This is a genomic window from Neobacillus solisequens (assembly GCF_051233465.1).
Classification (GTDB): Bacteria; Bacillota; Bacilli; order Bacillales; family Cytobacillaceae; genus Neobacillus.
This window is the reverse complement of the sequence record NZ_JBKFGJ010000010.1, coordinates 1-57,671: the sequence shown is the minus strand read 5'-3', so window position 1 is coordinate 57,671 and position 57,671 is coordinate 1. Positions and strand designations below refer to the sequence as shown.

55 protein-coding genes, 1 pseudogene and 1 riboswitch are annotated in these 57,671 nt (G+C 38.0%); of the genes and pseudogenes, 13 read left to right on the top strand and 43 right to left on the bottom strand.

What is annotated here, in order from left to right; genetic code table 11:
* Positions 1–397 precede the first annotated feature (397 nt).
* From ACI3K6_RS10950 to ACI3K6_RS10805, 30 genes are all read right to left on the bottom strand, one after another.
* Positions 398–1,957 carry a lipopolysaccharide biosynthesis protein gene (locus ACI3K6_RS10950; protein WP_435554851.1) on the bottom strand — a complete coding sequence of 520 codons (1,560 nt, stop codon included), beginning with the start codon at positions 1,955–1,957 and terminating at the stop codon, positions 398–400.
* Between the two features lie 81 nt (positions 1,958–2,038).
* A complete protein-coding gene (locus tag ACI3K6_RS10945; protein ID WP_435554850.1) occupies positions 2,039–3,211 on the bottom strand; it encodes a glycosyltransferase in 1,173 nt (390 codons plus the stop codon).
* A gap of 80 nt (positions 3,212–3,291) precedes the next feature.
* The gene (locus ACI3K6_RS10940; RefSeq protein WP_435554849.1) at positions 3,292–4,491 is read right to left on the bottom strand and encodes a glycosyltransferase; all 1,200 of its coding nucleotides are present in this window, start codon (positions 4,489–4,491) and stop codon (positions 3,292–3,294) included.
* A gap of 11 nt (positions 4,492–4,502) precedes the next feature.
* Entirely contained in the window at positions 4,503–5,693 is a 1,191-nt protein-coding gene (locus ACI3K6_RS10935) for a glycosyltransferase (RefSeq protein ID WP_435554848.1), read from the bottom strand.
* A gap of 21 nt (positions 5,694–5,714) precedes the next feature.
* Positions 5,715–6,128 carry an FAD synthase family protein gene (locus ACI3K6_RS10930; RefSeq protein ID WP_335482513.1) on the bottom strand — a complete coding sequence of 138 codons (414 nt, stop codon included), beginning with the start codon at positions 6,126–6,128 and terminating at the stop codon, positions 5,715–5,717.
* 17 nt (positions 6,129–6,145) lie between these two features.
* Positions 6,146–7,282: a CDP-glycerol glycerophosphotransferase family protein gene (locus tag ACI3K6_RS10925; protein ID WP_435554847.1), complete on the bottom strand. Its 1,137-nt coding sequence runs from the start codon at positions 7,280–7,282 to the stop codon at positions 6,146–6,148.
* Between the two features lie 57 nt (positions 7,283–7,339).
* Entirely contained in the window at positions 7,340–8,374 is a 1,035-nt protein-coding gene (locus ACI3K6_RS10920) for a glycosyltransferase family 2 protein (protein ID WP_435554846.1), read from the bottom strand.
* Positions 8,375–8,445: 71 nt separating this feature from the next.
* Positions 8,446–8,796 carry a helix-turn-helix domain-containing protein gene (locus ACI3K6_RS10915; protein ID WP_435554845.1) on the bottom strand — a complete coding sequence of 117 codons (351 nt, stop codon included), beginning with the start codon at positions 8,794–8,796 and terminating at the stop codon, positions 8,446–8,448.
* Between the two features lie 35 nt (positions 8,797–8,831).
* Positions 8,832–10,013, bottom strand: coding sequence for a DegT/DnrJ/EryC1/StrS family aminotransferase (locus tag ACI3K6_RS10910; protein ID WP_435554844.1), 1,182 nt, complete (start codon positions 10,011–10,013; stop codon positions 8,832–8,834).
* Entirely contained in the window at positions 9,994–10,656 is a 663-nt protein-coding gene (locus ACI3K6_RS10905; protein ID WP_435554843.1) for an acetyltransferase, read from the bottom strand. Before ACI3K6_RS10905 ends, ACI3K6_RS10910 begins: the two co-directional genes overlap by 20 nt.
* Positions 10,653–11,267: a sugar transferase gene (locus ACI3K6_RS10900; protein WP_435554842.1), complete on the bottom strand. Its 615-nt coding sequence runs from the start codon at positions 11,265–11,267 to the stop codon at positions 10,653–10,655. The genes ACI3K6_RS10905 and ACI3K6_RS10900 overlap by 4 nt, the downstream gene beginning before the upstream one ends.
* Before the next feature lie 27 nt (positions 11,268–11,294).
* Positions 11,295–11,438 (bottom strand): YwzD family small protein, encoded by a 144-nt coding sequence (locus ACI3K6_RS10895; protein WP_335475664.1) that lies wholly within the window; start codon positions 11,436–11,438, stop codon positions 11,295–11,297.
* Positions 11,439–11,462: 24 nt separating this feature from the next.
* Entirely contained in the window at positions 11,463–12,530 is a 1,068-nt protein-coding gene (galE, locus tag ACI3K6_RS10890; protein WP_435554841.1) for a UDP-glucose 4-epimerase GalE, read from the bottom strand.
* A 22-nt stretch (positions 12,531–12,552) separates the two neighbouring features.
* Positions 12,553–13,752, bottom strand: a complete 1,200-nt coding sequence (locus tag ACI3K6_RS10885) for a glycosyltransferase (RefSeq protein WP_435554840.1) — start codon at positions 13,750–13,752, stop codon at positions 12,553–12,555.
* A 33-nt stretch (positions 13,753–13,785) separates the two neighbouring features.
* Complete coding sequence (locus tag ACI3K6_RS10880; RefSeq protein ID WP_435554839.1) at positions 13,786–14,922, bottom strand: glycosyltransferase family 1 protein; 1,137 nt, start codon at positions 14,920–14,922, stop codon at positions 13,786–13,788.
* Positions 14,923–14,937: 15 nt separating this feature from the next.
* The gene (locus ACI3K6_RS10875; RefSeq protein ID WP_435554838.1) at positions 14,938–16,011 is read right to left on the bottom strand and encodes an EpsG family protein; all 1,074 of its coding nucleotides are present in this window, start codon (positions 16,009–16,011) and stop codon (positions 14,938–14,940) included.
* 35 nt (positions 16,012–16,046) lie between these two features.
* Positions 16,047–16,928, bottom strand: coding sequence for a glycosyltransferase family 2 protein (locus ACI3K6_RS10870; RefSeq protein ID WP_435554837.1), 882 nt, complete (start codon positions 16,926–16,928; stop codon positions 16,047–16,049).
* Between the two features lie 4 nt (positions 16,929–16,932).
* Positions 16,933–18,042, bottom strand: coding sequence for a glycosyltransferase family 1 protein (locus tag ACI3K6_RS10865; protein ID WP_435554836.1), 1,110 nt, complete (start codon positions 18,040–18,042; stop codon positions 16,933–16,935).
* On the bottom strand, positions 18,027–19,178 hold the full coding sequence (locus ACI3K6_RS10860; protein WP_435554835.1) for a glycosyltransferase family 4 protein: 1,152 nt from the start codon (positions 19,176–19,178) through the stop codon (positions 18,027–18,029). Before ACI3K6_RS10860 ends, ACI3K6_RS10865 begins: the two co-directional genes overlap by 16 nt.
* A 23-nt stretch (positions 19,179–19,201) precedes the next feature.
* The gene (gene galU, locus ACI3K6_RS10855; RefSeq protein ID WP_435554834.1) at positions 19,202–20,080 is read right to left on the bottom strand and encodes a UTP--glucose-1-phosphate uridylyltransferase GalU; all 879 of its coding nucleotides are present in this window, start codon (positions 20,078–20,080) and stop codon (positions 19,202–19,204) included.
* Positions 20,081–20,092: 12 nt separating this feature from the next.
* Positions 20,093–21,919: a polysaccharide biosynthesis protein gene (locus ACI3K6_RS10850; RefSeq protein ID WP_435554833.1), complete on the bottom strand. Its 1,827-nt coding sequence runs from the start codon at positions 21,917–21,919 to the stop codon at positions 20,093–20,095.
* A gap of 281 nt (positions 21,920–22,200) precedes the next feature.
* Complete coding sequence (locus tag ACI3K6_RS10845; RefSeq protein WP_435554832.1) at positions 22,201–22,857, bottom strand: CpsD/CapB family tyrosine-protein kinase; 657 nt, start codon at positions 22,855–22,857, stop codon at positions 22,201–22,203.
* Positions 22,844–23,581 (bottom strand): YveK family protein, encoded by a 738-nt coding sequence (locus tag ACI3K6_RS10840; protein WP_435554831.1) that lies wholly within the window; start codon positions 23,579–23,581, stop codon positions 22,844–22,846. The genes ACI3K6_RS10845 and ACI3K6_RS10840 overlap by 14 nt, the downstream gene beginning before the upstream one ends.
* 159 nt (positions 23,582–23,740) lie before the next feature.
* Complete coding sequence (locus ACI3K6_RS10835) at positions 23,741–25,540, bottom strand: ABC transporter ATP-binding protein (protein ID WP_435554830.1); 1,800 nt, start codon at positions 25,538–25,540, stop codon at positions 23,741–23,743.
* 3 nt (positions 25,541–25,543) lie between these two features.
* The gene (locus ACI3K6_RS10830; RefSeq protein ID WP_335475689.1) at positions 25,544–26,734 is read right to left on the bottom strand and encodes a nucleotidyltransferase domain-containing protein; all 1,191 of its coding nucleotides are present in this window, start codon (positions 26,732–26,734) and stop codon (positions 25,544–25,546) included.
* A gap of 21 nt (positions 26,735–26,755) precedes the next feature.
* The gene (locus ACI3K6_RS10825; RefSeq protein ID WP_335475691.1) at positions 26,756–27,211 is read right to left on the bottom strand and encodes a lasso peptide biosynthesis B2 protein; all 456 of its coding nucleotides are present in this window, start codon (positions 27,209–27,211) and stop codon (positions 26,756–26,758) included.
* 12 nt (positions 27,212–27,223) lie between these two features.
* The gene (locus ACI3K6_RS10820; RefSeq protein WP_435554829.1) at positions 27,224–27,517 is read right to left on the bottom strand and encodes a lasso peptide biosynthesis PqqD family chaperone; all 294 of its coding nucleotides are present in this window, start codon (positions 27,515–27,517) and stop codon (positions 27,224–27,226) included.
* 11 nt (positions 27,518–27,528) lie between these two features.
* Entirely contained in the window at positions 27,529–28,449 is a 921-nt protein-coding gene (locus ACI3K6_RS10815; protein ID WP_435554828.1) for an aldolase, read from the bottom strand.
* A gap of 101 nt (positions 28,450–28,550) precedes the next feature.
* Positions 28,551–28,676: a paeninodin family lasso peptide gene (locus tag ACI3K6_RS10810; protein ID WP_335475696.1), complete on the bottom strand. Its 126-nt coding sequence runs from the start codon at positions 28,674–28,676 to the stop codon at positions 28,551–28,553.
* A 14-nt stretch (positions 28,677–28,690) separates the two neighbouring features.
* The gene (locus tag ACI3K6_RS10805) at positions 28,691–30,628 is read right to left on the bottom strand and encodes an asparagine synthase-related protein (protein ID WP_435554827.1); all 1,938 of its coding nucleotides are present in this window, start codon (positions 30,626–30,628) and stop codon (positions 28,691–28,693) included.
* 398 nt (positions 30,629–31,026) lie between these two features.
* Positions 31,027–31,139: riboswitch (SAM riboswitch) on the top strand.
* A 132-nt stretch (positions 31,140–31,271) separates the two neighbouring features.
* Between ACI3K6_RS10805 and ACI3K6_RS10800 the strand changes: the two genes are divergently transcribed.
* From ACI3K6_RS10800 to metH, 4 genes are read left to right on the top strand one after another with little or no spacing between them, the layout of a single operon-like run.
* Complete coding sequence (locus tag ACI3K6_RS10800; protein ID WP_435554826.1) at positions 31,272–32,384, top strand: methionine biosynthesis PLP-dependent protein; 1,113 nt, start codon at positions 31,272–31,274, stop codon at positions 32,382–32,384.
* Positions 32,384–33,577 carry a cystathionine beta-lyase gene (gene metC, locus ACI3K6_RS10795; protein WP_435554825.1) on the top strand — a complete coding sequence of 398 codons (1,194 nt, stop codon included), beginning with the start codon at positions 32,384–32,386 and terminating at the stop codon, positions 33,575–33,577. The genes ACI3K6_RS10800 and metC overlap by 1 nt, the downstream gene beginning before the upstream one ends.
* Positions 33,574–35,436 carry a bifunctional homocysteine S-methyltransferase/methylenetetrahydrofolate reductase gene (locus ACI3K6_RS10790; protein WP_435554824.1) on the top strand — a complete coding sequence of 621 codons (1,863 nt, stop codon included), beginning with the start codon at positions 33,574–33,576 and terminating at the stop codon, positions 35,434–35,436. Before metC ends, ACI3K6_RS10790 begins: the two co-directional genes overlap by 4 nt.
* Entirely contained in the window at positions 35,414–38,863 is a 3,450-nt protein-coding gene (metH, locus tag ACI3K6_RS10785; RefSeq protein WP_435554823.1) for a methionine synthase, read from the top strand. Before ACI3K6_RS10790 ends, metH begins: the two co-directional genes overlap by 23 nt.
* Positions 38,864–38,953: 90 nt before the next feature.
* Here metH and ACI3K6_RS10780 read toward each other — a convergent pair whose 3' ends face one another.
* On the bottom strand, positions 38,954–39,097 hold the full coding sequence (locus ACI3K6_RS10780; RefSeq protein WP_435554822.1) for a hypothetical protein: 144 nt from the start codon (positions 39,095–39,097) through the stop codon (positions 38,954–38,956).
* Positions 39,098–39,170: 73 nt separating this feature from the next.
* On the opposite strand from ACI3K6_RS10780, the gene ACI3K6_RS10775 reads away from it, so the two are divergent.
* The 4 genes from ACI3K6_RS10775 to ACI3K6_RS10760 all read left to right on the top strand — a co-directional run bounded on the left by ACI3K6_RS10775 (position 39,171) and on the right by ACI3K6_RS10760 (position 43,396).
* Complete coding sequence (locus ACI3K6_RS10775; protein ID WP_435554821.1) at positions 39,171–39,581, top strand: MarR family winged helix-turn-helix transcriptional regulator; 411 nt, start codon at positions 39,171–39,173, stop codon at positions 39,579–39,581.
* Between the two features lie 12 nt (positions 39,582–39,593).
* Positions 39,594–40,808, top strand: a complete 1,215-nt coding sequence (locus ACI3K6_RS10770) for an MFS transporter (RefSeq protein WP_435554820.1) — start codon at positions 39,594–39,596, stop codon at positions 40,806–40,808.
* 87 nt (positions 40,809–40,895) lie between these two features.
* Positions 40,896–41,459 carry an FAD-dependent oxidoreductase gene (locus ACI3K6_RS10765; RefSeq protein ID WP_435554819.1) on the top strand — a complete coding sequence of 188 codons (564 nt, stop codon included), beginning with the start codon at positions 40,896–40,898 and terminating at the stop codon, positions 41,457–41,459.
* Positions 41,460–41,881: 422 nt separating this feature from the next.
* Positions 41,882–43,396: an MDR family MFS transporter gene (locus ACI3K6_RS10760; protein ID WP_435554818.1), complete on the top strand. Its 1,515-nt coding sequence runs from the start codon at positions 41,882–41,884 to the stop codon at positions 43,394–43,396.
* A gap of 36 nt (positions 43,397–43,432) precedes the next feature.
* On the opposite strand, the gene ACI3K6_RS10755 is transcribed toward ACI3K6_RS10760, so the two are convergent.
* The 6 genes from ACI3K6_RS10755 to ACI3K6_RS10730 all read right to left on the bottom strand — a co-directional run bounded on the left by ACI3K6_RS10755 (position 43,433) and on the right by ACI3K6_RS10730 (position 47,915).
* Positions 43,433–43,834: a cytosolic protein gene (locus ACI3K6_RS10755; protein ID WP_335475718.1), complete on the bottom strand. Its 402-nt coding sequence runs from the start codon at positions 43,832–43,834 to the stop codon at positions 43,433–43,435.
* Between the two features lie 91 nt (positions 43,835–43,925).
* Entirely contained in the window at positions 43,926–44,066 is a 141-nt protein-coding gene (locus ACI3K6_RS10750) for a hypothetical protein (RefSeq protein WP_335475720.1), read from the bottom strand.
* 12 nt (positions 44,067–44,078) lie between these two features.
* Positions 44,079–45,299, bottom strand: a complete 1,221-nt coding sequence (locus tag ACI3K6_RS10745; protein WP_435554817.1) for a helix-turn-helix domain-containing protein — start codon at positions 45,297–45,299, stop codon at positions 44,079–44,081.
* A gap of 250 nt (positions 45,300–45,549) precedes the next feature.
* Complete coding sequence (locus ACI3K6_RS10740) at positions 45,550–46,494, bottom strand: magnesium transporter CorA family protein (protein WP_335475724.1); 945 nt, start codon at positions 46,492–46,494, stop codon at positions 45,550–45,552.
* 359 nt (positions 46,495–46,853) lie between these two features.
* Positions 46,854–47,750: a cation diffusion facilitator family transporter gene (locus tag ACI3K6_RS10735; protein WP_335475725.1), complete on the bottom strand. Its 897-nt coding sequence runs from the start codon at positions 47,748–47,750 to the stop codon at positions 46,854–46,856.
* A gap of 27 nt (positions 47,751–47,777) precedes the next feature.
* Positions 47,778–47,915, bottom strand: coding sequence for a hypothetical protein (locus ACI3K6_RS10730; RefSeq protein ID WP_435554816.1), 138 nt, complete (start codon positions 47,913–47,915; stop codon positions 47,778–47,780).
* 99 nt (positions 47,916–48,014) lie between these two features.
* Between ACI3K6_RS10730 and ACI3K6_RS10725 the strand changes: the two genes are divergently transcribed.
* Complete coding sequence (locus tag ACI3K6_RS10725; protein WP_435554815.1) at positions 48,015–48,191, top strand: YozQ family protein; 177 nt, start codon at positions 48,015–48,017, stop codon at positions 48,189–48,191.
* Positions 48,192–48,232: 41 nt separating this feature from the next.
* Here the strand turns inward: ACI3K6_RS10725 and ACI3K6_RS10720 are convergent, their stop codons facing one another.
* Positions 48,233–48,988, bottom strand: a complete 756-nt coding sequence (locus ACI3K6_RS10720) for a TraR/DksA C4-type zinc finger protein (protein ID WP_435554814.1) — start codon at positions 48,986–48,988, stop codon at positions 48,233–48,235.
* A 188-nt stretch (positions 48,989–49,176) separates the two neighbouring features.
* Here ACI3K6_RS10720 and ACI3K6_RS10715 point away from each other — a divergent pair, with 188 nt between their 5' ends.
* Both ACI3K6_RS10715 and ACI3K6_RS10710 read left to right on the top strand, forming a co-directional pair.
* On the top strand, positions 49,177–49,335 hold the full coding sequence (locus tag ACI3K6_RS10715) for a hypothetical protein (RefSeq protein ID WP_335475732.1): 159 nt from the start codon (positions 49,177–49,179) through the stop codon (positions 49,333–49,335).
* A 43-nt stretch (positions 49,336–49,378) separates the two neighbouring features.
* Positions 49,379–50,722 (top strand): amino acid permease, encoded by a 1,344-nt coding sequence (locus ACI3K6_RS10710; protein WP_435554813.1) that lies wholly within the window; start codon positions 49,379–49,381, stop codon positions 50,720–50,722.
* Between the two features lie 119 nt (positions 50,723–50,841).
* Here ACI3K6_RS10710 and ACI3K6_RS10705 read toward each other — a convergent pair whose 3' ends face one another.
* The 4 genes from ACI3K6_RS10705 to ACI3K6_RS10690 form a co-directional block, all read right to left on the bottom strand.
* Positions 50,842–51,468: a LysE family transporter gene (locus ACI3K6_RS10705; RefSeq protein WP_435554812.1), complete on the bottom strand. Its 627-nt coding sequence runs from the start codon at positions 51,466–51,468 to the stop codon at positions 50,842–50,844.
* A gap of 424 nt (positions 51,469–51,892) precedes the next feature.
* Entirely contained in the window at positions 51,893–52,921 is a 1,029-nt protein-coding gene (locus ACI3K6_RS10700; protein WP_435554811.1) for a glycosyltransferase family 2 protein, read from the bottom strand.
* A gap of 18 nt (positions 52,922–52,939) precedes the next feature.
* Positions 52,940–54,616, bottom strand: coding sequence for a DUF6044 family protein (locus tag ACI3K6_RS10695; RefSeq protein WP_435554810.1), 1,677 nt, complete (start codon positions 54,614–54,616; stop codon positions 52,940–52,942).
* 90 nt (positions 54,617–54,706) lie between these two features.
* Complete coding sequence (locus ACI3K6_RS10690) at positions 54,707–54,880, bottom strand: aspartyl-phosphate phosphatase Spo0E family protein (protein ID WP_335479267.1); 174 nt, start codon at positions 54,878–54,880, stop codon at positions 54,707–54,709.
* Between the two features lie 160 nt (positions 54,881–55,040).
* Between ACI3K6_RS10690 and ACI3K6_RS10685 the strand changes: the two genes are divergently transcribed.
* The gene (locus tag ACI3K6_RS10685) at positions 55,041–56,027 is read left to right on the top strand and encodes a potassium channel family protein (protein ID WP_435554809.1); all 987 of its coding nucleotides are present in this window, start codon (positions 55,041–55,043) and stop codon (positions 56,025–56,027) included.
* On the opposite strand, the gene ACI3K6_RS10680 is transcribed toward ACI3K6_RS10685, so the two are convergent.
* A complete protein-coding gene (locus ACI3K6_RS10680) occupies positions 56,013–56,423 on the bottom strand; it encodes a YugN-like family protein (protein WP_435554808.1) in 411 nt (136 codons plus the stop codon). The genes ACI3K6_RS10685 and ACI3K6_RS10680 overlap by 15 nt on opposite strands.
* A 255-nt stretch (positions 56,424–56,678) precedes the next feature.
* Here ACI3K6_RS10680 and ACI3K6_RS10675 point away from each other — a divergent pair.
* Positions 56,679–57,473 (top strand): annotated as a pseudogene (locus ACI3K6_RS10675) (nuclease-related domain-containing protein); the annotation flags it as partial.
* Between the last annotated feature and the right edge of the window lie 198 nt (positions 57,474–57,671).

Below are 57,671 nucleotides of genomic sequence, written 5' to 3'. Positions count from 1 at the left end.
CTTTAATCCATCTATCCTCATAACGTATGAGGATAGATGCTTTTAATCATTTGACTTTGTACCTTTTTTCGTAATGACATTAAGTAAGTCCGATACATTCTAATAAAGTAAGTAACAAATAAAATCAAAAGCTTACTGGCATTCGTATCCAATGTGCCCAAGATAACACAAACAAGTTCAACTTCATTTAAAGATTATTAGTATCTAATATACAATAAATTGACTGCCTGATAGTAAACCTGTATCTCCTTTCTTAAAAGAGGTATGATTGGAACGGCTTTCTCTCCAATCTCACCACTTTTCCAATTTTCCATGTTCTTTGTAATGCATTAGGTTCACCCTATTAATTTAGTAAATGATTGTTATTTTAAATCTGAGGAAAACATTGTCGAGTATTTTACATAGGTACCTTTGCTTTAACCTTAACTTTTATTTTTCCTTTAAATCCCATAAAAACGTTTATTATAACACTTTTTAAGTATTTAAATTCTTCATTTCTATAAAATAGAGTTAAGTATATTAAATTTGGAATTACTAAACAAACAATTCCTTTAACAATCAGTGAAGAAAAGCCATTACCCTCAACTATAATATTACAGACTCTTGATACCATTAAACAAATTATAAATGTAAGGAAAGTAAAGTAAGCATATATTCTAAAGTAGCCAATAACCGATTTTTTAAATACATTTTTATATACAATAATCGGTTGAATCCAGAAGACGGTAGATAGTGTGCTTATAGTTGTACCAATAAAAATTCCTACAAGGCCTAAAAACTTTACTAAAAGAAGTGATGAAATAAGGTTAATAAATCCCTCAATCAGAGGGGCGTACTTATCTTGAACAAATAATCCTGCTTTATTTTTAAAAGTTGCTATTGGAGTTCTCATTCCAAATAAATAAAAATTGATTAGTATGAAGATAAAAGTTAAATTATCTAACAAATATTTTTTTCCAAGCCATAACGTGATAAATGGTTCCAGAAGGTTATATAAAAATATAATACACAAGGAATAGATCCAAAAATTCACTAAAAATGACACCTTAAAAATGGAGTAGTTCTTTTCATTGCTTTCCGTTGCAATTAGATTTCCTACACTTGCACCAATCCCCCCTAAAATCGGATTAACTAATGCCGATAACTGTTGAGTTATCATAGTGTAATTTGAATATAGTCCTACTGCTGCAACACTAATAAAAGATGAAATTAATATATTATCCGTTCCAAATACTAGATATCCTCCAATATTATGTAAAAACATAGCCTTCACATTTTTTACCATATTATTCTTTGTTTCTTGATCAATTTTATATTTTTCTTTAGTCTTTATATAAGGGTAACTTTTATTAACTATTCTTCCATTTACAATATTCTGTAGTAAATAAAATAAGAGTTCTATTCCCAAATAAAGAATATAGTTTCCAGTCTTAATTAAAATGAATATTCTGATAACCATAGTTGCAATTTGAAAAATTAGATTCATTCTTGCTATTAAATATCCTCTTTGATCAGCATTTATTAATGACCATTTATGAGCATTTAAATAGGAAATCATATTTTTGATTACAAACAGAAAATAAATTATTGTAAGGTTAGGGATATAGCTCTCGTCTTTCATTAATAAATCTAAAAAGGGATATATAATAATACTTATTAATAAAACGATTAATGCCAATATTCCATATGCCTTTTTATATAGTTGTATTAATGCGATAACTTTTGGATGGTCATTTTCTGCAAGTGGTTTATATAAGTTATAAACGATACTAATGCCAATGCCGCTTTCAGCTAATGCCATAATCGATAATACATTAGTTAATAACCCATTAATCCCTAGATAATCGGCTCCTAAACTATCTAAAAAAATTTTCCTTGATAAAAAACCAAGGAATACAATTACTAATTGGGAAAATACACCAATAAAAATATTTTTAAGTGAATGGTTTATCCTCATCATTACATATCCTTTTAATATAGGTTGTTTAAAATAAATTTACGATTGGTACTTCTAGTATTAAAAAACATTGTGTTGGTTCTATAAAATTACACTTTGTTTTACATTGAGTTTATTAGAATTCTCTAAGTTTACTGTTAATTTTCGCATCTCAGAAGGGTTATCAATTAAATATTTAATATTTTTATATAAAGCATTCTCATTACACTCCACAATTAATCCAGTATAACCATCTTGAATTTGTTCATAGGCACCGGTAAAATCCGTAGTAATTATTGGCTTATTTAAACACTTGGCTTCTGCTAAAGTTAAGCAAAAACCCTCATGTCTAGATGGTTGTACGTATAGATCCGCACTAGCAATATATGGATAAGGATTTGTGGTAGTTCCAACCAGTATAAAGTGCTTAGTTAATTCGTACTTATTTATTAATTCCTCAAATTCCATTCGACTATTACCATCTCCAATGCAATACCATCTCACTTCATAGCCATTTTTTCTTAATTTTGATAATACTTTTATGGCTAAATCTTGCCCTTTTTCCCTTGACAGCCTTCCAACAGTTACAATTTTTATACCTTTATAGTTATAGTCAAATATAACCTTTTCTTTTGCCATTTCTCTAATTAAGTTGGACTGTACTATGTTCATAAATACCTCAGATTTATTGGCCGCAATAGGAATTTGCTGAATTAACTTTTGTTTTGCTTCCTCTGATACAGCAAAAATGTTATCAAATTTTTTATAAAGTTTTGCATAAAGTTTTTTATTAACCTCGTGCTTTGAAACATCAAAATGCACCCATGAAATTTTCCTTTTTGCATACACTTTATTTGCTATATAAAAGTCAATAATATCTGTTGGTCCTTGGTATGAAACAGCGATATCATAGGCATCGTCATTTACTGGGACATCAATGCAGGCATTTTTATAGTATAAATATCGATTATTGAAATACTTAGATATAAAATATGCACTAATAAAAGTAGGAATTTTACTAAAGTGTTTCTTCCTCAAAAATTCCTTTATTGTTTGTTGAGGTGGCTGCATTATAATTGGCTTAACTGTTTTAAACCAGTTCGCTTCTTTTACCTTTATCCAGCTAGGAACGTATTCTAAAAATCCGCCTTTTTTTTCTAATAAAAGAACTGTAATTTCATAGTTTTCTTTAGGTAATTCAGATAATAGGGACAATAAAGATTTTTCAACACCACCAATGTTCATGCTACTTAGCATAAATAGTACCTTTTTCAATCCAATATCCCTCTATTTCCTCAAGATTTTCATTAAAAAAGAAATATCTCAAGTTTCTTTTTTAATCAAAACTTGAGACATTATCCATTTACAATGGTATATATTTTATTCATTTCCCTTGCTACTGAACTTTTTATAACACTATTCCGCAAATTATCCTCCAGTCTTTTCAATAACCTATTATCGTCTAATAAATTTTTTATAGCAGAGAACATTTCTTGCTCGTCAAAATTGACTATGATGCCCGTATTATTATGAATAATATGTTCACTAATTCCTGTAAAATTAGTACTAATAATTGGTTTATTAAAACATTTTGCTTCTGCTAGAGTGATACAGTAACCTTCATGGCGAGAAGGTTGCACATAAAGATCACATTGTTCCATAAATGGATATGGGTTAGGATTTGATCCTAAGAATATAAAGTCATTCACCACATTATGTTCTTCAACCAATTTTTCATATTCTCTGCGATCTCCTCCATCGCCTATACAATACCACCTGACATTATAGCCCTCATTTTTAAGCTTAGCCAAAACGGGAATAACTAAATCTTGACCTTTTTCTTTTGTAAGTCTTCCAACCGTTAGAATTCTTATTCCCTGAAAATCATCTTTAAAACCATCCTCCTCTTTAGCCATTTCAATAATAGAACGAGAAGAAACCATATTTAAAAATGTTTCTACTTTTGCCTTAAGCTTCGGTAGCATAGTTAACAGTTTATTCTTACCTTCCTCAGATACTACAAAAATTTTATCAAAGTCTTTATATACTCTCGAAACAAATTTACTATTAAGCCCTATTTGTGTTACATCAAAATGTATCCATTGAATTTTTTTCTTAGCTTTTATCTTATTAATAACAAAGTAGCTTATGAAATCCATTGGACCTGCATAAGCCACGGCAACATCATATTCTGTTTCCTCTGTTCTATAATCTTTTAAAACATAACTGTAAAGGAGACTTCTATCCCTTAGTAATTTTGTTACTAACGAGAGAACCAATAATTTTACACCCTTTACAAAATTTAATGCTTTAAAACTTTTTATTGCCATTATTTGAAGCGGCTGTTTTAAAAGATCCTTATACCTCTTATAGTCATTGATATACTTAATTTCGACATTCTCTGGAACAAACTTTAAGAATCCACCAAATTTCTCTAACATCAAAATAGTAATATCATATTTCTCTTTTGGAAATTCATTTATCATATTCAATAATGCTTTTTCAGTTCCACCAACGTTCATATTAATAATCATAAAAATAATTTTTTTCTTCATATTTACTCCATCTACCCAATTAATTTGTAAAATTTTTCTATTTCTTCAACATTCCCTTTCTTTTCTCCTTGAAGATATTTCACAATATTGCCCTTTAAGTCAGGGTTTTTTATTAATCTTAATATTCCATTAAAAACAGCATCAGCATTCATTTCAACAACTAGACCATTTTTTTCATCAACCATTTGGCTATAAACGGCGTCAAATTTTGTTGTCACTACTGGAATATTGAGCATTCGTGCCTCCGCAATTGCTAATCCAAAGCCCTCAAATCTTGATGTTTGTACATATATATCTGCATTTTTTATATATGGATAAGGGTTGGATTTTACACCAAGTAATATAAACTCTCCTGTTAGACCATTATCTTTAATGTATTCTTCTATTTCATTCTTTAAGGGACCTTTTCCCAATGCATACCATTTAAATTTAATTTGAGCTTCCTTCAATTTTTTACATGCCTCTAAAGCTATATCGTACCCCTTTTGTTGGGCTAACCTCCCAATTGTTAGTATTCTAATCCCTTCAAAACTATCTGAATAGCTTTCTCCTATATCAGCCATTTTTGTGATAAATTCTGGATTATTTATATCATAAATAACCTCAATCTTTTTAGAGTACTCAGGAAAAGTCTCTAGAAAGATCTCTTTTGTAGAGTGAGATACAGCAACAATTTTATTATATGGATTATAATATTGTTGCTGAAAACACTTTTCAGTTTCATTTAAACGATAACTTACATTGACCCAAGCAAATTTCTTTTTGGCTTTCACTTTTTCTGCTACATAGAATGTTGGAACACCCTGAGCATAACTTATAGCAATGTCATATTCTTTAGGGTTATCCTCAATCACTCTTGAGACACATTGCCAAAAAATTCTCGCTTTTTGAGGGTTACTATATTCCTCTTTACGAATAGTTAGAGAGTATTTTAACCGGGCATACAGCATCTTATAGTCGTATTGCTTAATAGAATATTTCATTGAATTCATCAAATTCAACTTTGTAAAATCAGTATATTTAAGAGGTTTTAGAATATTTACTTCTTTAGGTACCAGATCTTCAAGAACCCCACCATGTCCAAATAGCATCAAGTCAACAGAATACTTCGAGTAGTCTATCAGTGATAATAATGTGACCAAGCTTTTTTCTGCCCCTGCACAATGTAAAGAGTCAATAACAAATAACATATTTTTTCTCATAATGTTCTCCAAAATTATTAATTAGATTAGTATCTGTTTTAACTTTGTGGAAGATGTTTTTTTTGTATATGGAAAATAAACTAAATCAACACCCACCATTTTAAATTTTTCTTCATATTCATTCCATAACGGCTTTCCTTTCCAGTCATCCCCATGAAACATAACATTAAATTTCAAATTATTCCAAGCAACTATTTTATCCATTGTATCCTGGACAACAACCATATCTACATATTTAATTGACTCAACTATTTTCATTCTATCCTCTAAAGGGATAACAGGAATTTTCTGTTTATAGCTTTGTACTAATTCATCCGTACTTACTCCAACTATTAGAAAATTACAAAGTTCTTTAGACTTTTTTAAGATATTTAAATGGCCTACATGAAATAAATCAAACACACCAGTAGTGTATCCAACATCGTATTTTTTCATATTTTTCCTCATTTCATTTAGCTAATTTCTTTTTCTATTTTTTCAAGAAGTCTTAAACTTGCTTTACCATCCTCATAAGAATTAATTTTTCTTAACATACTTGAGACCTTTTCTAAATAAATTTCTTCATTAAAATTATTTATTTCGTTTTTAAGCGCCTCAATAGTCGTTGCACTTCTAAAAGGTAACTCACAGATATCAAAATAAAGTTTTCTATCATTTTCAATGTAATTTAATAAATCAGGTAAATATAAGAAACATGGTTTTTTTGTTAATAAGTAGCTAAACATCACCGAAGAATAATCAGTGATTAGCACATCCGAAATATATAACAGTTCTTGTACATCATCATATTTTGTAACATTAATAACATTTTCAGCGTTTTTAATTTGTTCTGAAAGTAATGTAAGATGTGGATGCAACCTTACCAACACCTTCCACTTCCCCCCAAATTTATGATTTAATGTCTCCAATAACTTTTTATAATTCAAATCATATATGGATAAATCACTATCTTTTCTAAATGTTGGTGCATACAATACTAATTTGGTACCTACTGGAATATTTAACTTTTTAAATAAAGACTCCTTAACTTGTAAATCATTTGAAAATAATAGGTCATTAGCTGGTATACCGCTTTCTAAAATTTCCCCATTATACCAAAAAGCACGTTTAAATATTTTGGTACTATACTCACATCCAGATAATAGTAGATCGCATTTGCGGGAATCATTTTTAGCCATTTGAAGATATCCATTTGGAAGAGTTTTTTCCGTATCTTTCTCAATTTGTTTTAATCGTAATGAACTGTGCCAGGTTTGAATATAATATTGATTTTTCCTTTTAACATACAAATCTGTTGTTCTAAAATTAGTAATTACAACCTTTGAAGTACACAATTCATAAAAATACTTTATAGACATCGTTTTAACTTTTCTAAAATCGGTTAAGTGTTTTTTGTCGTTTGGATTATTAAATGCCCAGACAATATCGAACTTACCTTTTGGATAATGATTAAGAATATATTCCGTTATATATTTAGGACTGCATCCATACTGGCTTCCATAATAGCTAAATAAAAAGATTTTATTTTTCTTAATGGGAAGGCAATTAAAGAAGTAAATTAAGGCTAGTGCTAAATATTTTTTAATCACTGTCAAGAGCCTCCGTAACAAAATAAAAGCAATTCCTTTTAATTAGGAACTGCCCATTCATTTTTTTAATTCTATTCGTTCTAACCGCTTAGGTTGATTAATTACATTTATTTTTCTTAATACCTTTAAAATAATCAATAGTAATATATTAAAATAAGGATGTATCCTAAATAATTTTAGTTGTCTTTTTAACAATTTTTCCTGTTCTACTGCCCTAATTAATTTTGAATAATTAGTTTTTAGGTAAAACTCTATTTCCTTTCTATAGGAACCTTCATAATCCTTTTCACGATTTCTAAGCAGGAGATTATAATGAATTAATTGGGTTTTTACTATCATTTTATAAGATTGATCGGAAAGGTCACGATAGTGGTTTTCAATAAAGTCATGTCTTTCTAATAAGCCCTTTATAATATCAAGATTTCTACTAGAATAGTTTGCTACAATACTGTCTTCTCTTTGGTAATAGTAATATAAAGGTTCATTCATTAATACAAAGGTGTTAACTTGCTGCATTACTAGGTGTGCCCAGAATACATCTTCAAATAATACGCCTTTTTTAAAAGGGATATCTTTTATTAATTTTGTTTTATAAAGTTTGCCCCATGCGAAGTTTTTCACTCTTTCATTCATGACAAGCTGTTTCATAAGCTCTTTATTATGATAAATTATTGGATGTTTTTCTTTTGGATACAATTTACTATCAAATAAAAGATAATCATCATAAGCATAATAAAAAGCCGCTTGAACTACATCTGCCTGAAATTTATTGCCTATTGCCATTAATCGTTCAATCAATTTCTCATCCAGCCAGTCATCACTGTCTACAAAAATAGTAAAGTCACCGGTAACATGACTCATACCATAATTCCGAGCATCTGATAACCCACCATTTTCCTTATGTAGTACCTTAATTCTGCTATCCTCTTTTGCATATTGTTCTGCCATCATCCCACAGTTATCTGGGGATCCATCGTTTACTAAAATGATTTCTAAATTCTTATATGTTTGCTTTACAATACTTTCAATACATCTGGACAAATAGTTCTCTACTTTATAAATTGGAACTACAACACTAACAGTTTCATTCAACTTGTCTCCGCCTGCCTTCAATTTTTCATAGAAATGGAAATGGTGAAGTCGGCCAGATCCATATTAAACAATTAATTATTTTTTACACCCATTGTTTTATTTTGCCATTTAATGAATTCAATGAGGGTTTTATATTCCTTCTTGTCTATGCCGGATACCTTTAATTCATTTACTAATTCAATAAGCTCTTGTTCAGATATATCTGCGTTTGGTTCATCAAATTCAGGATGTTGGTACAGCAATTCATTTAGTTCTACATCCAAAACTCCCGCAATTTTTTTTATAACCTGAATAGATGGGTTTTGATTTAAATTCCTTTCAATATTGCTAAGGTAGGATTTTGATATATTAGCCCGTTCGGCAAGCTCAGATAAAGTTAATCCCCTTTTTTTTCTTAATTTATAAATATTGCTTCCTATCATCGAACATACCCCGTTTTATTGTTAAAGTTATGGTATTACATTAACCTTATATCGCCTTCTTTAGATATTACTGCGTTTCTCATACAATCAATGACCCGCCATTGATCTTCTTCCGTCATGTTGGACCCCGATGGCAAGCACATTCCATTATGAAATAATCTGTCTGATACACTTTCTTTTTCACTATGTTTAAAATACTTTGTCTGTTGGAAAACCGTCTGCAGATGAAGCGGTTTCCAAACTGGACGTGCTTCAATATTTTCATCAGCAAACACCTTAAGTAAGTCATGAACGGTTAGACCTGCCTCTTGATGGTTCAAGGTAAAAGCGGTTAACCATCGGTTTGAACGAGTTTCTTTCAGCTCTGGCATAAAATGAACTCCTGGTAAGCCAGAGAGCTCTTCGAGGTATTTATTAAATATAGTCCTTCTTTGTTCAACTCTTTCGTCTAAAACCTCTAATTGTCCTCTTCCAATTCCTGCTAAAATATTACTTAATCTATAGTTGAACCCGATTTGACTATGTTGATAATGCGGTGCTGGATCTCTTGCCTGAGTAGCCAGAAAACGAGCACGTTTCAGTGCCTCAGCATCATCGGATACCAACATGCCACCACCTGAAGTGGTAATAATTTTGTTACCATTAAAAGAGTAGACTCCGAACTTTCCAAAAGTTCCACTTGCTTTCCCTTTATAAGATGAACCAAGGGATTCTGCAGCGTCCTCTATTATGGGAACATCATAATAGTCACAAATGGCTATAATCTCATCCATTCTTGCACTCTGACCGTACAAATTGACAACAATTACTGCTTTAGGTAACTTCCCTTCTTTAACAGAATCACTGAATGCTTTTTCAAGAGCATTTGGCGACATATTCCACGTTTCCGGCTCAGAATCAATAAAGACCGGCTCAGCTCCTTGATAGATAATTGGGTTTGCGCTGGCAATAAATGTCAAGGTTGAGCAGAATACTCTATCTCCCTTTTGAACTCCTAATAAAGAAAGAGCCAAATGAATAGCTGCAGTTCCTGAACTCACGGCAACAGCTTCATTGACTCCTACATATTGGGCAATTTCCTTTTCAAATGCATCCACATTGGGACCTAAAGGGGCGATCCAATTGCTTTCAAATGCTTCATTAACATACTTTTGTTCATTCCCACTCATATGTGGGGAAGAGAGAAAGATTCTTTTTTTAGATGCAATATTTAACAAATTCTTCGCCCCCATCTTTACTATCACTCTTTATTTTTGCTGGAACTCCTACTGCCGTGCATTTGGATGGTAAATGGTGAATTACGGTTGCACCGGCTCCTACAATTGCCCATTCACCAATCTTTATATTCGGAATTACAGTAGCCCCTGCACCTATGGAAACTCCTTCATTCACCTGTACAGCTCCGGTAAGAACAGCTCTAGGTGATAGATGAGTAAAGTCACCGATTTGACAATCATGTTCAACGATGGATCCAGAGTTAATAATCGTATGCTGTCCGATTTTACTGTCTGCATTAATGACTGCATTTGGCATTACGACTGTACCAGCCCCGATACAAGAGGTAGGACTCACAATTGCTGATTGATGAATTAATGTCACATAATAATCTTCGTCTAATTGATATCTTTGAACCACTTCTTTTCGAACTTTATTATTGCCAATGGCTATTATAAATTTAATGTCGGAATTGTCTTCAATTAGTTTGTTTGCCCATTTAATAGGGCCATAAATAATATTTCTTTTATCTATAGGCTCCCTATACTTATCATCTAAATAGGCATAAATCTCATAACCACTTTGTAGGATTAAGTCGGAAATAACCTTGCTATGTCCACCATGGCCAACAACGACAATCTTCATCCATTTCCACTCCCCACGGTGGAATTTGATCCAGTAAAACGTTCTACCGTTGCTTTTCCTTGCTGATTAATTCCTTCCGATTTAACAACTTTAAGTAGGGTCAAAATTAAGATTTTTATATCTAACAAGAAGGAACAGTTATTAACATACCAAACATCCAATTGAAATTTTTCATCCCATGTAATGGCATTTCTGCCATTCACTTGTGCCCATCCCGTTATTCCAGGCCTAACATTGTGACGTACGGCTTGTTCTTTTGAATATAAGGGAAGATACTCCTCTAACAATGGTCTTGGTCCTACTAAACTTAAATCTCCCTTTATAACATTGATTAATTGGGGATATTCATCCAAACTATATTTTCTTAAAAACTTTCCAAAAGAGGTCAGTCTTATATGGTCAGATAATAATTGGCCAGCAGGATCTCTTTGATCTGTCATCGTTCTAAATTTATATAGAATAAAGGGCTTCCCGTGTAAACCAGGACGCTTTTGTTTAAATATGACCGGGGTACCAAGTTTTAGTCTCACTAATAGAGCAATGACTATGAAGAAGGGGGACAGAGTTACCAAAAACATCATTGAAATGACCAAATCAAACAACCGCTTCATTTCCTATTCCCTTCCTTTTTATCATCATTAATGAATCTCCTTCATTAGATGCTGCTTGATTTCTTCAATCAATTCTTTCACCTTAATGTTGGTGTTTTGACTTCCCTTGTTGTAGATTTCAACCAAAATTTCCTGGAATTTTTGTTGAGATAGATTTTCAGATATCTTCACTTTTCTAACCTCACCTAAACTACTTTATTTTTTCATAAAAAAATCCCCATTCTTTAATAAATGGAGATTGTCCTTTTGCATATTTTTATAACCATTTGGGTTGCTTTTCTGCCAACGCCATGAATCCTCACACATCTGATCAATATCCTTCTCTGCCACCCATCCAAGCTGTTCCCTTGCTTTTAATGGATTTGAATAACATATGGCTGCATCCCCTGGTCTCGGTTCCACAATTTGATATGGAATCTTTTCTCTTGAGGCTTTTTCAAAAGCGGAAACCATTTCCAATACACTGTAACCTTTCCCGGTTCCTAAATTATAAGCCTCGACTCCTGATGAAGTTGACACTTTTTCAAGGGCTCTTAAATGACCTTTTGCCAGATCAACCACATGTATGTAGTCCCTTACCCCGGTGCCATCTTTAGTAGAATATTGATTGCCAAAAACGTTGAGCTCTCTTAGTTTTCCTATTGCCACTTGTGTGATGTAAGGCATAAGATTATTGGGAATTCCATTAGGATCTTCACCAATTAGACCACTTTTATGGGCTCCTATTGGATTGAAGTATCGCAACAAAGCAATACTCCACTCTTGATCTGAATTGTAGAGATCCTTTAAAATCTCTTCAATCATCAATTTAGTACGGCCATATGGATTTAAAGCAGCAGTAGGAAAATCCTCAGAAATCGGAACCCTGTCAGGCATTCCGTAAACAGTGGCTGAAGAACTGAATACTAATCTCTTTACATTATGTGCTTTCATTACCTCGCATAGAACCAGGGTGCCTGTAATATTATTATGATAGTATCTTAGTGGATAATAAACCGATTCTCCAACCGCTTTTAACCCGGCAAAATGGATGACTGACTCAATATCATTTTCTTCAAATACTTGATTTACTTTTTCCATATTAAGTAAATCAGCAGTATATGTTTTGACTTCCTTACCGGTAATCTCCCTGATTCGTTCAATGGCTTCTGGCTTACTATTAATAAAATTATCTAGAATGACAACTTCGAATCCTGCATCTAATAATTCCACACAAGTATGGCTGCCTATGTAACCGGCGCCCCCTGTAATTAATACTGCCATTTAAGCTTCACTCTCCTTGCGCTCATGAACCAATCAATTCATATAATTTTTCTATCTCATTCACATTGCCGTAATCCTTTGAAAGTACATTTGAAATTAAGGTAGTTTTTAAATCTTGATCATCAATTAATTGTTGGATTCCACTTACGATAGCATGGATATCTTGCTCTGTGATCAAAGCATCAAATCCGTTTGTTGCTTGACTTTTGGCTGTTGGAAAATTCGTTATCACAATGGGCTTACCAAGAATTTGTGCTTCACGAATGGTTACAGCTTTCCCCTCGTATCTGGACGGTTGAACATAGATATCACATTCCTTTATATAAGGATATGGATTTGTTTTTTTTCCAAGAAGATGGAACCTTTTTGATAAATCCAATTTCTGAATGAGTTCACGCAAATCCTGCTCTAACGGACCATACCCAACCACATACCATTCCACATCATAGCCTTTTTGTATTAATTCCTTACATGCATAGATCGCTCTATCTAGTCCTTTTGCATGTGAAAGCCGACCAACTGTTAAAAGAATCGTTTTTCCTTTCGTTTTTTTCAATTCAGGAACCTCGTCTTGAAGGGCTTGTTTTCTTACCAACTCTGGTGAGAGAATGTTTTCAATCACCATTGTTTTTTCTCTAAATGTAGGAAATTGGCTTAAAAAAGTATTTGAACATTCTTCTGAAACGGCTACAATCTGATCTAATTTATTCCACATTTTTTCTTCCATTTTTTTATTAAGCTGGATATTCGAATAATCGGTATGAATCCAGCCAATTCGTTTTTTCGCTTTTACCTTTTCTCCGATAAAATGATGTGGCCATAGGAAACCTATGGCCACATCATACTCTTTATTTAATTTTGGCAGTAAACGATGTGTCATTTCCCATCCATATTGAATCACTAGATACCCAGGTTCATCCATTCGTTTCACTTTTCCTTGTAATTCCCCTAAATATTTAGCTACTACCCTTGTGAATGCGATAGGGTAATGACCTTCTTTTATAATCTGGGGAACTGACTTTCTAAACGTGGTATATTCCGGTATTTCTGGCAATAAATTAGGACCCGATGGTAAAAAGGATAAAAACTCACCTTCATGTTTAAATAACATTAAATCTACTTCATATTTGCAATAATCTATATGCCTTAAAAGACCTAATAAACTTCTTTCTACTCCCCCGATTGCCAAGTCAAAGGATGAAATTAAAATCTTTTTTTTCATTAAACAGGACCTCAATCTTTCTTAATTTCCCTATCAATCCCCATACAAATCAATCCATTCCTTCACGTTTTCTTTAATACAGTAACCACGTTTGGTTATTTGTTGAACAATCTTGTCTTGATCAGGTTTGGTGCTCATTAAGGCATCTTTGATTTTGAAACACCAATTTTCAAGATTCTCTTCAAGACTGATATAAGTCGTTAAATCTAATCCCATGTCTGTGGATTTAGGTACTGTATCCGAAATGATACAAGGAGTTCCTGAACATTGGGCTTCTATTGTCACAATACCGAACCCTTCGAACTTGGATGGGAATAAGAACAGATCAAAAGCATTCATAAATCTTGAAATATCCGCTCGGACTCCTAAAAATCGTATATTTTTTAAGAGTCCCATTCTCCCAGCTTCTGCTTCCACTTCGTTTCTTAATGGTCCATCCCCGATTAATAAGGCAACAAAGCTGCTATCCTGTTCAGTTAATTTTTTTAGAACCTGTAATATAAATAAATGATTTTTAGATTCCGAAAATCGTCCAACATGACCTATGATTTTGGCATCCTTTGGTAAGTCTAAATCTATAATTACATTTTGGCGGTCATTTATACTTCTTACGAATTCCGAAGGATCAATACCATTATTAAGAATCTTGACTTTCCCTTTATTGATTAGTTCCCTGCCAAATAAAAAGGAACCTGCTTCCTCACTGCAGCAACAATAATGGGTTGCAGAAAATCTTATACAAGATTGAAGTAACTTTAAGGTTATTTTTTCCTTATTACTAGTGCCTCTTTGCCAATTGGTGCTATGTGAATGACAGATTCTTTTGGGGATGCCTGACAGTTTTGCAGCTAATGCTGGAAATCCACTTTGGTAATCGGTATGGGCATGGACTGCTGCAAAAGGGTACATTTTCATAATCCTTTGCAATTCTTTTATATATTGAATCGGACCTAGTTGTCCTAAACTACGAATATTATAGATCCTTCCACCCAGTTGTTGAATCTCATCATCGAAATCACCCTTAACCAGTGAATGGGTAATAAAGTCAAACTGAATTTTATCACGATTGATATTCCGATAAATATTCATGATTAACGTTTCTGCACCACCACGCTGCATGGAACTGACAATATGTAAAATCCTTTTAGGTTCATTGTTCATTTTTATCATCCCGTATTTTCATAATTAAAATAGTAAATAGTCACTTTGGTATATCACATTTAATGAAACTACACTTTCAATATAATAAAAGAGAAAATAACATATTAATACGGCATAATAAATGACTCTCTGGTCTCTCTCATTAAAGAGTTTAATAACCCAGGAAATAAGAATTAATTGATATAAATTAAAGTAAATTGAAAATCTGGCAAATATCCAGTTTTGAGTGGAGACAATCATAAATACAAAGCCAATCACCGACATATTCACAATAAAATCGCTCTCTGGGAACATTCGGCGAAACTTTTCTCTCCAAATATAAGCAATTATTAATGAAGCTCCACTAACCGCCACTCTTATGGAACTGGCACCACCTTCATTGAAATTTTGATAATGGCCATATTGTGTGTCCTTTATTGCAGAAAATAATACTGTTGCAAATTTATCAAAGCCAACAACGATAACGATTGAGAAAAATAATAGAATAAAGGTAGCCTTTGACCACGCTTTGTAGCGAACTAAAAAATAGATTGGAATTAATACCAATGCACTTTCATGAAATGTAGAAGCAAAAAGAACGATGGCTAGAAACTTTAAAAAGTTCCCCTTAATTAAAAAGTGTGTACCCGTAAATACAATTGCCGCTGCCAAACATTGCCTGATCCCATTCATCGAAACTAAAAACAGCCCACCCGTAATATAAACATACATACTTAGTTCAAATAATCGAGAATATTTATATAAGACAGCAATGATCAAGATATTTGTAATAATAGCAGTAATTAAAATTAAAATTTGTGGATTGTTCGAGAATTGTTTTAGAAATCTTTGCAGGATTCCAAATCCAATATCCTTTTGTGAGTGAATATAATCCCACGAAAAATTATTGATCTCGTATATATGCTTATAAAAGTAAGTATCACCTATATTGGAACGAAGACCAGAAACAGCTACAAGTGATATAAGCACTCCAAAAACTAATAATTTATTTGGTTTAATTGGAACGGCAGCATTTACCTCTGTAGCCGGAACCGAAAAATATCTTGAAAAAAAAGACAAAATAAAAACTATGGCTAGATTTATCCATAGAATAGTCATAATACATTTCCTCTCAGCATTAGTTCAAATATTATTTAAGCATTCCTTGATGATGATGAAATATAAACAAATAATAAGATTCCAAAAGGAATTGCCATTAAGGTTAAAAGTCTCTTTGGAGATTTCCATAAAAACTTCCAGTCTTTAAGCATGAAACTACTGGAAACATAATGTATTGCTTGCCTAAATTTAAATTTAAGATTTGAATACGGAAGGTTCATTAGTTCTTTTCGATAAAAGGAAAACCCTTGTGGATTTCGTCGATATTGATTAAACATATTCATCGATGATCCATCAGGTAAATATTCCACACAGCATAATACCTCATTCATTAATAACATCTCATACATTTCATCTAGCTTATAATATTTGTAAGCTAGCCCCACATACTTTTCATTTTCAAAAATAGGATAAGGATATGCTCTAGTTAATTCTGAACGATATACCAATTTTTTATCACCTGTCACACCATGTTTATAATAAAGGTCAAACAAGGTGGAGCTTTTCAAATTAGGTAATTTAGTACCTATCACTTGTTGATTGGTATCAGCATCAAGACCAATGATACCGCTGACATGTTCATTTCCATGTTGTCTCCAAAAGGTTACAATCTTCTCAACAGCATCATCAGGCATAAAATCATCTGAATCAATACATACATTTAACTCTGTTTGGATTAGTTCATAGGCGGTATTATGGGCACCATGCATGCCCTGATTTTTCTGCCAATGATAGTGAATTTCTACTTTCTTTTCCCTAATCCAATTTTCAACCAAGTCCTTAGTATGATCTGTTGAGCCATCATCAATAATTAACCAAACAAAGTCCTTTGATGTTTGACGAACAAGACTTTGATAGCATTTTTCAAGACAATAAGCCCGATTAAAGGTTGGAGTAAAAACAGTTAATAATTTCATTTCATCACCCTGATAAACCTAAGTAAAATATTTCCATATATTCTGCTGATTCTCTAATATCATATCCTTTATTTGAAATTAACGTTGAGTAACTCTGTCTATAAAACTTTTTTGATTGTAAGTCCATTAACTTTCTAATCCATTCATCCTGCTCTGATAATGAAAGAAAATCTATTAAATCCCCACCCAAGTCTACTTCTCTTGAGATTCCATCGGAAATGATGCAGGGTAATCCAGCACCCTGGGCTTCAACCAATGAAACAGGTAAACCTTCATGTAACGAAGGAAAAACAAACACATCCAAACTTTGTAGGATTCGATGAATATCAGACCGAATACCCAAAAATTTTACCTTATCACTTACTTGAAGTTCCTTGGCCTTTTTCTCCATGCTTGTGCGAAGAGGTCCGTCACCTATTAGCAGTAATGTTGAATGATTCACTTTCTTATTTAATTTTGCAAATACCTCAATCAGAAAGTTGTGATTTTTTTGGAGATTAAATCTCCCAACATGGCCTAATATATACTCATCATTCGAAATATTTAATTCATCGCGAACTTCTTTTCTAACCTCTTCGGAATAATCAAACAGTTCACTAACGATACCGTTTTTCACTATTTTTGTTTCTGCTGATTTTCTTTTAAATAACCATTCAGCAGCGCCACTGGAACATGCTAATAAATTTGTCGCACTATGAAGTATAAAATTTCCGGCATACCATTTATAAACCTTTGAGGCAATCCCACCTTCACTGCTGGTATTGTGACTATGAGAAATACGAGTAGGGATCCCTGCCCTTTTGGCTTCCCGAAGTACCAATCCGCTCATCTTATCCATATGGGAGTGAACAATCTTATATTGATTGTTTGAAGTAAAAAAGTTTTTGAGTGCCTCTACATATTTTAAATGCCCTACATCGGTTAAATAGGGGATCCGATGAACCTTTCCACCCATTTCCATAATTTCCGAATCAAAAACTCCCGGTTTGCAGGTTAAAAAATCAAATTGTACTTTGGTGCGGTCAATATTCCGATACAGATTCATGATTAACGTCTCCGCCCCACCGCGATTCATATTGACTACAACATGTAAGATTCTTAACGGACTGCCCACACCATTTCCTCCTTGTCTGCCATAAGTCCTCGATAGATGTTCGTTTTCTCCTCTAATACCTTATGAATGCTATATTTTGTTAAAATTTCATTTCGGCCATTTAATCCCATTTGGTATCTAAGGTCTGTATTGGCCGCAAGGATTTTGATTTTTTCTGAAAAACCATGTTTACCGTCTAAAATAGTCCAACCCGTATAATTATTTTGAATCAATTCCCTATGCCCTCTATTGTCGTTCGCGATGACTGGTAAAGCACAGGACATTGCCTCCATAATATTTACCGGAAGTCCCTCCCTAAAACTAGAGGCCACGGCAATATCGCTCATTCTTAAAAGAACATCAATATCATGGCGGTACCCAAGAAAAGCTATCATATGATCTACACCTAATTGAATGGCATAATCTTGACATTCTTTTAGAAGCGGTCCTTCACCTGCTAATAATAACTTTACCCTCGGAACTTCTTCTTTTATTAATGCCAATGATTCAATTAATAATTTATGGTTCTTGTTTTTATTGAATTCAGCAGCATAAAACATCAAAAAATCTTCTGGGAGGTACCCCTGTTCTTTCCTGAGCTCATGTTTATCTGTTTCAGATACAGGTCTGAAAATTTCTGTATTAACTCCCACTCCATGTACACGGAGAATTTGTTTTGAATTAAATTGATGAGTTTTTGCAAGATTGAAATCTTCTTGATTAATGGTAATTAAACAATCCGTGCTGTTAGCTAGTAATCTTTCAATTGGATAATAAAGTAGCCAATTAATGAAAGAGGACCCTTTGCAAAAATGAAAGCCATGTGCAGTATATATTACCTTTGTTCCCGTTTTTCTGGACGCCCTCGCCGCTAACCTTGTAATGACTCCCCCCATCGGAGTATGACAGTGGATCATTTCATATTGATTTTTCTCAATAATTTTTTTTAGCGTTTTGTACGCCACTATGTTTTCTTTCTTAAATGGCGACCTTTGTATGGGAATGTTAAATTTCCTGTCAACAAACGGAAGTTTTAACTCGCCAGATGCCGCAACATGTACTTCCCATCCTTGCTCTTTGAACCACTTTAAATACGGTAAATGGAAGGCTTTAAAATGGTAATCAACTGTGGCACAGAATAACACTTTCTTTTTCATTTCCACCCACTACCCTTTAAACTCTATTTGATTAGTTCATTTTCAATTACGGAAGAAAGATAACATAAGAGCTCTTTTCTTAAATCTTCTCGTTGAATTGCGAAATCAATCGTTGTCTTTATGAATCCCATCTTCTCCCCAACATCATAGCGAACACCTTCGAAATCATAAGCATAAACCGCTTCATGTTGGTTTAATGCAGCAATGGCATCAGTAAGCTGGATTTCTCCGCCCGTACCCGGCCTTTGTTTGCCTAATATTCCGAAAATTTTCGGACTTAAAATATACCGGCCTAGTATCGCTAGATTAGAAGGGGCTTCCTCCTGCTTTGGTTTTTCTACTAAACTATTCACACTGTAGAACCGTTCCCCCATCATCATTCCATCGACAATTCCGTAACGGGATACTTCTTCTTCAGGAACTGTTTGCACTCCTAGAACGGAGGCATTATATCTCTCATATTGGTCGATTAACTGTTTTAGGCAAGGCTTTTCCGCCTGGACAATATCATCCCCAAGCAGTACTGCGAATGGTTCATTACCAATAAATTTTCGTGCACACCAAATGGCATGCCCCAAACCTTTTGGTTCCTTTTGCCGGATATAATGGATGTCCACCAGTTTTGACGACTTTTGAACTTCACTTAATAGCTCAAACTTTCCTTTTTCCAATAGGTTGTGTTCTAGTTCAAAAGAATGATCAAAATGGTCTTCAATTGCTCGTTTTCCTTTTCCAGTTACGATAATAATATCCTCAATTCCGGACTCAACCGCTTCTTCCACGATATATTGGATTGTTGGTTTATCAACGATTGGCAGCATTTCCTTTGGCATTGCTTTTGTAGCCGGAAGAAACCTTGTTCCAAGTCCCGCTGCTGGGATAATTGCTTTTCTCACCTTCATAATATGCACTCCTTAAACTGAAACTGATAATTGTGCCTGAGGGGCGACTTTGTAATTAGCAAGCGCCACAAGCCTTTCTTTTAGCTCTTCTTTCGCAAGAGTTGGGTAAGAATTGATAATGTCCTCAATTTCCTCGATAAGAAGGTCTGAAGCTCTCCCAACATAAATCTTTGGATAAATTTGCTGATCATGTACTTCTTCCGGTTTTAATAGTTCTTCAAAAAGCTTTTCGCCTGGTCGAATACCAGTAAAATCGATTCCAATCTCATCAATCGAATTACCTGAGAGTTTAATCAAGTTTTTGGCCAAGTCGATGATCTTAACCGGATCACCCATATCTAATACGAATATTTCACCACCACTGGCTAGTGCCCCTGCCTGAAGCACCAATCTGGATGCCTCAGGAATGGTCATAAAATAGCGGACCATATCTGGATGAGTAACAGTGACCGGACCGCCCTTTTTAATTTGTTGTTTAAATAACGGAATGACGCTTCCTCGACTTCCTAACACATTGCCAAATCTAACAGCTACAAATTTTGTTTCACTTTCTTTGTCCATGTGCTGAATGATCATTTCAGCTAGCCGTTTTGATGAGCCCATCACACTGGTTGGATTCACTGCTTTATCCGTTGAAATCATGACAAAGGTTTTTACCCCATTCCAACTGGCCGCCTTCGCCACATTCATGGTTCCCACTACGTTATTTTTAATGGCTTCCTCAGGATTGGCCTCCATTAATGGAACATGTTTATGTGCAGCTGCATGATAGACGGAGTCTGGTTGAAACATGCTCATGACAGTCATCATTTTCTTGGCATCCTGGATATCTGCAATAACGGGGATAAATTCAATCCCTGTATGTTTAAACGTTTCCTTTAGTTCCATTTCAATCGAATAGATGCTGTTTTCACCATGGCCTAATAAAATCAATTTTTTCGGCTTGAAACATGATAATTGACGGCAAATTTCTGACCCGATAGACCCCCCTGCTCCTGTTACCAATACAATTTTATTTGTAATATTTTCCGAGATTGTAACCATATCTAGTTCTACAGGTTCTCTTCCTAATAGATCCTCTACTTGGACATCACGAAATTGATTAACAGATACTTTTCCTGTCATCAAATCCTCCAACATTGGCAGAATTTGCGTTTTAGCCTTCGTTTTAGCACATTCTTGGAAAATGGCGTTTAGTTCTCTTTTGCTAAGTGATGGAATGGCAATCACGATGTTTTCAATATTTAATTTGTTAACCGCAAATTCAATTTGATTAATGCCGCCAATGACTGGAACCCCTAATATATCGAGCTGGTGTTTCTTATCATCATCATCAATAAATGCGATCGGCAACAGATCAGCATCACTATTCTGTTGCAGTTGCCTTACCACCATCGTACCGGCAGATCCTGCTCCAATGATGAGAGTTCTTTTTTTACTTTCATATTTTTGTAAATGTGAATCTCTAAACATTCTCAGGCAAAACCGTGATCCCCCGATTAATGACATATTCAGCAGCCATGTTACGGTTAACAATCGATAAAATATTTCATGAAAAATAATGGCCTGTGCCGAAGCAGCAACGATAATTGACAATGTTACAACCTTTAGGATACTAAGCAATTCCCCAATACTGGCATATTCCCACGCTTTCTTATACAAATGGATTCTAAATGATAGGTAATAATGACTGGCTAAAATGACAATTGAACTAATTACCATTGGAAAAGTAATGACATAAAAAGTGCCATTTACTAAGAAGCGGCTAAAATAGATAGCTGTTAGGACAATAAAAGAATCAATTAGCAGAAATAAGGATAACCTTTGCCGATATGTCATACTATCCCCCTCAAATCTATAGAACTATTATTCATATCTACAACTCCTTAAAAATGTTAAGGATATGCTCTTTATGAAAAACACATCCTCAACATTTTTAAATAAAGGGCATCTAACCCCCCCTCACATCACACTCTCGACGACTGGCGTCTAAGGTTTTTCAACCCACAGCATGACCGAGTGCCTCCATTGATAAAGGCTAGGAGGCATCACCTTTTGTTTAAAAGAATATTTCGTTTCCAATAACGAACAACCTTGCCAAAAAAAATGTAATTTCTAAGTTACTTATTAACAACAACTCCAACAATATGGGCCTTTGCTAACTCTAATACCTTTTTCGCTTCTATTGCATCCTCAAACTTAGTGTGATCATTTTTAACGACTAAAATGACTCCATCACTTTGATTGGCAACTAACTTCGAATCTGATACTTCAAGTACAGCATTAGAATCTATTAAAATGACGTCATATTGCTGTTTCACCTTATCTAGTAAATCAAGCATTTGTTGAGAGCTCAGTAGTTCGACAGGATTATGAGTTATAAGTCCGCTTGTTAATAAATCAAGCCTCCAAATCTCTGTGTGGTATACAGCCTCCGTAAATGATTGCCTCCCGGTTAGCACATCTGTTAATCCGTTCGTATTAGGGAGTTTGAAAAAGGAATGTAAAGCGGGTTTTCTTAAATTGGCATCTATCAAAAGAACCTTTTTCTTTTGTTGCGCCATGGATACGGCTAAATTTGTAATAATAGTTGACTTTCCCTCACTGCCGCATGGTGATGTAACCAAAAAGGTTTGACTTTTCTTTCCTGAGAGCATGAATTTAATATTGGTTTGGATCATTCGAAATTGCTCAGCAATACGAGATTCTGGATGGGAGTAGGTGATGATGGTCCGTTTTTTTATATCGGTGGATTCTTTTCTTTTATTTACCGCCAACCGACTCGCCCCCCGTTTCTAGTTCAAAATACATTCTATTTTTTTTTCGTTTTAAATTCCGTTTGCTTATTCGTGGGACCTTTCCTAATACAGGTAACCCTAGCATCGCTTCAAGGTCATTATTCGGGCGAATTCTGTTATCCAATGACTCCAGTAAAAACGCTAATCCGATTCCAATCACGATACCAACAGCTACTGCAAAGAATAATTTATTATTATTCTTTGGATTAATGGGATTGGTATTTACCTTCGCCTTGGATAACACTCGAACATAATCTTCCCCGACAATTTTGGGTACCTCGTCTTTAAATACATTGGCGACTGTATCTGCTAGGATCGCTGCCTGATTAGGGTTCGAGTCCACTACACTTATACTTACAACCTGAGAATTATCCACGCTGGCTACCGTGATTTGATTAGCTAATTCTTCAGCAGTTTTATTTAATTGCATCTGGTTAATGACAATATCCAAAACGGCTGAATCTCTAATAATTACCTGAAGTGTTTTTCTTGATTCCTCATCTGCTCCAATGATTATTCTTGAAGAAGATTGATACAGAGGTGTAATAGCAGCATTATTTAAAGTAAAACCTGCTATTCCTGAGATTACTGTTAGTAGGGCTATAATCCAAAATCTTCTTTTGATCACACTTACTATTTCTTTTAAATTAATTTCCTTTACCTTGGGACTTTGGTCATTTCTATTTAGATTAATCGTATTCATGAAACCACCTTTATTTTAAATATTTTAAGAACATAGGAGTAAATATTAGTTTGTTTATTTCACCAGTAAATCCATACTTTATATTTAACATTTTAGTTCTATATAAAGAACGTGTCAATGCTTTCTTTCCCATTTTCTACTATTTAGGTGATTCAAAAACTAGACGCTAAGCTCCATCTGCTTCCTGAGCAGATGATTAAACATCCCTTTCTTTTCATGTGCCAGTTGGGCAAATTGACCTTTCTGGATAATCTCTCCCTGCTCTAATACAATCACTTGGTCGGCATTCCGAATGGTTGATAATCGATGAGCAATTACGATCACCGTCATTCTTCCTTTTAGTCTATCTAATGCCTCTTGAATCTTGGACTCATTTTCTGTGTCTAAGGCACTTGTTGCTTCATCTAATACTAGAATGGAAGGTTTGCGAAGGATTGCTCTGGCCAAAACGAGCCTTTGCCGTTCTCCACCAGATAATCTTATTCCTCTATCTCCAACAATAGTCTCCAATCCTTCCGGCATCTTTTTAACAAAATCCGCTGCTGCCGAAAACTCTAGTGACTCCCAAATTTGAGTTTCATTTGCCTCAGGATTTATCATAAGGAGGTTTTCTCTAATAGTGGCGTTAAACAGAAAAGGTTCCTGTGGTACATAACTAATTGAACGTCTTAAAGACAACAATTTATCCTCTGAAAGAGGTTCCCCATCAATAAGGACACTCCCGGACTCTGGTTTATTCAACCCCATAATCATATCTATTAAAGTACTCTTTCCTGCCCCGGATGGACCTACAATGGCGGTCATACTTTGAACAGGAATATTCAAATTAATATTTTGAAGTGCATAGCTTGATTCTTTTGAGTTATATCTAAAAAATACTTCCTTACATTCGATACCCTTTTGAATGTGAAGAGGTTTAATATCCTTGTAGCTTGTGTTATTTGAAACCTCTAATGCTTTGTTACATCTTTCTTGTAGTACAACTAATGAGCGAAAGGCGGGTATTGTTGTTGCAATTTGCTCCATACTAGCTTGAATACTAGTAATTCGAGGCCATAATCTTGAAAATATCATTAATATGAGAAAAAATTGTTCAGGTTTCGCATCAAGCATCAGAAAATAAATCAATAGAAAGATTGCTATTAAACTGGCTGAAGCAATTTTATAAAAAGTTTGGGAGGTTGTTTTTAATTTAATATAATCAATTTGCTCCGAGACCATATCGTTTGTTAAACTCCTCAGCCATCGTAACCTGGATTCTTCCAAGGTGTTACTTTTTATATCTTTAATACCATTTAATTGATCCGTAATACCTGCAAGATATTCCTGGGCTAACAAGGACGTTTTTAACCCTAGTTGTTTTGACTGCTTGATGAATCTGCGGGAAAAGAAGGCCAGTATAAATCCTGAGACTAAGACAAATAAGGTTAATTTTGTTGATAACCAGAATGCAATTCCAATTTGTATAACTGTAAAAACCATTGATGATAAAAATTGTGTAAATTGAATAATCCCACCTGTTACGCGGGAAAGCTCCATGGTCATGACGTTAATCAAATCTGACTTTTTTTGTTTCGTAAAAAATTCCCAATTTGCCTTCATTATTCCATTGTAGGTTTCAACTCTTAATTGCCGGACAAACCCCTGTGTAATTTTAACATTCCTAATTTCTAAGTTTTGCTGAAGCAAATTTTGTGTAATAACTAACAAAATATAACAACCCAAAATCATAGCCAACACCATTAATTTAGGGAATTTCTGCAAGAAATCAAATACCTGCAAAAATTTTATAGTTTCCATATCTACACTGATTATTCCACTGTAATGAATCATTGGAATTAATAGAAATATCCCCATTCCATCAAGGAAACTTACTAATCCCATACCGAAAAGATTTAAATATAGGATATTACCAGAGTAGGAATATAACTTTTTTATAAAATAAAATACGTAATTCACTATTTACGCCCTCCTTGCTTCGGAATAATTCTTCGTTTTCCTTAAGATCACAATAATCGGCCGCAACGGGAAATATAGAAAATGAAGAATTTTCGGCAGAGGAAAAAACTCTGCGTCCTCCGGATAAGGATAAAGGGTGCTCGCAAAGAAAAGCACTTTTTGTCTCTTGGACATTAACGAAATTAAATGTCGCTTATGATACTCAGACACATCTTTTGGCACTGGGTATGTATGAAGATTAACCATTTGTTTTATATAAAACAAAGCATCTCCTGCTAACTGCTTTGTCTGCTTTCGATTTATGTTTTCCATCATTTCATCAGGTACTTTTGTGCATAGCAATTCTGAAGCTAAATATAATGCCTGACCACCCAATTGAAGAAATTGATTTTCTCTAAGTAAATCCTTGGTTTTGTTCCAATTAAGTTCCATTTTTACTAATTTTTCAATATCCATTAACCACCTTAGTCTTGACCAGCCATGGCGCGCTCCATGAGATACTAAAAATAAAAATAAATCTTCAAACCCTAATGTATAAACAGGGTAACTTGTTAATTTACTAACTCTTTTTCGATCCCACAAATCATTAAAATTTGGCTCTTTCGCAGGACCAGGATTCAGTCTCCAGTGGATTTCGACTTTTATCTGTTTTTCCGGATGGGAAAACGTAATATGATGATGTCGCCATTTCCAATCATTTAACACAGTTTCAATATAATCATCTTTGATATATCCATGATCCAATAACAGTTTTTCTGCAAGTGATAATTTTTCAATTGGTATTAATATGTCTATATCAGCAGACGTTCTTAACGATACATCGCCATAAAGGTCAACTGCCAATACTGTTCCTTTTAAAAATAGACTGCGAATGTTATTTTTATCAAATAATTTAGCAACATTTTCTGTTTCGCCACTGAGAAAAAGCATGCGAAAAATGTTTTTTTGATAAGAGAGTTTCAGCTTTTGGCACACGAATTCCGGAACAAATTCACTGTCTAGTTCTTTGATTTTTTTATAAACAATCGGAAAAACACGATGATGAATAGTTAATGTATAAAAAGTATCCCAATTTATTTTTTCCAAGAGATCAGGGCTTAATTTATCTATTGTTTGCTCCTCATTTATTAAGGAAAGTAACAATTTTAATTCTATAGGAAATTGCTTTACCTGCTCTTTAAATAATGTATCCACTTTGGTTTACTCCTTTAGGTTCTATCCATTCATACACCTTGCAAATTTTCCTACTACTGTAAATTGATCCATAACTTCCTCGCCCGTTATAATCAACGTTCCACTTCTGAGCCAAGCATGGGCTGCCAATTGTCCATCCTCATCTCTTCCAGTTCCTAAATAAAGAGTACAATCGATCTGCCTTCTTTGCAGCATTTTCATTGCGGCTATGGCCTTTACCAAACACTTACTTTGCCAAGGTGTGTAATTGCTCATAATATAAATAGCATTTGATATGTTCTTTAAAAGTTTCTCTTCTGAAGGATTCCGGTTAAATGAGGATTCCTCCATATGTTCACCCAAAATAGGGGCAACTTTTGAAAAAGGCATCGATTTTAAAATGCGCCCCCAGGCCAAAAAGATAAAAGCCTCTATAAACAATCGCTTTTCTTTTGAATCCAACAACACAAATGTTTTTACTATTCGGGCAAGTTTCATGACAAAATCCCCCTAATTCACGATTTGAATTAGGCCCTCATTATTTAAATGGTTGATAAAGGAGAGAACATCCTGCTCACATACTTTTTGCTCAATTTCGTAGTCCTTCAGTAATCTGTTTACTACTTCCATAATTTCTGTAGGTGACTTGATTAATTCCCAAATTTCTCCACCTATTGTCCCTAAGTTGTAGTATTTTCCACTTTTAATACTAAGCATGACTTTTTCACCATTCATATCACTAACTACATTGCCTTCTGCTTGCAAGACTACTGATGCTAGTGAAATAGTTTGTGTACTAATCATATTAGTCCCCCCTATTTTATATTGGATAACAGTAGAGACATTAGTTCGGAAGCTGTAAACTCTCCAATTGGTCTCTGTAATTGAAACATATTAATGTGATTTAAAATTTTTGCTGATTCTTTAAAATGCCATTCTGTCATACCTAAACGGGTTACCAAAAAGTTCCGGTAAGTATGTATATTTAAAGTATGCAATTGTTCTAATCCCTCAATTTTCTTTAGGTGAGGCTTTTCTTGTTCGTTAATCACCAGCTCAAAAATAGCTTCTAGTGGTATTTTTTCTTCTAGAAATCGTTCATGAACTGGAACAGCAAATTTTGTTTCTCTATCAAATAATGGTTGTAAATTGGCTGATTCTATACCAAATTGGTTTAGGCTTTCTTGCCACAATTTCTGTTGAGGATAGGATGGAGTGACATAAGGAACATTGTTTTGATCAAAAGATATTGGTATGACATCATCACTTAATAATTGATAGCCCTTATTCATTAATGCTGCCGCCAAGGTTGATTTCCCCGCACCTGAGTGACCCACAATGGCATAGGCTTTCCCTTCAATTGCAATAGCACTTCCATGCAATGGTAGGATCTTTCGCTGAAGAAGTACGGCTCCCATACAGGTGCCAAGGATATATAGGCGTATTTTATCTTCTTCTGTCCCTTTTATTGGAGATACGATAATTTCTTTTCCATTTTGAATAGAAAAGATCGCCGTATCAGGAACTTCAAACATGATTTCATTTCCTTGCACAACAAACTTTTTCACTGTTCCGGAATCTATTTCATACCAACGTTGAGATAAGTCACGTTTTTTAATTTCGATGTCTGCCTCATTAACTGTATGTTTTAATAACGTCATTTCAGGCAAAACTATTTCACTTAATAGATTCAATCCAAATCCCTTATACAATAGGGCACTTTTTGTGATAGTCATGTTCTCACTCCAGCTACCGAGAAAAATTTTTAAAAGCCCTTACACACTTTGCATTGTATAAGGGCAGTTTTGTGGCCATGATTCACTGAAATCTACATTCATTAGCTGTACTTTACTGGATCGTCTGGATCTGGTTGTACTGCATCTGGAATTTTATGACCAGGTCCTGCCATAGTCATGTTAACGTTCAGTACTTCTAATTCAGGAGTGCTCCATTCTTTTTTCATGCTATCACCTCCTTTCAAGCAACTTTTTTTATAAATCGATAGAATATTAAACTACGCATTAATATTTTAAAATCTTGATCGTAGACATATTCCGGACCCGGAATCTCTTTAAACTTTGGTATAATGGTACGAATGAACTCTATATTTAAGTATTCAGCTACTTGAGCATCATTAAGCATTTGCTCTAACTCGTTTATGAACTTACTCCAATGTGACGTCATTCTAATGATTCCATCGGCACCTTGTGCTCCTCTAGTTCGAAAGTTCAATCGTATATTGTCTGGTAATAAATTTTTAGTTGTTCTCCTGATTAGAGCTCTGTCTAAACCATTTTGAACGTATTGTTCCTCAGGTAGGGATAAACAAAAACGAGCGACACGCAGATCATTAGTAGGATCACGATCCCATACTTTATATGGCAGCGAAAATTTGGATCCATACGTTCCTGTTATATTCCAGTAGTAAAGCTGTTCAAATTGCATTTTTCTAATTTCATACCAATTTTGCGAGATGGTTCCATTCCGATCAATTCCATGACTTAATAGGGTTTCGAATACTCCCATATTCTCGGCAAATTCTGAATTGATCATTAGTGGAGAAGGGTCCACTTCTTTCCCAGTGAAAATTCTACCAACTAATGGAAATGTTTTCCGAGCTACAACTGACACAACTCTTGACTTTTTTACTTGCAGGTTTCTACTATATAAAAATATTTCTCGAATACTTCGAATCAGCTGAAACTTTTTTAATAACCTGACGTGGTATTCTAACGCTGGACCCCAAGAAACTGTCCAATTTCCTCTTTGACCATTAAGAAGCACCCCTACACCTTTTTGGTTAGCCCGCTCATAAATCCCTTTTAGCCAATAACTATTTTCAAAAAACTTATAGGGCATTTCTAAGTGATTTAGCCATTCATCAATGACTGTGTATGAACTTTCCCCCTCAAAATCCAGAAATTCGGGTACTATATTCCCAACAAAATTTACAGTCGATTCAATCAGTGGACGCTCATTAGCTACCCGACTTTTAGGGGTCCAGTCCTCAAACTCTTGTAAAGGTACGTAGCTAAAGGTATGCAATTGTTTGCTCTCCCCGCGCAATGCTGGAGCAGCTAGACACGCCACTGATCCGGAATCTAATCCGCCGCTTAGGTGAGCGCCCACTTTGTGAATCGTTCTTAATCGGTCATTAACAGCCCTTTGGTAGACCTCCTTAAAGGCCTCTTCATATTCCTCATTAGACTTCAATTTCAACTTATTTTCTTCTGGCAACTGACAATACCTTGATACTGTTAGTTCGCCATTTATCACTTTTAATGAATGTGAAGGGGGAATTTGCCGCAATGTTGTATAAACCGTTGAAGAAGGATCTACCGATTCAAACATCCCCGGATTCGCTAAAAACTCTGCAATCCATTGTTTATTTAATGTTTTTTCTATGTATGGTAATTTCAATAAAGGGGCCATCACAGTCGAGAATGCAAACTTGTTGTTTTGAAAGTGGAAGTAGAGAGTCCTTAAACCAGAATAATCCCTAGCCCCAAACACCTTCTGCTCTCGCTCATCCCAAATCATATAGGCAAAATCGCCAACTAAATACTTGGGTGAGTCTTCGCCCCATTTATCATAAGAAAGGAGGATTAGTTCGCTGTCCGTTATGGATTTTTGCTTTGCCTTTGGGATTTGGAGTTTTTCAAATAGTTCAGCCCGATTATCAATGATGGCATCGGCATTTATGGCCAGTTTCCTTTCTAGATCATAATAAGGAAGCTTCTCACCGACAGACTCTGGTGTGATCCATTGTGCATGACAGCCGAGGAAGATTTTGTCGCTATACCAAGTTTGAACATCATCTGCTGGATATTTTTCTAGTTCTTTCATTAATATTCTGCCGTGTTCAACAATTAAAGGTTCATTATTCATATGATAGATCCCTGCTATAGCACTCATGGTTTTCCTCCACCAACTATGTAAAAAGTCATTAGTTAAATACTATTATCCTATTATTCTTCCTTTTATAACCGAATATTCTGAATAAATAATATGAAACAAAGGTTCTAAAAAAAGAACACAGTTAGAATATTCATTTAAAAGATTATATATACATAAAACCTTTAATTACCGGTATATTTACCTAATTATTTTCTTTTCTACCTAATAAATCTGGGATACAAACTCTTTATCTGTTCTACATAAAGAACAACTTGATAAAACTATATTATAATCTAATAGTCTCATTGTCAACCATCTTCCCCCTTACAAAATCCAGCAAATTCTGCAATTTCTAAAAATTTATTGACACCTTTTATAAATTGTAGTAAATTTTATAAAAAGTCTTAATATTGATTTTCTTATCAAGAGAGGTCGAGGGAATGGCCCTGTGACGCCTCAGCAACCTTCAGTGGATTTTTTCACTGAAAAGGTGCTAACTCCTGCAAATTGTTAATTTGCGAGATAAGAAGAATGACGCTTTGGTCGGATTACAAAAGTCTTCTTCTTATAGAGGGCTTTTTTCTTTTATTACCACGCTTTAATGCCGCAATGCTTTAAAGTGAGAAAACACTACAATTTTACTAAACAGGGAGTGTGCACAATGTACAAAATTGATACGAAACTTGCTCAAATTGGAAACAGAAGTGAAACGGAGACAGGCACCGTGAATCCACCGGTATATTTTTCAACTGCCTACCGCCATGCAGGAATTGGGCAATCGACTGGGTTTGATTATACTCGGACAGGAAACCCAACACGCCAGCTCCTTGAAAAGACGATTGCTGATTTGGAAGGCGGCGATCAGGGGTTTGCCTGCAGCTCTGGAATGGCGGCGATTTTCACGATCCTCTCCTTATTTCAATCTGGAGATGAGTGGCTTGTTAGTGAGGATTTATACGGAGGGACTTATCGTCTATTGGAAAAAGGATATAAAAAATGGGGCTTAACATCTCAATATGTGAATACGTGTTGTCCGGAAGAGGTTGAAAGCAAGATTACTCCGCAAACAAAAGCCATCTTTCTCGAGACTCCTACCAACCCCCTCATGCAGGAGGCAGATATTGCAGCGATTTCCGAGATTGCAAAAAAGCACGGAATTCTGCTGATTGTTGATAATACCTTCTATACTCCGCTCTTGCAGCAGCCGATTAAGCTTGGTGCGGATATTGTCATCCATAGTGCGACCAAATATCTGGGTGGACATAATGACGTACTTGCCGGATTGATTGTTGCCAAAGGCCAAGATCTTTGCGAGCAACTGGCCCTTTATCATAACGGAGCCGGCGGTGTGCTTAGTCCGTTTGATTCCTGGCTGCTTATGCGCGGTATGAAGACTCTATCCTTAAGAATGGAGCGCCATGAAAAAAATGCGCAGGCCATCGTTGAATTCCTTTCCAAACATGATGATGTCATTGATGTTTTATATCCGGGACGCGGCGGAATGGTTTCCTTCCGAATTAAGGATGAAACGTGGGTTAACCCATTCCTGCAGAATTTAGAACTTATTTCGTTTGCGGAAAGCCTGGGCGGAACGGAAAGCTTCATTACTTATCCAGCAACACAAACCCATGCTGATATTCCTGAAGAAATCCGCATTCAACAAGGTGTTTGTAATCGATTGTTGCGTTTCTCTGTTGGTACAGAAGATGCGGAAGATATTATTTTTGATCTTAGTCAGGCGTTTGCCAAAATTCGTGAAGGAGTGATTGCATAATGGAAACCGAAGATTATTGTTTTGAAACGAGGCTGCTTCATAACCGTCATAAAGTGGACCCTGCTACGGGTGCGGTAAGTGTTCCGATCCAGCATGCATCCACCTTTCATCAATTTGATATCGACCAATTTGGCAAATATGATTATGCCCGCAGTTTAAATCCGACTCGAGAAGCACTGGAGGATGTCATTGCCGAATTAGAGGGCGGCGTGAAAGGCTTTGCTTTTTCATCAGGAATGGCGGCCATTTCCACAGCCTTCTTGCTTCTTTCTTCCGGCGATCATGTCGTGATTACGGAGGATGTCTACGGTGGGACGTTCCGAATGGTGACCGAGGTTCTTACACGATTCGGGATCCAACATACGTTTGTCGATATGACAGACCTTGATCAGGTAAAACAGGCAATTCAACCTAATACAAAGGCCTTTTATGTTGAAACACCTTCTAACCCGCTATTAAAAGTGACGGATATTCGCGCAATCAGTCAATTGGCGAAAGAAATTGATGCGTTGACTTTTGTGGATAATACATTCCTAACTCCACAGCTTCAGAAACCATTGGAGCTGGGAGTTGATGTGGTGCTACATAGTGCTACGAAATTTTTAGCGGGACATAGTGATGTCGTTGCCGGGCTAGCTGTTGTGAACGATGACGCGCTAGCGAAACGGCTTTACTTTTTACAAAATTCCTTTGGAGCGATTTTGGGAGTTCAAGATGCCTGGTTAGTACTACGCGGGTTGAAGACTCTCCATGTTCGCCTGGAACAATCGCAAAGATCGGCATTAACCTTGGCAGAATTTTTACAAGCCCATCCGCTTGTCGAAAAAGTATACTATCCGGCTCTTGAGGATCACCCCCAATACGAAATTCAACAGGAACAGGCCTATGGTGCCGGTGCGGTTTTATCGTTTGAACTAAAGGATGAAGATGTAGTTCGCTCCTTTGTTTCCAATGTGAAGATTCCGGTATTTGCTGTGAGTCTTGGTGCGGTGGAGTCGATTTTATCTTATCCTGCAAAAATGTCACACGCTGCTATGCCGCAACCAGAACGTGAAAAGCGAGGCATTAAAAATAGTTTACTTCGTTTATCTGTCGGTCTGGAAAATCCGGAAGATCTTATCAAGGATTTTTCCCAGGCCTTTGAAAAGCTTGCACACAACGAATTGGTCTTACAACGAGGGGAATCGAAATGAGCTTTTTAGAAAAATTATCGAATCAAATCTTAATTGGGGATGGCGCAATGGGAACGCTGCTCTATTCCTATGGTACGGATTGCTGCTTCGAGGAGCTGAATCTTTCCCAGCCCGAACAAATTCAACGCATTCATCAGGCTTATATCGATGCCGGCGCCGATGTGATTCAAACTAATTCGTATGCGGCCAATTATTTGAAGCTGCAGAGGTATGGTTTGGAGGATTCGGTGAAGGAGATTAATAGTGCCGCTGTTGTGAATGCGAAAAAGGCGGCGCAGGGAAATGCCTATGTACTAGGTACCATTGGTGGCAATCGCGGCATCAAACCCAATTCTATTACTATAGAAGAAATTAAACGCAGTTTCCGTGAACAGCTGTATTGTCTATTGCTAGAAGGTGTTGACGGATTGTTGCTGGAAACCTTCTATGATCAGGAAGAGCTTGAAACAGTACTGGCGATTGCTCGTAAAGAAACGAAACTGCCGATTATTGCACAGGTTTCCTTGCAAGAGCCGGGTTTTTTACAAAATCGGACTCCTGTAAATAATGCTCTGAAACGGCTTGAAGAGATTGGTGCTGATGTCGTGGGGATTAACTGCCGGCTTGGTCCGCACCATATGCTGGAGGCACTGGCTCAAATTGAATTGCCGAAGCATGCGTTTCTGTCAGCCTATCCGAATGCCAGTCTCCCCGCTTATACAGATGGGAAATTTCATTATGACGGAGATGCCGATTATTTTCGGCATTCTGCACAAAGCTTCCGAAATGAAGGGGTCCGCTTAATAGGTGGATGCTGTGGCACGACTCCGGCTCATATTCGCGCTTTTGCAGCAGAAGTAAAGAGTAGTGTACCAATTTACGAAAAAGTCGTAAAATTAAAACCAAGGTCGATTCATGTTGAAAGCCAATCAGCGAAACGGGATTCTATCCCGCTTCATGAAATTGTGAAAGAACGGCCTTCTGTCATAGTAGAATTAGATACTCCGAGAAAACTAGATACGAAAAAGTTTTTTGAAGGAGCAAAAGCATTAAAAACAGCAGGTATCGATGCGATTACGATGGCGGATAATTCGCTGGCCCAGGTGAGAATCTCCAATGAATCACTTGGCTATTTAGTGAAACAGGAGTTGGGCATGCGCCCACTGATCCATATCGCCTGCCGAGACCGTAATATCATCGGATTGCAATCCCATTTAATGGGGCTTCATACTTTAGGGATGCATGATGTGTTGGCGATAACCGGTGATCCAGCGCGAGTTGGCGACTTCCCAGGAGCCTCTTCCGTTTATGATGTCTCTTCTTTTGAGTTGATTCAAATGATTAAGCAGCTCAATGAAGGGTTATCGTTTTCTGGGAAAGATTTAGGGCAGAAAACGGCCTTCAGTATCGCCGGTGCATTTAACCCGAATGTCCGTTCACTAGAAAAAACCGTAAAACGTTTGGAAAAGAAAATCAGTTACGGTGCGGATTACTTTATTTCTCAGCCTGTTTTTTCTGAGGAAAAGCTCGTGGAAGTGTATGAGCATACCAAGCATCTGAATGCACCGATTTATATTGGGCTCATGCCTTTGACAAGCAGTAAGAATGCCGAGTTCCTTCATAATGAAGTGCCCGGCATTAAAATTACCGACTCCATTCGTGAACGGATGGCGAAGCTGAGCGATAATCCGGTGGCAGCCGCCCGTGAAGGAATTGAGATTACGAAATATTTGATTGATGCTGCATTGGATTTATTTAATGGCATCTATTTGATCACACCATTTTTACGTTATGAAATGACCGCTGAACTGGCCCATTATGCCCGACAGCGTGCAGGTGAAGTGAGGGGGAACAGCTATGCCGAAAACACCATTTACTGAACAATTGAAAAAACGGATCCTCGTGATGGACGGGGCCATGGGAACGATGTTGCAGCAAGCTGATCTTACCGCAGATGATTTTGGCGGCGAAGAGTACGAAGGCTGTAACGAAAATCTTGTGTTGACTGCTCCTGAGGTGATCGCCAAGGTTCACCGTGAATATTTGGAAGCAGGCGCTGATATTATTGAAACAAATACCTTTGGCGCAACGAGTATTGTTCTAGATGAATACGAGTTGGGCTATAAAGCCTATGAAATTAATAAAAAAGCCGCGTTGATTGCTGCAGCTGAGGTCGAAAAAGCATCGACGCAGGAATGGCCGCGTTATGTTGCTGGTTCGATGGGACCAACGACTAAAACTTTAAGTGTAACCGGTGGAACCACGTTTGAAGCTTTGGCCGTTTCCTATGAGGAGCAGGCACTCGGTCTCATCGACGGAGGCGTCGACTTGTTGCTCTTAGAAACAAGCCAAGACATGCTGAATGTAAAAGCAGGCTTTGTCGGGATACAGAATGCCTTTGAAAAAACAGGCAAAACCTTGCCATTGTTTATTTCAGGAACGATTGAACCGATGGGAACTACGTTAGCTGGACAATCAATTGAATCGTTCTTTATCTCGGTTGAGCATATGAAACCTGTTGCAGTAGGCTTAAACTGTGCCACCGGTCCGGAGTTCATGCAGGATCATATCCGCTCTTTAGCTGCTCTTGCTTCAACAGCCGTCAGCTGCTACCCGAATGCCGGCTTGCCTGATGAAGAAGGTCATTATCATGAGACACCGGAAACTTTGGCAAAGAAGCTTTCTGATTTTGCAGCCCACGGCTGGCTTAACATTGTCGGCGGCTGCTGTGGTACAACACCGGATCATATTCGAGCCATTTCTGAAGCAATGAAAAATTATCTGCCGCGTGAGTTTAAACCATCTGAGCTGCACATGGTCTCTGGTATTGAACCGTTTATTTATGATGACCCAACATTGCGCCCCATCATGGTTGGGGAACGGACCAATGTTATTGGATCACGAAAGTTTAAACGGTTGATTGCGGAGGGGAAATTTGAAGAGGCTGCCGAAGTTGCCAGAGCTCAGGTGAAAGGCGGCGCCCATGTCATCGATATTTGCTTAGCCGATCCTGATCGTGAAGAGCTAGTTGATATGGAGAATTTTATTACCGAAGTCGTCAAGAAAATTAAAGTCCCATTGGTGATTGACTCCACCGATGATAAAGTAATTGAAAAGGCCCTTACTTTTTCACAAGGGAAAGCGATTATCAACTCGATTAACCTGGAAGATGGTGAGGAACGCTTTGAGACAATCGTTCCATTGATTCACCGTTATGGTGGAGCAGTCGTTGTCGGAACAATTGATGAAAAAGGCATGGGGGTAACGGCGGAGCGAAAACTGGAGATTGCCAAACGGTCTTATGAGCTTTTGGTTCATAAATACGGTTTGAAACCTCAGGATCTGATTTTTGACCCCTTGGTATTCCCTGTCGGAACTGGAGATGAACAATATATTGGTTCAGCAAAAGCTACTGTTGATGGAATTCGTCTAATTAAGGAACATCTGCCAGAGGTACAAACGATTTTGGGAATCAGTAACGTTTCCTTCGGCTTGCCGCCAGTTGGCCGGGAAATTTTAAATTCCGTGTTCTTGTATCACTGTACGCAGGCCGGTCTCGATTATGCGATCGTCAATACCGAGAAATTAGAGCGTTTTGCCTCGATCTCTAAGGAAGAGGTCGAGTTGGCCGAGAATCTCCTATTTAACACAAACGATGCAACATTGGCCGTATTTACTGATTTTTATCGTGATAAAAAGAAAGAAACGAAGTCCGCCATTCCGAATATGACGCTTGAAGAGCGGCTTTCCTATTATATTATCGAGGGCACAAAGGAAGGTCTATTACCGGATTTGGAACAGGCTCTTACTCAATACCCTGCCCCATTGGATATCATCAATGGACCATTGATGGAGGGCATGAAAGAAGTTGGCCGTCTATTCAATGACAACCAGCTGATCGTTGCCGAAGTGCTGCAAAGTGCTGAAGTCATGAAAGCCGCTGTTTCTTTCTTGGAGCCATACATGGAAAAAGGCGATGTCTCCTCTTCAAAAGGAAAAGTCATCCTGGCAACGGTTAAAGGGGACGTGCATGATATTGGGAAAAACCTCGTCGATATCATTCTAAGCAATAACGGCTATGATGTCCGTGATCTTGGCATAAAAGTAACACCTGCTGATTTAATTAAGGCGATCCGTGAAGAAAAACCGGATATGGTTGGGCTGTCAGGTTTATTAGTAAAATCCGCTCAACAAATGGTACTGACGGCTCAAGATATGAAAGAAGCAGGTCTGTCCCTGCCGATTCTAGTCGGCGGTGCAGCTTTATCCCGTAAATTTACCGATACGAAAATTTCTAAAGAATACGATGGACTTGTGCTTTATGCAAAGGATGCCATGACTGGTTTGGCTTTGGCCAATCAACTCCATTCGCCTGAAGAGCAGGAGAAGTTATTTGAGGAAAAAAATAAAAAGCTAGCGGCAGCGGATATCCCGTTAGACTTGCCGGTTCGTTCCACTTCTTCTGTGGCTGTCAAACCAAAACCAGCTGTGTCTAAGGATGCTCCTGTATTCGTTCCAAAAGATACAAAGAGACACGTATTAAAAACATATTCCCTTTCCCATATTGAGCCCTATATCAATATGCAAATGCTTCTTGGGCACCATCTTGGCGTAAAAGGGAAAATCGCCAAATTACTGGCAGAAAAAGATGAAAAAGCGGTTAAGGTGAAAGAAATGGTCGATGGATTGTTAGCGGAAGCCAAAGCCAATAACTGGGTCACTCCGGCGGCTGTCTATCAATTTTTCCCGGCACAATCAGACGGCAATAAGGTGTATATTTATGACCCTGAAGATTTGAGCCGCGTCGTTGAAACCTTTGATTTCCCGCGTCAGGAATCCGAACCTTTCCTTTGTTTAGCGGACTATTTAAAGTCAGTTGACAGCGGTGTGATGGATTATGTTGGCTTCTTTACGGTAACGGCTGGAAGAGGCATCCGCCAAAAGGCTGATGAATTAAAGAGTGAAGGTCGTTTCCTTGAATGCCACGCGCTTCAGGCCATGGCATTAGAAAGTGCTGAAGGATTCGCCGAATTGATTCACCGTCAAATGCGCGACCGATGGGGCTTCCCGGATCCCATCACATTCACCATGCAGGACCGTTTCGCTGCTCATTACCAAGGACAACGCTTCTCCTTCGGCTACCCGGCCTGCCCCGATTTAGAGGATCAGAAAAAGCTGTTTAAGCTGCTTCAGCCAGAAGAAATCGGGGTGCAGTTAACAGAGGGCTGCATGATGGAACCAGAGGCCTCTGTTTCCGCAATGTTGTTTGCTCATCCGGAAGCTAGGTATTTTAATGTGTTGAAATGATTGAGTTGTTGTCCCCCGCGGTGATGCTGCGGGGGATTTTTAGCGTGGAATTGGTAGGGGCTTAGGTAGATCTGGTGCATTTCCGCGGACTCAGGCTTGATTCCCGCCGATATCCTGGTTAATCCCGCGGGTTTTGGCTGGAATCCCGCTCGTTTTTGCCGGAATCCCGCGCGTTTTTACCGGAATCCCGCAAGCTTTAACCGGAATCCCGCGAGCCCCGCAAAATATGAACATTCCTTGACAATTAACCTTAATTCCTATATAGTTACCCAGGTAACTAATTTATAAAAAACGGAGAAAATTATTTATGTACCACGAATTATTCCACACTCTTCATCAGCTTTCACGTCATCTGACCAACAAATTAAATGAAGCATTAAAACCATTAGGATTATACAGCTCACAATGGGCTGTAATATATGTGCTACACGAAAAAGGTTCATTAACCCAAAAGCAACTTTGTGAGTATTTGTTTGTTGAAGCACCTCCGATGACCCGGACAATTCAGCGCCTCGTCAGTCAGAGGTATGTCATGCAGATTCCCGGAAAGGACAAACGGGAAAAATATATTCAATTAACGGAGGAGGCTATAAACTCCTATCCCAAGTGGGAGCAAGTCGTTAACGAAACCAATAAGGCGCTTTTAGAAGGCGTACCCGACACAATACAGAAACAACTTCTTCAGCTGCAAATAGGCTGGCTGGGAAAACTTCGATAAGGAGAGGATTACATGAACAAATCTACGTTATGGACAAAAAACTTCATCAGTATTTCGTTCAGCAACTTTTTTCTATTTTTATCTTTCTATATCCTGTTGGTCACCCTGCCAACCTATGCACTGAATGATTTACATAGCAGCGCATCAACCGCAGGATTAATGACCACGGTTTTTTTATTATCTGCCATTATCTCACGACCGTTAGCCGGACAGTGGCTGGAGCGTGCCGGGAACAAAAAGGTCTTACTAACCGCCCTAATGATATTCGCGGGCGCCTCTTTGTTTTATTTTTTTCCTAAAAACATCGTTGGCTTCCTCGTCATACGACTTCTGCACGGAATTGGCTTCGGAATGGCGACGACGGCAGTAGGTACAATTGTGGCCGATATTATCCCTTCTTCCCGCAGAGGTGAGGGCATGGGGTATTTCGTTATGTCAACTAATATGGCGATGGTGCTCGGACCGTTTATCGGGTTGATGACCATTCAGCATTGGGGTGCCAAAATCATGTTTTTACTCAGTGTTGTGGTAGCCATCGGATCCTTGATAACAGGACTTAGTGTAAAACAGAAGAAATTGGAACAAACAAAAGATATCGAAGTGCTCTCGACTTTTTCCTTCAAAAGTCTTTTCGAACCATCTGCTGTTCCCATTTCGCTTGTTGGTAGCTTTATGGCAATCGTCTACTCTGCCCTGCTTTCCTTTGTATCGATCTACGCCAACGAAAGTCATTTAGCGAATGTCTCTAGTTTATTTTTCGTGGTTTATGCCATCGTGTTATTGCTCTCAAGACCGTTTACGGGAAAATGGCTCGATCGTTTCGGCCCAAATGTGCTTTCTTATCCTTGTATCATACTTTTTTCGATTGGGATGTTCATCTTAAGTATGAGTGAAACCGCAGTGATGTTCCTCATTTCTGCGGGAATGATTGGTTTGGGCTGGGGTACTTTGTTCCCAACTTTCCAAACCATTGCGATCCAGCAGGCTGAGCCGCAAAAAAGAGGGCTGGCGACAGCCACGTTTTTATCGATCTATGATACCGGGATGGCGCTTGGGTCTTATTTTATCGGATTAATTGCTGCCAAGATGGATTACAGTTCCTTGTATTTCTTGTGCTCGTTTTATGTTTTAATTGGCTTAGTTCTCTTTTATTTCCTTCATACGAGAAAAGGAAAAGGCCGTAGCGAAAAGGTTCAACAGCAAGTTCACAAAACTTCGATTCTCTAAATTTTTGAAATAAGCAAGATGTTTTACTTTTCAATTTAGGTATACCTATAATGATAGTGTAAAAACTTTACTTTGGAGGTTTTTGGAATGTATGATGTTGTGATTGTTGGAGCAGGTCCTGCAGGTGCAAGCGCAGCTTTAATTACCGCAAAAGCTGGAAAAAAGACATTAATTCTTGATAATGATAAGAGTGTGACGAAGCGCGCATGGATTGAAAACCATTATGGTGTGAAGGAAATTACTGGTCCGGATCTTGTTGAAATCGGGAAAGACCAAGCACGCAAATTTGGCGCTGAAATCGTTCAAGCAACTGTTACCAATGTGGCGAAAGCAGACGGCGGCCTAAAGGTAGAAACAGATAATGGGAGATTCGAGGCAAAACATGTTGTCTTAGCAACTGGTATGATGGCTGATCTTGCAGAAGCTGCCGGCATAAATACAAAGCCTGGTACAGAGCCAAGGGTAAAAACTATTCTTGACGTTGATGCCGCTGGAAAAACAAACATTGACGGAGTTTGGGCTGCCGGTACAATAGCAGGTGTCAGCATGCACACGATTGTAACTGCTGGCGACGGTGCCAAGGTTGCCATTAATATCGTTAGTGAATTGAACGGTGAACGCTATGTGGATCATGATATTTTAAAAGGATAAATTTAGGGCTGGCTCATTAATTTGGGTCAGCTTTTTATTGTGAGTTGTTGATAAATGGTGGATTAACGTCGATAAAAGATGGATTTATGTAGATAAGGTATGAAATTGTGTTGATATTTTACTAATTAGTGTTGATATCTAGCCTAAACACGTTGATAAATCGTAATTCCCGTCGATAAATTTTTCGCATCCTTCATTTTGTTGATTTTAAGTAAAAACCTGTCGATATCTCGTTGAATATTTCCCCAATTCACGTCAATATCCACTGAAACACGTTGATAAACCCCAATTTCATGTTGATAACACCCCTAAAATCTTCAATTCATGTAATATTTTCCCTTTCTCATCATATTTTAAAGTTAATTTTCCTGATTCTTTGGTACAATACAAAACATAAGACTAAAAAAATAGGGAGACATTCTATGATCAAAAGTGATACGAATCTGAAGCCAGTTGTGGCGGGGCTATTATTGGCCATCCTGATGTCGGCAATGGATAATACGATTGTAGCAACGGCGATGCCGACAATTGTTTCCGATCTTGGCGGGTTTGATAAATACATCTGGGTTACCTCCGCTTACATGGTGGCGGTGATGGCAGGTATGCCGATTTTTGGAAAACTATCGGATATGTATGGCCGTAAACGCTTCTTTATGTTTGGTTTAATCATCTTCTTAGTCGGTTCTTCACTGTGCGGGATTTCCCAAACCATTGTCCAGTTGAGCATTTACCGGGCAATTCAAGGGATTGGCGGCGGAGCGTTGATGCCGATTGCATTTACCATTGTGTTTGATATTTTTCCACCCGAAAACCGAGGAAAAATGACCGGATTACTTGGAGCCGTGTTCGGTGCATCGAGTATTCTTGGGCCTCTATTAGGTGCATACATCACGGATTACATAAGCTGGCACTGGATTTTCTATGTAAACGTGCCGATTGGCATTGTCTCGATCTTTTTAATCGTAAAATATTATCATGAGTCCTTACAGCACTCCAAGCAAAAAATTGACTGGTGGGGCGCCATTACTTTAGTAGTATCCGTTGTCAGCCTTATGTTTGCGCTTGAACTGGGCGGCAAGGAATATGATTGGCAGTCCGTACAGATTATTGGCCTTTTTATTAGCTTCTTTATCTTTTTTATCCTCTTTTTCTTTGCGGAAGCCAAAGCAGAGGAACCGATTTTGCCACTTTGGTTATTTAAACGGAGACTGTTTGCGACATCGCAAATCCTAGCATTTTTATATGGTGCTACCTTTATTATTTTAACGGTATTTATACCGATCTTTGTGCAGGCTGTTTATGGTGGAACGGCGAAGAATTCCGGGCTTATTTTAACACCAATGATGCTTGGTTCGGTGGCAGGGAGCTCGTTTGCCGGAATTTTCATGGCGAAAACAACTTATCGCAATCTGATGGTTATTTCCGTCATTTCCTATGTTGTCGGAATGTTATTGCTCGGCACGATGACGGTGGATACGTCACGCTTGATGTTAACCTTGTTCATGATTTTGGTTGGTTTTGGGGTGGGGTTCTCCTTCTCACTTTTACCAACCGCATCGATTCACAATTTGGAACCGCAGTATCGTGGAACGGCCAACTCCACCAACTCCTTCCTGCGTTCATTTGGGATGACACTTGGGGTAACGATTTTTGGGACAATTCAAGGAAACTGGTTCACGGATAACCTGAAAGAGGCCTTCAAAGGGATGCAAGGCGGCGCTAACTTTAAAATGGGCGATCCACGGCAAATTTTCCAAGCCGATGAGCGCTCGAAAATTCCTAGCTTTGTGTTAGATAAAATTGTTCAAGCAATGTCTGATTCCATTACACATACCTTTTTGCTAACATTAATTCCCATTGCGTTAATTGCCATTACGATTATCTTTATGGGGAATGCCCGCGTTACAATACCTGAAAAAGCATCGAAAAAAGGCTAGAAAAAAGCACTGGGCAAATGTGTCCAGTGCTTTTGTTTACGCATCAAGGTCGTTTCCGGCCTCAACAATATGAAATAACAGATGTGCTAGGTGATGGATTGGGCCGTATTCCTCGTCGTCTTTTTCATCATCGATTTCGTCGCTGAATTCCAGATCGTTTAAATACAGTGCCATGAATTCATAAAAGTCACTTAGCTGGAAGGCATAGCAGCCGACCGGTTCTTCATTATCCTCTTCATATTGCAGCACCATATAGGAGATGGTGCCGTCTTCATCGGCACCGTCAAAAAAGACAAAGAAACCGATATTGGTGTCGAGTTCAAATAAATGTCTTGTTCCGCCTGCTGTCGCCTTATCGAAGTCTTCCTGGTTTAACTTTTGCACCTGCATAGTGTCGACATTGTCTTCCTGGTGAAAACTTACTACAAATGAATTCATGTTCATCCTCCTCGAAAAATTCAGGTAACCCCCTCTTCATCCTTTCCAATTAACGAAAAAAAAATCCCTGATTTTCATCAGAGAAACATGATCAACCTACTGGTGGTTGAATAGGAATATAGGTAGCTGAAGCAGCCACATTTGTGCTTGCTTGTTGTTGGTCTACCGCTTTGGTAGCTCCAAATGGAAGCAATAAAGCTAATGAGAAAAGTACCATCGTTAATTTTTTCAATGTGGAATCCTCCTACGTCAGTTTGTATAAATATTTTACTGCCTTCTGGGCCATATTCTGTTGGTTGTAATAATCGGCCAGCAGTTTATAAAACTTAGTCATGTATTCGCTGTGCTCATCGACTTCCTCAAAAAAAGGAATGACCTTGGCCTCAAGGAATTTATATGATTTTTCCGGTGAAGCAATGCGCAGCAAATAATAATCAGCTAACAGTCTGAATTTTTTTACACCTAAATCCCGCGCCATGGTATGGACATCTTGAAAACATTCATGGGCTTTGTCTAGTGAATGTAAATAAAAATGAAGCTCGCCGATCGTATATAAGGTAACTAGGTAGTCGTAATTATGTGTGTCTTGTAGTGCTAAGCTTTTTTTGTAAAAGGTGAGGGCCGCCTTAAAATCCCCCATTTTGCTTTGCAAATATCCCATATTATGATAGATTTGCGGCAATAGCCGCTCTTCCCGTAATATTTCCGCATTGCGAATGAGGTGCTGGAAACATCCTAGTGCTTCCTCATAGATATGGGAATGGGTGTAGTTGATCCCCAGCAACATCAGGGTGTGGAGGATCCGGGTAAAATTATGCTGGTTCATAAATAGCTGCAAGGCCATTTTTCCAAAATGAATCGCATGTCCGGGCTGGTCCAATGAACTTTTAACAAGGGCACGATGGTAAAGAAATTCACCGCTGGTTGCTTCCTGCTCATTTTCTATGTACAGCGCTTCAAGAAGTTCATCCGCATTGCGATATTGTCCTTCTAGAATTAACAATATCGCATGATAGTAACGAAATAAATAGTCTTCATGTTGGGAAAAATTTTTCTTTAGCTTATATAATAAATCCCGTTGCCTTGTGGCTTCATCTATTTGCCCTTTGAATAATAGAAACCGAAACTTATATAATTCCCAAATATATATATATCTTGAAAAGGGGATAAATGGTTCCACCTCTTTAATCCTCTGAAAGATTTCCTCGATTTCTTTCTTTTGATAAAAATGGATGGCACTGCTAAATTCTCTTAATAGAAGCTTGATTTGACCTTCTTTTTCCTGCATCTCTCCCATGGAAATTTCAAGTCTTTCCAGTAAAAGCGCGAGCGTTTCGTCATTCGCTTCCTTGAAGTTGTTTTCAATTTTGCTCAAGTGCGGAACCGAACAAATCCCTTTCGCCAGCTCCGATTGGGTAATTCCTCTTTGTGTTCGATAATATTTAATCAGGGCTCCCATTTCCATTTATCTATCTCCAAGCTTGTATTTTTATATTACTTGACACCCCTATTTTTTCAGACAATTCCCGAAATGGCAAATAAAAATGCTTAAACAGATCTATTTTTCAACTAAAAAACAATCTTTCTATGTTGGGAAAATTTCTTTTAATAAGAAGACTCTGTTAAACTTATATGCTATTTTCGCTCCAATCAGCAGATTTAAAATCTTTAACATAGCCAAAAAGAAAAACCAGCCAAAAAATTGGCTGGTGAGGTTAAAAATATCGTTTTTTCCAAAATATGAGTGCTGTTAGACCCGCAAATAAAGCAGAAAAGACAAGTGGAATCGCATACGCATGCGCTGAATGAGCAAACGGAATATTGACGTTCATGCCGTAAAAGCTCGCCACCATCGTTGGCAAAGCCAGAATAATAGTGATCGAGGTTAAGAACTTCATAACAATGTTCAAGTTATTGGAAATAATCGAAGCAAAGGCGTTCATCATCCCGGACAAGATCGTATGATAGGTTTCCGCCATCTCAATCGCCTGCGTTTTTTCAATAATCACGTCTTCTAATAAGTCCTTATCTTCTTCATACATCTTTAAATAATTAAATCGTAGAATTTTATCTAGGACGACTTTGTTTGATTTTAACGAAGTCGTAAAGTAAACCAAGCTTTTTTCCAAAGCTAGGAATGCGTAAAGCTCTTTATTTTTCAATGATTGATGAACCACTCGTTCAATTTCATTGGTTTTCTTATTAATTTGCTTTAAATAACGCAGATAATAGGATGAGATCACGAATAACAGTTGCAAGGCAAAACGTGTCTTTTTAAATGTAAAAAATTCTTTGACACGATTTTTCCGGAATTCTTCGATAATCGGTGAATCCTTTAAAGAAACGGTAATAATATGGTCTTCGGTCAAGATAATACCAATTGGAATGGTCTCATATACCTCAAGCCCTGACCCTGACTCATCGAGAACAATATATGGAAAGTCGACGATGATGTAAATACGGCCATCATCGCGCTCGATCCGTGGACGCTCTTCATCGTCCAGTGCATCTTTAATAATATCAATATCGATCTGTGCAGCGTTTGATACTTTTGCAATTTCTTCAGCTGTCGGCGCAAACATGTTGATCCAGCAGCCTTTGGATATGACATCGACTCTTTCTAAAACCCGTGTTTCTGTGCTTTTGAAAATCTCTAGCATGTTAAAACCTCCTCACTTTTTATTTGAGGAAGCCAACCACCATATTCAGAGTTGATATTCTTGTAGAAACCAATGCAATCAATTCAAAAATAATATTGACTTCCCCACACCTACTTGGGTCCGGGTCTATGGAATAACTCAAAAATATCAACTCCTTCTTGTTTTTGATTTTTAGATAACTCGCCACCGATTAGCATGCCTTTAGGCGAAAACAGAGGCGTAGTTTGCACTTAAGCCTGATAGGAAAGTCTATATTTCCAATCGGCCAAAAAGTAACTCCGCGATTGACGCGAAGTTTTTATCATCCCTTCCTATCATAAACCGAAATACCCTAAAGTACAAAGCAGTTTTTTTACCATTTAGTGATCTTCCGGAAAATAAGGGTTTAAATGAATTAATACTTCATCGATATTATCATATTTTTCCATTAGTTTTTGTTTAATCGATCTTGCCAAATCATGCCCTTGCTTAATTGTATTGAAATGATCAATGGCAATGCGCAAATCGACTAACACATAATGACCATGCTCTCGTGCTCTGATTCGGTCAATCCGCCGTACTTCCGGAAAATCATTAATAATAGCAATATATTCTTGAATCGTTTCATTGTTAATGTTGCGCTCCAATAAAATATCAAATGCCTCTGCCAACATTTCTTTGGCAATTTTAAAAATTAAATAAGCCACAAAGATACTGGCTGCTTTATCACCATATAGGAGGATCCCTATATCAAACTTGTTTCCGATAATGGATAATAGAACACCAATTGCCGCTGCTATTGAGGCAACAATGTCAGCCTTATGGTCAAAGGCGATAGCCTCAATGGCTTTACTGCTGTTTTGCGTTGCCACTTTTAAAGAGGTACGGTACAAAATCAGCTTAGCAACAAAGGAAAACAACGCAACCCACATGGCCAAAAAGCTCGGTGATTCGACTTCGTGAAATAACCCGGCAATTCCTTCGTATACTACATAAATGGCTACAAGGAATAATAGGATTCCAACAATCTCAGAGACAATTACTTCTGCCTTTCCATGGCCATACGGGTGTTCATTGTCTGCAGGCTTATTGGAAATTTTGATAACCAGCAGCACGATAACGGAAGCAAATACATCGGCTGCGGAGTGAATTCCATCGGCAAACACGGCATCACTGTGCCCAATTGAGCCGATAATGATTTTCCCCAAGGTGAGGATGACATTACTAATCACACTAATCCAGGCTATTTTTTTAGCCAACGTTTCTCTAGAACTCATTGTAACCACCCTTATATAAATCTCCCTTTACTCTTCTTGCCCTTCTTTTTCTTTTTTAATCATTTCGATTTCTTCGATAATTGATATTCTGTTAATTTGATCATGTAAAAAATGAAATGCCTGATCAAGATCTTCACGGGTTGGAAATTCGGATTTTTTGTTCATGTGCTTCACACCTTTTAATGATTTATTTTTTACAGGAGTAATCCATACCAAAAAAGAAAAAAATAGCGATGAGCCATCACAAAAAAGGAGTGTTCATCAATGGAAAAGAAATGGAAAGCGAACCCCAATATTAATAAAGAAGTGGCCGGCAGCTTCTTTCATCCAAGTGATTATAAAAGTAATAATGAAATTTCACAAGGGTTGGCCACGACTCACGAGCAGGTAAGCGATGTATACGCTGAAGGTGACATTACAACCGGCACGGAAAATGAATAGCACAAAAATCAGAGAAAACAGCCCGAAAGCTGTTTTCTTTTTTATTTATCGTCGTCAACATATGGATCGTGTTCGTAGGCCGGTAAATCACCAAAGCTTGTCATGATTCCTTCTTTATCAAGGGCTTCTTCGTATTTTTCATGCTGTGGGTTCGGATAGACGGTAATATTTTTTCCATACATATCATTGCCGACGAAGTTTTCATAGTCCTCGACATATCCGATGTTTTCATCCGCTTCTACATAGGCATCCTGGTAATCATCCTGTGGAAAGGCCAGATCGGACGGTGTATCGGAAGTCCCCCACTGGGCGACGGTCTGCCAGGTATCTTCTGCGTCAAAGGCGACGTTTTCATCCTTTTCGTCCATATCAAATTTACCAAATGGCGGCATTAAGACGCCTTCTTCCACCGGACGTTTGTGAGAAGTGGTTTGGTCCGGACTGTGTTCAATGCAATAAATGGTATTGGGCAATGCTTGAAGCCTCTCCAACGGGATATCATTGCCACAGACTTCACATTTTCCATATGTTCCATTTTCCATTGCTTGCAGGGCTTTATTAACATTAGATAACTCTAATTTATAATGTTCAAGCAAGGCATTATCTTTTTCCCGCTCGTAAAGTTCCGTTGCTTCATCGGCAGGGTGATTATCATAACTGGACAATTCTCCCACCGATTCATGGGCATGTCCTCGGTCCAAATTAAAGTGATCGTTTTGTTCCAGATGTTGTTCCAGATCATTTTTTTCTTGTAGCAATTGTAGGCGCAAATCAGCTAGCTGTTCTGTTGTCAACATATCAAGATACCCCTTTCATCAGAAAAGCGCAAGTTATCTACACGATTCGTTTCCTTTTTATTTTCATTTTTTTCGTAGATGATTATGTACCAAAAATTTAATTCCATCAAAATCCTGTAGCTGGCTCTGAATAAGAATGGTTGTACCTTAGTATCTTAAGAAGGACAATGAATTGGGAGGGAATGCTTGTGGTTAATGAAAATTTTGATCAATTTAGAAAAGTTCAGGAGCGGCATCAAGGCGAATATTTGGGATCGGACCGGAAACAGCCGCCCGGTCTGAATGACCGTGATTACAATAGTCAGGAAAATACGGATAAAGCGCCAGGAGCTACCGGGCGGAAATAGTTGGGGAATCCCTCAGCTTTTTTCGTGAAAAAGGAGAGGTGTAATGGGAAAGTCACAGAAGAAGGAGAAAATGAAATGGTGGCAGCTTTCCTTGTTTGGGGTAGGCTGTACGATTGGTACGGGATTTTTCCTTGGTTCAAGCTTGGCCATCAAGATGGCTGGGCCCTCAATTCTGATTGCTTATGTGATTGCTGCCATTGGCACTTATTTTGTCTTTGACGCTCTTTCTAAAATGACGGCGAAGGAGCCTCTTGAAGGCGGATTTCGCTCTTATTCAAAAAAGGCCTTTGGCAGGTGGGCCGGTTTTAGTAGCGGCTGGGTTTACTGGTGTTCTGAGGTACTGATTATGGGGAGTCAAATGACGGCGCTGTCGATTTTCTCCCGTTTTTGGTTCCCTAAGGTACCTTTATGGGTGTTTGCTATTGGATATGCCGTTTTGGGACTAGCGGTGATTCTGATAGGGGTTGGGATATTGAATAAGCTGGAGAATATTTTGGCTGTGTTAAAGGTTTCGGCGATTATAATGTTTATCATTATTGCAGCTTTGGCGATCTTTGGTGTCATCGATGGAGATCGGCCGATTCAATATCCTGATAGTAAAGGGGACTTGTTTCCAGGTGGTTTTAAGGGACTATGGTCCTCAGTTATTTTTGCGTTTTATGCCTTTGGCGGAATTGAAATTTTGGGGCTCATGGCGATGAATTTAAAAGATCCAAAAGAGGCTCCAAAAGCCGGTAAGGTGATGCTTTTTTCATTGATGGGAATTTATGCGGTATCAATTAGTCTGGCTGTTTTAATGGTGCCTTGGCATAAATTCAATACAAAAGAAAGTCCGTTTGTGGTAGCCTTGGACGCCTTTGATTTAGCATTTGTGCCGCATGTGTTTAATGCTGCGCTTATCATTGCCGGATTTTCCACGATGGCTGCCTCTTTATATGGAGTAACCAGTGTGTTAGTAACGTTGGCCAAAGAAGGAGATGCACCATCCAGCTTTGCCAGGGAAGGGAAATTGAAAGTGCCGTTGGCAACCTTGATTTTGACCATGCTTGGCATTGCCGCTTCTGTTATTTGCGCGTTATTAATGCCAAATCGGATTTATGAGTACATTACCACCGCAGCAGGTCTGATGCTTCTATACAACTGGATCTTTATCCTGACCTCATCCTTAAAATTGCTGAAATTGAAAAAACGGGATCATCTCAAATACTACGCTGGTATATTGTTAATTCTTATTGCTGTAAGCGGAACCTTGTTTCACGACTCCAGCCGTCCCGGCTTCTTCATCAGTCTCGCCTTCATCGGCCTCATCGGGGGCATCACCCTTATAATGCGGCTCAAATGGAACAAACATAAAAAGAAAGTGCTCAAACCATGGCCTACAGCTTAGATGCAATTGACAGGAAGTGTGTAACGAGCCATGTCAACATTTACACTATAGTCATATGTGTTTTGGTGACAGGCACCACTCGTGGACATTTGTCCACGGGCGGTGCCTGTCACCTTTTGTTAGCCAAGAATAGTGGTAAAGGCTTGGTATCCGAAATAGATGCCAAAGCCGATTAGGGAAACACCTGATAGGAGTGAGATGATGACTAGCAGGTGGGTGGTGAGGTATTTCCGGAAGCTGCTCGCGACTCCTGCCATGGCGATGTCCCAGATAAGAAGTCCGATAAAGATAGCACTGCTGTAAAGAACTAATTGAGTTGTTTCATAGGTTGCCGCTGTTTTGGCTAGTACAGAGCCGTAAATACCAAGCCAGAACAAGATGGTTAGAGGATTGGAGATGGACATGAAAAATCCGGTGAAAAAAGATTTGGAGAGAGGTTCTTTTCCTCGTGTGTTTGATAACTCTAATTTTCCTGCGCTCATCATGGTTTCAGCCCCGGTGTAAATGAGAACAAAACAGCCAAACAGCCAGAGAAATGTCTGCATGAATTCTGTTTCCAGAAACTTTACAACCCCTATGTACACGACCAACATATAAAGGCCATCTGCCAATACGGCCCCTACCCCGATCAACCATGAATGCATGAATCCGTTTCGAATCCCTCGGTCAATTTGTGCCGCATTAATCGGTCCAATCGGAGCCGCCAGTGATAGTCCTAGTAAGATATAGCTTATAAAAACATTCATTTCCCCTACCTCCAGTGAAAAAGCCTGTCTATCCATTCTTATTCAAAAGTGAGGGGTTGTACGACTAAAAAAGAAGTAATTTTTATTTAGTTTTTGAGCTGCGGCATCCGATTATCTTTTTTAACGACCGGGGTCCTTCCTTTTTTACCTGTACCGGCTTTATGGTACCTTCATAACGACCGCGCCCCTTCCTTTTTTACCTGCACGGGCTTTATGTACCCTTTATAACGACCGGGCCTTCACCTTTTTAACCTACGAAGGCTTTATGAGCTCTTCATAACGACCGATTCCCTTTCTCTTTAACCTATGCGGGCTTTATGGGGCCTTCATAACAACCGAGATCCCTCCTTTTTTACCCGCAAGTGCTTTATCTACCCAATCAAAAAAAGAGCCCCTTCAAGGTAGCTCTTATTAAATACCCCAGCTATTGTTTCGTCTCCGATACTTTCCGAAACGGAACCCCAAATAATTCATCCTCAACCAACTGTCGCTTGGACACCGGAAGATTTAGCGTGTCAATATCAATAATATACTTTGGACGTTGCTTAGTTTCGTTGTAGATTTTTCCGACGTATTCCCCAATCAGGCCAATTGCAATTAGCTGTAGGCCTCCGATTAGCCAAATGGAAGTGATAAGTGAAGTCCAGCCCGTCTCTGTGTCTCCCAAAAACTTTAATGTTAAAAAATATCCGCCAAACACCAGGCTCATGAAAAATGACACAATTCCTACCAGTAAAACGAACCGGATGGGTGACACCGAAAAGGAGGTGATTCCGTCAAACGCAAACGCCAACATTTTCTTCAGCGGATACTTTGTTTCCCCTGCCTCCCGCTCCAGACGATCATAATAAACTACATCTGATTGGAACCCCAGCAGCGGGACAATCCCTCGTAAGAACAAATTGACTTCTTTAAATCGCTCCAGCTCGTGCAGTGCCCGTTTACTCATCAGGCGGAAATCAGCATGGTTATATACCAGATTGACCCCTAGCTTTTCCATCATTTTATAAAAACCTTGGGCAGTGGTCCGCTTAAAAAACGTATCAGTAGCACGGCCTTGGCGAACACCGTACACAATTTCACAGCCCTCTTGAAATTTTAAAATAAACTCGCGAATGACTCGGATATCATCCTGCAAATCCGCATCAATGGATACGACACAGTCCGAAAGCTCTTTTGCGGCGTGGAGCCCGGCTAAGAGCGCACGCTGATGCCCGACATTCCGCGCTAGTTTCAAACCCCGGACATGCTCGTTTTTAAGCCCCTCTTTATAAATCATCTCCCACGTCTGGTCCTTACTCCCGTCATCAACAAATAGAATTTTACTTTGCGGTGACACCAGAGACTCCTGCATTAAATTCTTCAGCAGTTGGTGAAGTTTCTTGATTGTTACGGGCAAAACGGCTTCCTCGTTATAGCATGGAACAACAATTGTAAGGACTGGCTTCATCATGTTAAAAACCCCCGATGTCTAAAAAGTCTTATACAAGTAAATTTTCCAAGCAGAAGTTTTGGACTCAAACACTTTTTCAAGCTTCAGACGGTTGTTTCGCGCATTATCAATCGGAATCGCTGAAAAAATATAACGCCCGCCCATCTCTTTAAATACATCTGTATTCAGTTCCAAATTTTTCAAATGACGTTTAGAATCCTTCTTGATCATATATCTTTTGCCAAGCTGTGCTGTAAAAAGGTAACAACGCCCGCCCCATTGATCGAAGTACTGCCGGATGGTTTTATTCTTCTCTAATTCTTTTTCAATGATTTTCCTGAATTGATGTTTATAGCTTAACGGATAAAAATTATTGTAGGTATCTAGAGTATAAAACCCGTTATACTGCGCAATGGCCGGATGGATTCCGATGCTTGCTACCCAGTACTTCTCCTGCGGCATGGCAATGTACTGCTTAATGTCTTGAAACAATTCCTCTGCGTAAAACTCCTTGACTGTTGGTTTTTGACGATAAATAATTTCATCATTAAACAGGGCTAAAAACATCAACTGCAGCACCGCGAACCATTTGGCTGTCTTTGACCAACTGAACCCCTGCAGAGAAATAATTTTTAACGCTAAGGCAAAGCTTGCGTAGATCACCATCGGTCGTAAAAAATGATATCTGGCAAAGTTGAACGTATTTAAAAAGTGAAATTTCTCGGTGACAGGCACCCAGCCTCTAAAAAACCAAAAGGCATACCACAGTGACAATACAAAGTTCAGTCCAAATAAAAATACAAATATTTTTTCCTGTTTCCATAGTCTTTTTGAATAAACAAAGTAAAAGGCGATAAACAAAGCCGGCAGAATAAATAATGTATGTACCGTCATGACGTGTGTGTGTCCGAGCAAGTAGTTTTTGAAAGTTAGGCGAACAGCCCTCCAAAACGGTAGATGCGCATGAAAATACTCGTCACGGCTATTTGGTACTCCTTTCACAAGGAACGAATAAACAAGGCGGTATTCAACCAGCATGAATACGAATGTCATGTAACCAATAGAAAAAAGAAATTTCCCATTCCAGCCCTTGCCTCTAATAACATCCGTCAGCCAAAATACAGCCATGGCGCTCAGAAAAAAGAAAAATCCCAACACAATGCTGGCGTAAAACGGTAAAAATGTCAGGACAGCATAATCCTTTAAGGTGGCTTCCCCTTTACGGATATTGAGGAACGCCCATAACGCAAGTGGCATTCCTAATGTGCTGAGCATTCCTGATGGCCAAAACGGCGTTAAGGCGAATGCCAGTGCCGCAAAGCTGTTGAGCGGAATCCATTTTTCACCTGGAAGCAGGTGCTTTTTTAACAATAAGTACATTCCGATAAAGGCGGCAATCCTTGTCAGGGCCTGACTGATCCCATAGGCAATCATCGTTGGTAGCAATGAGTATAGCCAGACGATTACACTGTATTCAGTGCCAAAGGCGTTTCTGGATAGCAGCCCGTTGATGATTTGTGGAATCACTCCCGTTACTCCGCCAAACATTTGGCCACTTCTCGATAACACCTTATACCACGCCAGATTGGAATCCAGATTGTCATGGACCCTGATATGTGCATTTTCCTGCAAAATAAACAGTGGAGAAAGATAGACTGCTAAAACTAGTAGGGCAAAGAGGAGATACTTCTGCTCTTGCGTTGTTTTTACCATCATGTTTCTCACCTCAAAAGATCTCTCCATTTGTCCTTTAAATTTTGCTATAGGTGGGAAATTTATTCTGAATATCCAAATAAAAAAACCCTCCTAGTAGTAGGAAGGTTTCGTACGCTTTTTGTCATAGGTATTTAACAGGCGATCAAGTTTTTGACTGCATTGGACAACAATTGGATTCGAATAACCATGGAGATGAGCCAAATGAATCATTTCTAATCGTGTTTTTTCAATGTTCGTTAATAAGAAATTCATCCCAGTCACCATTGTCAGCCCTCTTTTACATGATAGTTATGTTGATCATAATTTACAAGTTTTTGCTATTTCATACAAGTAGTACTTGTATGAAAGTATGAATTTTTTGTGAACCATCCCATAAATTAGATGGGATATTTTAGTCAATAATAGTAGTAAGGAGGGGAACACCATGACGAATCGAATCGTAATCAGTTTTTTACGAATGCCCTTATTAATAAGAATATTACTGATTGCTCTCCTTGTCTTTGGCGTTTTTGGAGTTGCGATTCATGTATTAGAACCAGACACCTTTCCATCTGTCTTTGACGGGATTTGGTGGGCCATTATTACTGCATCGACAGTGGGATACGGTGATTATGTTCCCCATTCACTACTGGGCCGGTTAACAGCAGTGGTTTTAATTTTATTAGGAGTCAGCTTTGTTTCCTCGTATTTTGGAACCTTAGCCGCGGCAGCTGTTACGAAGCAAGATGCTTATGCAGAAGGAAAAATTGCCTTTAAAGGTCAGGGACATACGATTATTATCGGCTGGAATGAACGTTCAAAGGAATTGATCAGTAAATTGATTAGTCAGAAATCTCCTCCAATGATTGTGATTATTGACGAAACCCTTGAGGCCAATCCGGTTTCCTCACGGTTTGTGCATTTTATTCAAGGGAAAGCTCATGTCGATGATACGATTGTGAAGAGTGATATTGAGCATGCCGAGAAGGTGCTGATTACGGCGGATCGTGGAAATGATGAGTTACAGGCTGATATGAATAGTATTTTAACATTGTTAACCATTAAGGGGCTGTGCGCAAAGGTAAAATGCATTGTGGAGATTTTAACAGCGGAACAGGTGGTAAACGCGGTAAGAGCGGGCGCAGATGAGGTGATTCAATCCAATAAGTTAACCAGTGTCTTTATGCTCAACAGCTTGCATTCGAATGGTGACGGGTTGCTCTCAGATGTGTTACATCAACTGCAGGATGGCCGTTTGACAGCTGTTTTTGCCGGTGCCGGGAAGTCTGGGAAATTATACGGAGATATGTGCCAGGAGCAATTGAGCTGCGGCTGTCTTCTGGTGGGAATAAAAAGAGGAGAGGAAACCATCCTGAATCCCCCCCACACCTTTAAAATGGAAGAGTCCGATCAGCTATTAACCATCCGATAGCAGGACCGTTTCCAATTCGGCTACCATTGCCTTACCTTTATCTATATAACGATCAGGAATGCTGGCGTCTTTATCAGTTGGTTCCTGAAATTGATTTAATGTCCCGGAGAATACTCCTGACTCACCCTGAACATCCAACCCCGATTCATATTGGTGCGACAATAGGAACGGTCGGCCCAACTCCACCGTACAACCACGCATATCCAGTTGTCCATCAACCGCATGAAATGGAAGCCGAAAAAATTGATAGCCGCCTTCATCATCCAGTTTATAATCGAACGAACCATGGTCATAATCCCAATTCCCGCCAATCGAATACCCGATTGGTTTTAATTTTTGCTCTATTTTAAATAAATCAAACTGCTTGCCCTCGACTTTTGATGGCAGTTCAATCATTCTGCATACCCCCTTTATTCTTAGCTTCCCCATCATTCTTGAAAAATAAATGTTGGAAATTAGTCATACCTTTGGTTTGGAAATTTTTATAAAATGGAGATATATTTATTTGAAAGGAGTGTTGATTTTGGGAATTACTGTTATAAAGCCGCGTCAATACCGAAAAAATTAAAGATATATCGGATTTTACATGTGCGGATGTAATTAACGGGAAGTGAAAAGAAATATTACTATAACCTTGAAAAAGGGTATGAAGGGGAGGTGCTATTTGATGAATTAGCAATAGAGCGCATCCAGATGAATGTTTTGATGCTTAATGATTTGTTATTGGAACAAAATCATTCCTACTTTCAAATTGACTCCTTGTTGGTTACGCAAGGAATGATTCACTTATTTGATGTAAAAAATTTTGAAGGCATTTACGTTTATAAGGATGACAATTTCTATCTTCTGGGTAGTAACAATGACCTTCAAAATCCTTTAGAACAGCTGAAACGATGTGAACGCCTCCTCCGCAAACGTCTCCAAAAAAATGGCATTAATCTCCCCATAAAATCTCACTTAATCTTTATTAACCCCAAATTTACTCTCTTACAAGCACCTCTTAACGAGACCATCATTCTCCCAACACAACTTGATCATTTTTTTGAAAAAATGAATAGAATTCAGGCTAATGTAACAGAGAAGCATGTTGTAATTTCTGAGAAAATCATGACTTATCATAAGGGAGAGTACCCATTGGTTAATGTCCCTACTTATACAAAGAGCACACTGAAATACGGGAACTATTGCTTAAAGTGTCATTCCTTTGATGTATCAGTTGTTGGAGTTGGGAAATTGGTGTGTATTGAGTGCGGTTTTGAGGAATCGGTGGATCAAGCTGTATTGCGGTGTGTAGAGGAAATCGGGCTGTTGTTTCCCGGGGAGAAGATTATGACTAATTTGGTACAGCACTGGTGCGGAGGTGCTTTCTCTAAAAAGGTAATTTGTAGGGTTTTGAAGGGGAATTATACTATAAAAGGATATGGTCAATGGACGTATTATGAGTAATCATAATTAACTGTTACTTGATTAAATTTAATTAGGTCTCCAATTAATTCTTTGGCGACCTTTTTTAATTTATGGTCATTCTAGAAGGAAACATGTCATCTTGGAGACTCCCTTTCATCTATCTACTGTTCCTCGGCACCAAGCGGCCTTATTGACGACCGTCTCATCATTTATCCGCAATTCCTTGGCGCCAAGAAG

Excerpts from the sequence above, each read along its gene's own strand:
- ACI3K6_RS10950 (WP_435554851.1), bottom strand. The coding sequence starts at position 1,957 with ATGAGGATAAACCATTCACTTAAAAATATTTTTATTGGTGTATTTTCC.
- ACI3K6_RS10940 (WP_435554849.1), bottom strand. The coding sequence starts at position 4,491 with ATGAAGAAAAAAATTATTTTTATGATTATTAATATGAACGTTGGTGGA.
- ACI3K6_RS10935 (WP_435554848.1), bottom strand. The coding sequence starts at position 5,693 with ATGAGAAAAAATATGTTATTTGTTATTGACTCTTTACATTGTGCAGGG.
- ACI3K6_RS10930 (WP_335482513.1), bottom strand. The coding sequence starts at position 6,128 with ATGAAAAAATACGATGTTGGATACACTACTGGTGTGTTTGATTTATTT.
- ACI3K6_RS10915 (WP_435554845.1), bottom strand. The coding sequence starts at position 8,796 with ATGATAGGAAGCAATATTTATAAATTAAGAAAAAAAAGGGGATTAACT.
- ACI3K6_RS10905 (WP_435554843.1), bottom strand. The coding sequence starts at position 10,656 with ATGAAGATTGTCGTTGTTGGCCATGGTGGACATAGCAAGGTTATTTCC.
- ACI3K6_RS10900 (WP_435554842.1), bottom strand. The coding sequence starts at position 11,267 with ATGAAGCGGTTGTTTGATTTGGTCATTTCAATGATGTTTTTGGTAACT.
- galE (WP_435554841.1), bottom strand. The coding sequence starts at position 12,530 with ATGGCAGTATTAATTACAGGGGGCGCCGGTTACATAGGCAGCCATACT.
- ACI3K6_RS10885 (WP_435554840.1), bottom strand. The coding sequence starts at position 13,752 with ATGAAAAAAAAGATTTTAATTTCATCCTTTGACTTGGCAATCGGGGGA.
- ACI3K6_RS10880 (WP_435554839.1), bottom strand. The coding sequence starts at position 14,922 with ATGATAAAAATGAACAATGAACCTAAAAGGATTTTACATATTGTCAGT.
- ACI3K6_RS10875 (WP_435554838.1), bottom strand. The coding sequence starts at position 16,011 with ATGACTATTCTATGGATAAATCTAGCCATAGTTTTTATTTTGTCTTTT.
- ACI3K6_RS10870 (WP_435554837.1), bottom strand. The coding sequence starts at position 16,928 with ATGAAATTATTAACTGTTTTTACTCCAACCTTTAATCGGGCTTATTGT.
- ACI3K6_RS10860 (WP_435554835.1), bottom strand. The coding sequence starts at position 19,178 with ATGAAAAAGAAAGTGTTATTCTGTGCCACAGTTGATTACCATTTTAAA.
- galU (WP_435554834.1), bottom strand. The coding sequence starts at position 20,080 with ATGAAGGTGAGAAAAGCAATTATCCCAGCAGCGGGACTTGGAACAAGG.
- ACI3K6_RS10850 (WP_435554833.1), bottom strand. The coding sequence starts at position 21,919 with ATGACATATCGGCAAAGGTTATCCTTATTTCTGCTAATTGATTCTTTT.
- ACI3K6_RS10840 (WP_435554831.1), bottom strand. The coding sequence starts at position 23,581 with ATGAATACGATTAATCTAAATAGAAATGACCAAAGTCCCAAGGTAAAG.
- ACI3K6_RS10825 (WP_335475691.1), bottom strand. The coding sequence starts at position 27,211 with ATGAAACTTGCCCGAATAGTAAAAACATTTGTGTTGTTGGATTCAAAA.
- ACI3K6_RS10820 (WP_435554829.1), bottom strand. The coding sequence starts at position 27,517 with ATGATTAGTACACAAACTATTTCACTAGCATCAGTAGTCTTGCAAGCA.
- ACI3K6_RS10815 (WP_435554828.1), bottom strand. The coding sequence starts at position 28,449 with ATGACTATCACAAAAAGTGCCCTATTGTATAAGGGATTTGGATTGAAT.
- ACI3K6_RS10810 (WP_335475696.1), bottom strand. The coding sequence starts at position 28,676 with ATGAAAAAAGAATGGAGCACTCCTGAATTAGAAGTACTGAACGTTAAC.
- ACI3K6_RS10805 (WP_435554827.1), bottom strand. The coding sequence starts at position 30,628 with ATGAGTGCTATAGCAGGGATCTATCATATGAATAATGAACCTTTAATT.
- ACI3K6_RS10800 (WP_435554826.1), top strand. The coding sequence starts at position 31,272 with ATGTACAAAATTGATACGAAACTTGCTCAAATTGGAAACAGAAGTGAA.
- metC (WP_435554825.1), top strand. The coding sequence starts at position 32,384 with ATGGAAACCGAAGATTATTGTTTTGAAACGAGGCTGCTTCATAACCGT.
- ACI3K6_RS10790 (WP_435554824.1), top strand. The coding sequence starts at position 33,574 with ATGAGCTTTTTAGAAAAATTATCGAATCAAATCTTAATTGGGGATGGC.
- metH (WP_435554823.1), top strand. The coding sequence starts at position 35,414 with ATGCCGAAAACACCATTTACTGAACAATTGAAAAAACGGATCCTCGTG.
- ACI3K6_RS10780 (WP_435554822.1), bottom strand. The coding sequence starts at position 39,097 with ATGTTCATATTTTGCGGGGCTCGCGGGATTCCGGTTAAAGCTTGCGGG.
- ACI3K6_RS10775 (WP_435554821.1), top strand. The coding sequence starts at position 39,171 with ATGTACCACGAATTATTCCACACTCTTCATCAGCTTTCACGTCATCTG.
- ACI3K6_RS10770 (WP_435554820.1), top strand. The coding sequence starts at position 39,594 with ATGAACAAATCTACGTTATGGACAAAAAACTTCATCAGTATTTCGTTC.
- ACI3K6_RS10765 (WP_435554819.1), top strand. The coding sequence starts at position 40,896 with ATGTATGATGTTGTGATTGTTGGAGCAGGTCCTGCAGGTGCAAGCGCA.
- ACI3K6_RS10760 (WP_435554818.1), top strand. The coding sequence starts at position 41,882 with ATGATCAAAAGTGATACGAATCTGAAGCCAGTTGTGGCGGGGCTATTA.
- ACI3K6_RS10755 (WP_335475718.1), bottom strand. The coding sequence starts at position 43,834 with ATGAATTCATTTGTAGTAAGTTTTCACCAGGAAGACAATGTCGACACT.
- ACI3K6_RS10745 (WP_435554817.1), bottom strand. The coding sequence starts at position 45,299 with ATGGAAATGGGAGCCCTGATTAAATATTATCGAACACAAAGAGGAATT.
- ACI3K6_RS10740 (WP_335475724.1), bottom strand. The coding sequence starts at position 46,494 with ATGCTAGAGATTTTCAAAAGCACAGAAACACGGGTTTTAGAAAGAGTC.
- ACI3K6_RS10735 (WP_335475725.1), bottom strand. The coding sequence starts at position 47,750 with ATGAGTTCTAGAGAAACGTTGGCTAAAAAAATAGCCTGGATTAGTGTG.
- ACI3K6_RS10730 (WP_435554816.1), bottom strand. The coding sequence starts at position 47,915 with ATGAACAAAAAATCCGAATTTCCAACCCGTGAAGATCTTGATCAGGCA.
- ACI3K6_RS10725 (WP_435554815.1), top strand. The coding sequence starts at position 48,015 with ATGGAAAAGAAATGGAAAGCGAACCCCAATATTAATAAAGAAGTGGCC.
- ACI3K6_RS10720 (WP_435554814.1), bottom strand. The coding sequence starts at position 48,988 with ATGTTGACAACAGAACAGCTAGCTGATTTGCGCCTACAATTGCTACAA.
- ACI3K6_RS10710 (WP_435554813.1), top strand. The coding sequence starts at position 49,379 with ATGGGAAAGTCACAGAAGAAGGAGAAAATGAAATGGTGGCAGCTTTCC.
- ACI3K6_RS10705 (WP_435554812.1), bottom strand. The coding sequence starts at position 51,468 with ATGAATGTTTTTATAAGCTATATCTTACTAGGACTATCACTGGCGGCT.
- ACI3K6_RS10700 (WP_435554811.1), bottom strand. The coding sequence starts at position 52,921 with ATGATGAAGCCAGTCCTTACAATTGTTGTTCCATGCTATAACGAGGAA.
- ACI3K6_RS10695 (WP_435554810.1), bottom strand. The coding sequence starts at position 54,616 with ATGATGGTAAAAACAACGCAAGAGCAGAAGTATCTCCTCTTTGCCCTA.
- ACI3K6_RS10690 (WP_335479267.1), bottom strand. The coding sequence starts at position 54,880 with ATGGTGACTGGGATGAATTTCTTATTAACGAACATTGAAAAAACACGA.
- ACI3K6_RS10685 (WP_435554809.1), top strand. The coding sequence starts at position 55,041 with ATGACGAATCGAATCGTAATCAGTTTTTTACGAATGCCCTTATTAATA.
- ACI3K6_RS10680 (WP_435554808.1), bottom strand. The coding sequence starts at position 56,423 with ATGATTGAACTGCCATCAAAAGTCGAGGGCAAGCAGTTTGATTTATTT.